Below are 46,422 nucleotides of genomic sequence, written 5' to 3'. Positions count from 1 at the left end.
AGGTCGTCATGATGTCGAACTTCCAGCCCTGCTTGCGGCAGATCGCCAGCGCGCGCGGGATGTTGGGCTGCTCCATGTAGCCGAAGGTCAGCGTCACCCGCATGAACAGCTCGTTGACCGTCTCCATCTTGACCCGCTCGCTGTCGGGCACCACCGGCTGCGGCGCGGTCACCACCGAAAGGATGACGTTCTGCTCATGCAGCACCTTGTAGTGCTTCAGGCTGTGCATCAGTGCCGTTGGCGCGCTCAAGGGATCGCTGGTCAGGAACACGGCGGTGCCGGATACCAGCTGCGGCTTCTTCTTCAGCAGATTGCCGGCGAGGAAATCGAGCGGGATCTCGTTGCGCCGGGTCTTGTCGAACAGATAGCGGGTGCCGCGAATCCATGTCGACATGATCAGCCCCATTATGCAGGCGACAGTAATTGATACCCATCCGCCTTCGAAGATCTTGACGACGTTTGCCAAGAAGAAACCGCTGTCGATAATGCCGAACAGCAGGGCCAGAGCCAAGGCAAGCGCCAGCTTCCATTTCCAGAGCTTGCGCATCACCACGAACAGCAGAATGGTCGTCATCAGCATTTCGCCGGTCACCGAAATTCCGTAGGCGGAGGCCAGCGCACTCGAGCTGCCGAAACCAACCACCAGCAGCATCACCCCGATCGCGATGAGCAGGTTGACGCGGGGCATGTAAATCTGCCCGAGCTGCATTTCAGAGGTATGCTGCACCTCGATGCGCGGCAGAAGGTTCAGCTGCACGGCCTGACGGGTCAGTGAAAAAGCGCCTGAGATGACCGCCTGGCTGGCGATAACGGTCGCGGCCGTTGCCATGCCCACCATCGGCATCAGTGCCCAGTCAGGCAGCATCTGAAAGAATGGATTGGTCGGCCTGCCACCATTGGCCAGGACAAAGGCGCCTTGCCCGAAATAGTTGAGCAGCAGACACGGGAAAACCACGGAAAACCAGGCCATCACGATCGGCTTGCGCCCGAAATGGCCGAGATCGACATAGAGCGCCTCGGCCCCGGTCACGGCCAGGAACACGGCACCGACGGTGACAAAGGCGGCGGTCGGAGTACCGGCGAGATAATAGACGGCGTAGTAGGGATTGATCGCCATCAGGACCGATGGATCGTCCGTCAGGTGATAGAGCCCTGCGATGCCGATGGCCAGGAACCAAAGCGCTGTCACCGGCCCGAACACCGCCGCGACCTTTCCGGTGCCGAAGCGTTGCACCGAAAACAGAAAGGCCAGGATGACCAGCGTGATGGGCACGACATAGGCAGCCAGTGTCGGGGTCACCACCTCCAAGCCTTCGACCGCCGACAGCACGGAGATGGCCGGTGTGATGATAGCGTCGCCAAAGAACAGCGCCGCACCGCAAAGCCCGATCCCGAGAATTAGTCGGGCGCCTTTCGGATAGGCGCTTCGTGCAAGCGCCATCAGGGATAGCGTACCGCCCTCGCCCTTGTTGTCTGCACGAAGCACGAAGGCGACATACTTTATGGTGACGATGATCGTCAGCGCCCAGACGATCAGCGACAGAACGCCCAGCACATCGCTACGCGTATCGGTGCCGGGAGAAGCATGGAGCGCTTCTCGGAAGGCGTAGATGGGGCTGGTGCCGATATCGCCATAGACGACACCGAGCGCGCCCAGCATCAGAACCTTGGTGCTGTGCTTTTCGACCTCGGAATGGCTCGATTGTTCGACGGTTCCAGCCTCGCTACCGCTATTGGCAAGGGCCATCGACCACTCTCCGACAAGCGCGCGGCGCTCTATGCATGCTGCGATACGATATCAATTGCACGCGATGGCTGCCATACTTTCAATGCGCGGCTCTACCCTACCACCCGCAGGCCTTCAGGAACCGCCCCACCGTGCCGGCCATGCCATACTCCAACGCGTCGGCTGTCAATCCATGTCCGATCGACACTTCGGCTAATGCCGGAATGCGCTTTGCCAGTGCCGGAAGGTTGCTGACCACCAGATCGTGCCCGGCATTGACCTGAAGACCGGCGGCAAGCGCGGCATCAGCGGTTTTTCCCAGTCTTTCCAATTCCTTGGCCGCTCCCGCAGGATCGGAATGATAACTGCCATAAGGGCCTGTATAAAGCTCTATGCGGTCGGCGCCGGTGTCCCGCGCGGCCGTCACGCCCGCAGGATCCGGGTCCGAAAACAGCGACACACGAAAGCCGCCCTTCTTCAGACGTTTGACGATCGGAGTAAGGAACGCGGCCTCGGCGGCAAAGTTCCAGCCATGGTCCGACGTCGCCTGCGCCGGATCGTCCGGCACCAGCGTCACCTGTTCGGGCTGATGCTTTTCCACAAGCACCAGGAAATCCTCGGTCGGATAGCCCTCGATGTTGAATTCCGCGTGCGGAAATTCGTCGTCGATCAGGGACCGTATCTCAGGCAGATCAGAGTGTCTCGTGTGCCGCTCGTCGGGGCGCGGATGCACCGTCAGCCCATGCGCCCCGGCTGCGAGCGCGATGCGGCCGAGGCCCGTCACGCTCGGCCACGGCAGGTCACGCCTGTTGCGCAGCATGGCGACGGCATTGAGATTGACGGAGAGTTTTGCGGGCATGGAAGCGGCCTCGGAGATCATTCGACGCGCCACCTATAATGCCTTTGGCGGGAACAGACAGGGGGTTTCGAGTGTTCCAAGCGTGATGAAGTGAGTCCGCGAAAGGAAGCGCCATGAATTTTCTCGATGCCGTACCGGCTATCCGTCGTCTCGAGACCAGCCGTGACGATCTTCTCGCCATCGATGTCGTCGGCCACGTCTCGGCGGCCGATGGCGAAAACCTTTTCGGGTTGATGGAGGCAGCCTATGCCCTTCACCCCCACATCGACGTGCTGGTGCGCCTTGTCGATCACGATGGCGTCGACTGGGCCAATATTGCCGAAGAGACCCTGACGCAGGGCACCGCCCATGCAATGCAACATGTCGGCCGTTGCGCGACGATCGGCGAGCCGGACTGGACCGCCGACGCGAGACATGTCCTGCGGGATGCGCCGTCAATCGAATTCAAGCATTTCGAGACCGAGGACGAAGCCTCGGCCTGGCAATGGCTTGGAGCCCGGCCGACCGAAGAGCGACAGGGTCGCGGCTGAAACACGACAGCCCCGCAGGGTCTCGGCGAATGCCTGCTACCTGACGATCGTCAGCCGCTCGGCCGCGCGCGTGATCGCGGTGTAGAGCCAGCGCTGGCGGGTTTCCTTGAAGGCCCAGCTTTCATCGAACAGCACGATCTCGTTCCATTGCGAGCCCTGCGCCTTGTGCACGGTCAGCGCGTAACCATAGTCGAAATCGTCGAAGCGCTTCTTCTGCTGCCAGGGGATGTCGGCATCCGGATCCTCGAAGGCTGCCTTGAGCAGCTTGATCTTGGCGACGCCGCGATCCGGATCGTCCTCTTCCGGCGACACCAGAAGGTTGATGCCGGGCTTCACTGTCTCGCGCGACGAGGTCATCACCTTCCACAGCGAACCGTTGAGCAGGCCCTTGGCCGGATCGTTGCGCAGGCAGACGAGCTTGTCGCCGGCCTGCGGATAGTCGGCATTGAAGCCTTTGAGTTCGCGCAGCCGCTGATTGTAGCGTCGCCGCGTGCGGTTGGTGCCGACCAGCACCTGGTCGGCCTTCAGCACCAGCTCCTGGGTGACGTCTTCCTTGCCGATCACCTGGGCCGTGCCATAGTCGCCGCGCATGAATTCGCGGCCCTCGCGCACATCGAGCGCCAGCCGCAGGATCGGGTTGTCGCGCGCCTGCCGGTGGATTTCGGTGAGCAGGAAATCCGGCTCGTGGTCGGTGAAGAAGCCGCCGCCCGAAATCGGCGGCAGCTGGCCAGGGTCGCCGAGCACCAGGATCGGCGTGCCGAAACTCATCAGGTCGCGGCCAAGCTGTTCGTCGACCATCGAACATTCGTCGATGACGACCAGTTTCGCCCGCGAGATCGGGCTTTGCCGGTTGAGCGAAAAGGTCGGCGACATCGAGGTCTTGCCGGTGACCTCATCCGATACCGATTCCTCGCCCTTCGGCCGATAGATCAGCGAATGGATGGTGCGGGCGTTGATCGCGCCCTTGGAGCGCAACACCTGTGCGGCCTTGCCGGTGAAGGCGGCGAACTGGACCTGGCCGTCGACATGCTCGGCGAAATAGCGCGCCAGCGTCGTCTTGCCGGTGCCGGCATAGCCGAACAGCCGGAACAGCTGCGGCTTTCCGGTCTTCAGCCAGCGGGCAACCGCTTGCAGCGCCTCGTCCTGTTGGGGAGAGAATTCCATCAGCGCGAGAGACCGGATTCGCAAGGGAAAGACAAGATAGCCGCCACCACCATCGACGTGTCGGGGCGCTTCAGCGCCACGGACGGGTCAGGCTATCAGGCGCAAACAAGAACGTAAAGAGAACAGACGTGGCAACGCCGCGGTTATGGTCGGGCTGCCGCCACGACCTGTCTGGTCGGCCTGGGGTCGTTCTCCAGCAGGATCGGCTTGCCATGCGGAGTGGCGTGCGCGGCGCGCTCCCAGGCTTCAGCCATGGCATCGACATCCGCCTTGGCGGTCAGCCCTTTCGAAACAAGCAAGCTTTCCAGCGCCGCCAGCCAATGTTCGTAATAGTCATTGCCGTCAACCGCGGCACCTGGCTTCTTCACCTGCGCCGACAGTGCCTGCGCCCATTCGCCCCACGAAAACTGGCCCTCGTCATGCAGCGCAACCGTCATGGCGAATGCTTCGGCCTGCCATGGCTCGGCAAAGACCGGGGCATCGACGCCAAGCAGCAAATCGGCGGCGGGTCCGTTTGCCTCACGCCGGCTCAAGATAACTCTCCCAGGCATCGATCGACACGCTCAGCGTCGGGTCGGCGCCCTCGCCCCAGATTTCCGACCCTTCGAAAACCACCGTGTAGACCCATTGCGGGTTTTCGCCCTCGCCATGCGCGTTGCTGTCTGGAAACACAAAGCCGTCGCGCACCGCCTCGATCGTTCCATGCTTGCCGCGTGCATAGCGCGGCAGCCGCGTGTGGCCGGTCGGGTTGAAGTTCTTGGTCCGTACGGGATCGCCGGCCTTGAACCGTGCCGATTGCACCACCGGGCGGTCGCAAGGACCGCCGTCGGCCAGCACCGCGGGCACGTTTTCGGCCTTCAGCACCCGTTTCGGCGCCGCCGCCGGATCGACTGCGGTGCCTGCCTTGAGATCGCGCTCGCTGACAAAACCATGGCGCTTGAGCAGCACTTCCAGCGCCTTGATCCAGATCTCGTAGTAGCTGGAGGCATAGTAATCGGCGGGATGCAGCGATTCCCGCGCATGCCGGCTCTCGTCGATGTTCCACGCGCCCATCGCGCCTGCGCATAAGGTCACGCCCAGCGCCCGCCTTTCCCAGGCGGCATGGAAATACGGCTCGTCAATTTCCGGCGCGACCGGACCGAAGCCCATCTGTCCGCCGAGGTCCTGCGGCCCGTTCATGCCGGCTGGCTCGCTAAAGCGGTGCCGATCATCGCGTCGCGGCTCACCAGATCGGCCAGCCGCTCCTCGCTCCAGCCCTCGGTGCCGTCGGGACGCATCGGCACGACGAGATAGCGCAGCTCGGCGGTGGAATCCCAGACGCGGATCTTTTTGTCGGCCGGCAGCGTCAGCCCGAACTCCTCCAGCACGCCGCGCGGATCGATGACCGCGCGCGAGCGGTAGGGCGGCGCCTTATACCAGACCGGCGGCAGGCCGAGTACCGACCACGGATAACAGGAGCACAGCGTGCAGACGACGAGGTTGTGCGTCTCCTCGGTGTTGAAGACCGCCTGCATATGCTCGCCTTGGCGGCCGGTGTAGCTGAGCGATTCGATCGCTGCCGTCGCATCGCGCCTCAGCCAGTCGGCATAGGCAGGATCGCTCCAGGCCTTCGCCACCACCCTGGCGCCATTGCGCGGGCCGATCCTGGTCTCGTAGGTGTCGACGATGACATCGATCGCGGCCGGATCGATCAGCCCCTTGCGAGTGAGGATCGTCTCCAGCGCACGTACCCGCGCGGCAAAGGGATCGAGCTCGTTGTCGTGGTCGTGATCGTGGTCGTGTGACATGCCGGCAAATTACGTTTCTGGTGATGCCACCGCAAGCGCAACGCCTTGGGCCAGATCCTGGCGACCTTGGATTCTATTCGGCGGCCGTCTTCTGCGGTTCGAGCTGCTGCTCCTCGTTGACATCGAACAGAGAGGGCTGCCTCACAGGTTCCTTCGGGATCTCTTCAGCCTTGCGCTTCGGCATCAGCCCGACCAGCCAGCCCGAGAAATTCTCCATGTAGACATAGATCACCGGCGTCACGAACAAGGTCAGCGCCTGCGAAGCAAGCAGGCCGCCAACAACGGCAACACCCAGCGGCTGGCGCAGCTCGGCGCTGGCGCCGGTGCCGAGCGCGATCGGAAACGTGCCCATCAGTGCGGCCAGCGTCGTCATCATGATCGGCCTGAAACGCATGAGGCAGGCCTTGTGGATGGACTCGGTGGCCGACAAGCCGTCTCGTCGCAATTCCAGCGCCACGTCGACCATCATGATGCCGTTCTTCTTGACGATGCCGATCAGCATCAGAATGCCGATCACCGCGATCACCGACAGATCCATGCCAGCAAAGCGTAGCGCAACGACGGCGCCAAGCACCGCCGATGGCAGGCCGGTGAGAATGGTGAGCGGGTGAATGAAGCTTTCGTAGAGGATGCCAAGCACGATGTAGATGGTCAGGATGGCGCCGCCGATCAGCAGGCCCTGGTTGGCCAGCGAATCCTGGAAGGTTTTGGCCGTGCCGGCAAAGGTCGTCGAGATCGCCGTCGGCATGCCGATCTGCTCCTTGAGCGCGTTGATGCGGGTCACGCTGTCGCCGAGAGCCACGCCTTGCGGCAGATTGTAGGAGATGGTCACCGCGGGCAGCTGGCCAAGCTGGTTGACCGTCAAGGCGCCGGCCGTGCGATCGACCCGGGCAAAGGCGCCAAGCGGCACCAGACTGCCACTCGCCGTCCTCATCTGGATGGCCAGCATCCGCTCGGGCGACCATTCGATCTTGGGATCGAGCTCGGTGATGACTTCGTAGCTGTCGGCCGAACCGAAGATTGTCGAAACCTGGTCGGTGCCGAACCCGCCATAGAGAGCGGAGCGCAGGGTGTCGGTATCGATGCCGAGCTGGGCGGCTTTGTCGCGATCCACCACCAGCGTCGCCTGCAGGGCATTGTTCTGCAGGTCGCTGGTGACATCGGCGAAGGTCGCATGGTCGGCCGCCATCGCGTCGTTCATCTTCTGCGCCCAGATATCGGTTTGGCCGGTATCCAGGCCCTGAACCACGAGCTGATAGGCGCTGGCCGACGACCGCGAACCCAGCCTCAGATTCTGCACCGGTTGCATGTAGGTCTCGATACCCGCCACGCCGGCCAGTTGTCGCCTTAGATCCGAAAGCACTTTCTCGATATCGGGACGCTGGTCCTTCCCCTTGAGCTGGACGAACAGCTGCCCCTGGTTGAGCGCATTGTTGCCGCTGCCCGCCGACCACGCCACATGGTCGACATAAGGCGAATGCGAGAAGACGTTGGCCACCTGCCCTTGCAGCTTGGCCATGGCGTCAAACGAGATGTCCTGACGCGCGATGGTCGTCACCGATATCTGGCCGATATCCTCCTGCGGGAAGAAGCCCTTCGGCGAGACCTGGATCAGCCATACCGACGCTGCCGCGGTTCCGATGAAGACCAGGAACACCAGGAAGGTGTGCCGCAGGCAGAAGCTCAAGATCCGGTCGTAGCCGCGTGTGATGAAGTCCTGCTTGTGACCGGGGCCATGCTTGTCGCGATCGGCCTTCGTAACCGACAGCAGCCGCGAGCACAGCATCGGCGTCAGCGTCAGCGACACGAACATCGAGGCCAGGATGGCGACCGTCACCACGACGGCGAACTCGTTGAAGATGCGCCCGATCACGCCGCCCATCAGAAGCACGGGGATGAACACGGCCACCAGCGAAATCGAGATCGAGATGATGGTGAAGCCGATTTCGCGCGCGCCCTTCAGCGACGCATCGAAGGCCGACAACCCATCCTCCTCCATATGGCGGAAGATGTTTTCCAGCATCACGATGGCATCGTCGACGACAAGGCCCACCGCAAGCGTCAGGCCCATCAGCGATATGTTGTCGATGGAAAAGCCGAACAGGAACATCGCGCCAAGCGTGGCGATCAGCGAGATCGGCACCGCCACGGCCGGGATGATGGTGGCCGTTACCCGGCGCAGGAACACGAAGATCACCATGACCACCAGCGCGATGGTCAACAGCAGCGTGAACTGCACGTCATCGACGGCCTGGCGGATCGAGGTCGAACGGTCGTTGAGCAGCTTGATCGAGGCGGCGGCCGGCATCTGGTCCTGGAAGGACGGCAACATCGCCTTGACCTTGTCGACGACGTCGACTGTGTTGGCGTCGGGCTGGCGCTGCACGGCCATGATGATCGCGCGGGTACCATCGTACCAACTTGCGGTGGTGGTCGTCTGCACCGAATCGACGACGCGGGTCACCTCGCCCAGCCGTACCGGGTGACCGTTCTTGGTGGCGATGATGAGGTTGGAGAAGCCGGCAGCGTCGGTCAGTTGCGTGTTGGCCGTGATGGTCAGCTGCTGCTTGTCGTTCTGCAGCACGCCGAGCGGCGTGTTGCTGTTTGCAGAGGCGATCGCCGCTTGCAGCTGATCGATCGAGATGCCGCGCGCGGCGAGCGCGGTCGGGTCGATCTGGATGCGCACGGCGTATTTCTGCTGTCCGAAGATCGAGACCTGCGCGACGCCGTCGATGGTCGACAGCGACGGCGAGATGACGTTTTCGGCGAAAGCATCGAGGTCGGTCAGCGGAACCGTGTCGCTGACCAGCGACATCAGCAGGATCGGCGCATCGGCCGGATTGACCTTGCGATAGCTCGGCGGCGACGTCATCTGCGGTGGCAATGATTTCTGCGTGCGCGCGATCGCCGCCTGCACGTCGGCCGCTGCCGCGTCGATGTCGCGGTTGAGCACGAACTGGATGGCGATCGAGGTCGAACCGAGCGAGTTGGTGGTCGAAATAGAATCGATGCCGGCGATGGTGGCGAACTGCTTGATCAGTGGCGTCGCCACCGACGTGGCCATGGTTTCCGGCGACGCGCCGGGCAACTGCGCCGAGACGTTGACCACCGGGAATTCGGCGCTGGGCAGTGCCGCCACCGGCAGGAACTTGTAGGCGAACAGTCCGCCCAGCACGAGGGCGAACGACATCAGGAGGGTGGCGACTGGCCTGCGAATGCAGAATTCGGAGATCATTGGGCCGCCTCGCCGGCCTTGTCGGCTTGCGCGACCTTGGGAGCGGCTTGACCGCCGCCACCAGTCGCGGCCTTGCCTTCATGCACGGCGGCGCCGTCCTTCAGCCTTGTCTGGCCTTCGGTGACTACCTTCTCACCGCTTTTCACCCCTTGGCTGATGGCGCTGTTTTCACCTTCGGTCAGTGCCACCTCCACCGGCCGCATCTCGACCGTGTTGTCCGGCTTGACCACGTAGACGAACGGCCCCTTCTGGCTAGGCTGCACCGCAACCGTGGGAACCGATGTCATCTTAGGCATGATGCCGGCATCGAGCACGACATTCACATACTGGCCCGGCCACAACGACAGATCGGCATTCGGCACGCTCGCCCGCGTCGCGATCGTACCGGAAGCGGTGTCGACGCTGGAGTCGACGAAATCGAGCGTCCCCTTGCCGATCGGCGTCGGATCGCCGTCCTTGGTCAGCGTCACGGCACCCTGCTGCGGCGCGGCAAGCGCCTTATGCAGAAGCGCCAGGTTACTTTCCGGCAGGTTGAAGTTCACCTGCAGCGGGTCCATCTGGGTGATGGTCACCAGCGGGGTCGCCGTGCTGCTGTTGTTGCCATTGCTGGTGGTGACCAGGTCGCCGACCGCGACATTGACGGCGCCAAGCCGGCCGGAAATCGGCGCGGTGATCGTGGCAAAGCCAAGCTGGACGTTGTCGGCGTCGATTGTCGCCTTGTCGGCATCCACGGTCGCTGTCGCCGCCTTTTGCGCCGCAACCGCCTGGTCGTAGGTCTGTTGCGTCCCGGCCTGCTTGGCGACCAGGTCCTTGGCGCGCTGGAGATCCGAATTCGAGCTGGCGAGCATCGCCTGGTCCTTGGCGAGCGCCGCCTGGTCCTTGGCCAGTTGCGCCCTCAGTGCGCGATCATCCAGTGAAAACAAAACGTCGCCTGTCTTCACCATCTGCCCGTCCTTGACGTCAATCGATACGATCTGGCTGGACACCCGTGCATTGATGCTGACGACGGCCGGAGACGAGACGAACCCGATCGCATAGCGCCGGATCGGGAAATCGGCCGTCGAAGCGACGGCCGAGAGGATGGAGGCGGAGCGCGCCGCCGTGGCGCCCTTCTTGTCCGAAGCCGCGGCCGGTTGGTCCGCCGCGGCCACCTGCTTTGCGCCGATGATCTGTTCAACCTTGCCCAGCGCGTTCGGCGAAACATAGAGCCAGCCCGCCGCGCCGAGGCAAGCGACGGCAAGCAACGAAAGAACGACTTTTCCACGCATGGTCAAAAGGCCCTCTCCATCCGACACGCGATGGGCCGATGGTTCGCATTCTAGCGCAAATCACGGCCCGTTGCCGCCATTTCGCCGAATAGATAGGACACGCCTTTGTCGGAAAAGGGCCAAAACACGGCATTACGAAGATTTAATGTGCACTGCACAATGGATGTGCAGCCGACCCAGGTGGGCCGGGTTTCAGGTCAGGCCGGCATCACCTGCCCGCATCATCGGAATGTCGACACGCCTAGCGGAGCATCGGCCACAACGTCGCCGCCAGCAGCACGCCCATGGCGACGTTGAACCATTTCAGCCGCACCGGGTCCGACAGGAAACCGCGCAGCGCGGTGCCGAAACCCGCCCACACCGAGACGCTCGGCAAGTTGACGACGGTGAAGGCCACCGAGATCAACACTACCGACAGGAACGGATGCTCCGGATTGGTGTAGACGGCCATGGCGGTGATCGCCATAACCCATGCCTTGGGGTTGACCCACTGAAACGCCGCCGCGTCGATGAAGCGCATGGGCTGCCCCTTCGCCTCACCCTTGCCGGCAAGCGAACGCGACATGGCGATCTTCCAGGCGAGATAAAGCAGGTAGGCGCCGCCCGCGACCTTGAGTGCCGTATGCAGGATCGGAAACGCGGTCAGCACCGCACCCAGGCCAAGCCCAACCGCCACCAGCAGCACCAGGAAACCGATGCTGATGCCCAGCATGTGCGGCACCGTCCTGACGATGCCGAAATTCACTCCCGATGCCAGAAGCATGAAATTGTTCGGCCCAGGCGTGATCGACGTCACCAAGGCATAGACGAGCAGGGCAAGGAATGCGTCAAGCGACATGATATCCTCCCAGACACGTCAGCATTATTGTCTCTTTTCGGCGACTGCACAAAGACCAGTGGCCTGTCTATGACCGAGCCAGACCTACGCTTGTCAAAGAGTTGGAAGGCCCGGCCGTGCCTACATCCCCTGTGGACCGCGGTTCATCGCCGCCACGCCGGTGCGGCAGATCTCGACCAGGCCGAGTGGCTTCATGATGGCGATGAACTGGTCGAGCTTGGAGCCCTTGCCGGTGATCTCGAAGATGAAATGCTCGGTGTTGGCGTCGATGACGCTGGCGCGGAAGGCGTCGGCCAGCCGCAGTGCCTCGACGCGGGCCTCGCCGGTACCTGCAACCTTGACCAGCGCCAGTTCCCGCTCCAGCGGCCGCTCCTGGCCGAACTCGTGCGAACGCACGGTCAGGTCGACGACGCGGTGGACCGGCACGATGCGTTCGAGCTGATGCTTGATCTGCTCCAGCACATGCGGCGTGCCACGCGTCACGATGGTGATGCGCGACAGGTGCTTCTCATGCTCGGTCTCGGAAACGGTCAGGCTCTCGATGTTGTATCCGCGCCCGGAGAACAGGCCAATGACCCGGGCGAGCACGCCCGGTTCGTTGTCGACCAGCACGGAAAGCGTGTGGTTCTCCGGCCTTTCCGTCTCCTTGGCTATGAAGTAGGCGGAGCCCGTGGGCTGAAGGTGCTGTGCGTTCATGACATGAATCTCGATTTCAAACTATTGAGCTAATTATCTGTTTTCGCACGGCTTCTCGCGACAGCCCTGCCTCGGCTGAGCGGACTACACCAGTTCCCTGCCCTTGGCGTCGATGGCGTTGGCCACCGCCTCGTCGGTCGCCTCGTCGGGCAGCAGCATCTCGTTGTGTGCCTTGCCCGACGGGATCATTGGGAAGCAGTTGGCAAGCGTTGCCACGCGGCAATCGAACAGCACCGGCTTCTTCACCGCGATCATCTCCTTGATCGCATCGTCCAGCTCGTCCGGCTTCTCGCAACGGATGCCGTGGCCGCCATAGGCCTCGGCCAGCTTGACGAAGTCCGGCATCGCCTCGGTGTAGGAATGCGACAGCCGGTTACCGTGCAGCAGCTGCTGCCACTGCCGCACCATGCCCATATACTGGTTGTTGAGGATGAAGATCTTGATCGGCGCGTCATGCTGCACGGCCGCGCTCATCTCTTGCATCGTCATCTGCACGGAGGCGTCGCCGGCGATGTCGATGACCAGCGCGTCGGGATGCGCGATCTGCACGCCCAATGCCGCCGGCAGGCCATACCCCATCGTGCCCAGCCCGCCCGACGTCATCCAGCGGTTCGGCTTCTCGAAATGATAGTGCTGCGCCGCCCACATCTGGTGCTGGCCGACCTCGGTGGTGATGTAGGTGTCCATGCCCTTGGTCAGTTCGTAGAGCCGCTGGATGGCGTACTGCGGCATGATCACGTCGTTGTTCATCTTGTAGGCGAGTGAATCGCGCGCACGCCATTTGGCGATCTGCTCCCACCAAGGGTAGAGCGCCTTCTTGTCGGCCTTGGCGGTCGCCCGCCACAGCCGCACCATATCCTCCAGCACCCGGCCGACATCGCCGATGATCGGCACTTCGGTGTGAACGTTCTTGTTGATCGACGACGGATCGATGTCGATGTGGATCTTCTTCGAGTTCGGCGAGAACGCGGTCAGCCGTCCGGTGATGCGGTCGTCGAAGCGCGCACCGATGCAGATCATCACGTCGCAATCATGCATGGCCATGTTGGCTTCATAAGTGCCGTGCATGCCCAGCATGCCCATCCAGTTCTTGCCCGATGCCGGATAGGCGCCGAGACCCATCAGCGTCGAGGTGATCGGGAATCCGGTGAGATCGACCAGTTCGCGCAGCAGATGGCTTGCTTCCGCACCTGAATTAATGACGCCGCCGCCGCTATAGATGATCGGCTTCTTGGCGCTGGCCATCAATTCGACCGCCGCCTTGATCTTGTCCAGGTCGCCCTGGACCTTCGGCTGATAGCTGGTGCGCGGCGCGATCTGCGGCGACACGTAAAAGCCCCTGGCGAACTGCACGTCCTTTGGAATGTCGACCACGACCGGACCGGGACGGCCGGTGGTCGCGACATGGAAGGCCTCGTGAATGGTCGCGGCGAGTTCGTTGACGTCCTTCACCAGCCAGTTGTGCTTGGTGCAGGGGCGCGTGATGCCGACCGTGTCGCATTCCTGAAAAGCGTCGGAGCCGATCAGCGAGGTCGGCACCTGTCCGGTCAGGCAGACCAGCGGGATCGAATCCATCAGCGCGTCCTGCAGCGGCGTCACCGCATTGGTGGCGCCGGGTCCCGATGTCACCAGCATGACGCCGGCCTTGCCGGTCGAGCGCGCATAGCCTTCGGCCGCATGGCCGGCGCCCTGCTCGTGGCGCACCAGGATGTGCTCGACCTCGTCCTGTTGGAAAATCTCGTCGTAGATCGGGAGTACCGCGCCGCCCGGATAGCCGAAGACATGCTTGACGCCATTGTCCTTCAGCGCCTGCACCACCATTTCGGCGCCCGTCATTTCGGTTCTTGGCATTTCGCGCCGCTCACTCTGTCCGTTGCTCATCGGTCTGGTCCCGTACTGCCGCCATCTGGCGATTGCTGGTCGTTTAGTCGTGTTTCAGGCAATAAAAAAGGCCCCCGAGGGAGCCTGTGTGTGCGCATGGGAGGTTTTCGCCCGGCGGTTACACCGCCTTGCCCACGCGCTTTCCTACGAGAATGAGTGCCGTTTTCATGGTGGCGGACAATAGAATTGGTTTTACGCCGCTGTCAACGGCGAATCTGAGTGACATGAACCCGCAGCAAAGGGGCCGGCTCTCCTCCTTGGCACCGGCAAGCCATCACCGGAAAATCCCATGGGGTTCCCGATAAGGCATTGAAAACACGCCAAACTATTGGAGGGCGTGACGCTGCGGAGCTTTTGAAGAAATACTCCGCTCATCGTGGACAACTCAGTCCGGCCAAATCGCTCGATTGAGAAGCGATCACAATCCAAGGAGGAAAGCTGATGCTCGACAAGGCCCCTAACAAGAAACTGTCCGACCTGCTCGACCAATTCGGCGCCGCCCTGGTCGCCAATGACATCGAGAAAGCGGTCGATTGCTTTCAGGAGGACTGTTATTGGCGTGACCTCGTCACCTTCACCTGGAACATCAAGACCATGGAGGGTCGCGACCAGGTCCGCGACATGCTGAAGAGCCAGTTGTCGAAGACCAAGCCATCCCACTTCGCCATCGCCAAGGGCGAGGACGCGACCGAGAGCGGCGGGGTGATCGACGGCTGGATCAGCTTCGAGACAGAGGTGGCGCGCGGCTTCGGCCATGTCAGGCTGAAGGACGGCAAGATCTGGACGCTGCTGACCACCATGGTCGAACTGAAAGGCCACGAAGAGCCGGCGGGTTTCGCGCGACCGATGGGTGCCAAACACGGCTCGGGCAAGAACCGTGCGACATGGAAGGAAGAACGCGAAAAGGAAGCCGCTGAGCTCGGCTTCAAGACGCAGCCCTACACGGTGATCATCGGCGGCGGCCAGGGCGGCATCGCGCTCGGCGCGCGCCTGCGGCAGCTCGGCGTTCCCACGATCATCATCGAGAAGAACGAGCGGGCCGGCGACAGCTGGCGCAAGCGCTACAAGTCGCTCTGCCTGCATGACCCGGTCTGGTACGACCATCTGCCCTATATCGATTTCCCGAAGAACTGGCCGGTCTTTTCGCCCAAGGACAAGATCGGCGACTGGCTGGAAATGTACACAAAGGTGATGGAGCTGAATTACTGGTCCTCGACCGAGGCCAAGAGCGCGTCCTATGACGACAAGAAGAAGGAATGGACGGTCGTCGTCCACCGCGACGGCAAGGACATTACGCTAAGGCCGAAGCAGCTGGTGCTTGCTACGGGACAATCCGGCAAGGCCAATATGCCGAAATTCAAAGGCATGGAAAACTTCAAAGGTGATCAGCATCACTCCTCGAAGCATCCCGGTCCGGATGCCTATGCCGGCAAGAAAGCTGTTGTCATCGGCTCGAACAATTCCGCCCACGACATAGCCGCGGCACTTTGGGAAGCAGGCGCCGATGTCACCATGTTGCAACGCTCGACCACGCATATCGTCAAGTCCGACACGTTGATGGAAATCGGGCTGGGGTCCCTCTATTCGGAACAGGCGGTGCAGAGCGGCATGAACACGGCCAAGGCCGACCTCGTCTTTGCCTCCCTGCCCTACAAGATCCTGCACGAATTCCAGATTCCGGCTTACGCCGAGATGAAGAAGCGCGATGCAAAATTCTACACGGGTCTGGAGAAGGCTGGTTTCATGCTCGACTGGGGCGATGACGATTCGGGCCTGTTCATGAAGTATCTGCGACGTGGTTCGGGCTACTACATCGACGTCGGCGCTTCCGATCTGATCATCGATGGCTCGATCAAGCTGAAAAGCGGTGTCAACGTGGTCGAGATCAAGGAGCATTCGGTGCTGCTCAGTGACGGATCGGAGTTGCCCGCCGATGTCATCGTCTACGCCACCGGCTACGGCTCGATGAATGGCTGGGCGGCCGACCTGATCTCCAGGGACGTCGCCGACAAAGTCGGCAAATGCTGGGGTCTCGGTTCGAACACCACCAAGGATCCCGGTCCATGGGAGGGCGAATTGCGCAACATGTGGAAGCCGACGCAGCAGGAAGCACTGTGGTTCCATGGCGGCAATCTGCACCAGTCACGCCACTATTCGCAGTTCCTGTCGCTGCAGTTGAAGGCCAGGCAGATAGGCCTGCCGACGCCGGTCTACGGGCTGCAGCAGGTCCATCACAAGGGATAGCGCCTCGTTCATCCGCCCCTTTTGAACCCGCGCGGCGATTCCGCCGCGCGGGCTCTGTCTGTTCAGTCCTGCAGCGTCACGCACTTCGCCTTGGCCCAACGCTCGAGGATCTTGCGCTCGTCCGTCGTTGCCAGACGATTGCCGAAACCGCGCACCTGGACCGCCCGATGCTGCGGATCGAGCTCGATCGTCAGCAAGCGTTCAGTCTTGCCGAGCGCCTTGCGCCGCAGCGCCCAGATCGAGGCATTGCCGGCAATGCATTTGGTCGCATAGGACGACACGCAATGATGCATCGCCCGGCTCTCGGCAACGAGGTCCTCTTCGGTCTTCAACTGGCGGATGGAGAACCACTCGCCATGCGCCTTCGCCTCCTTGGGCGGCGGATGCCATTCCCAATCCTGCAGGCGCGAGCCGTCCCAGGCGCTGCACTGAGCGGGTGCGCCGGCGACGGGCTGAGCCCGCGCGGCGGCCCGCCGGCGCATCGCCTCGATGCGTTCGATCGCAGCAAGATCGCGATGCCAGTCCGACATCTGCCGGTGCAGCGAGGCGAGCGTGCGGCCCTTCAGGCTGTAGGCAGCATCGCGCCGGTGCTTGGCGCCGACATGGTCACAGAGATCGTCGATCTCCTCCTTCGAAGCAGGATGCTCGCAGAAGAAGCTCGCCACCTCGCGCCAGAAGGCCAACTCGCCACGCGGCGTGCGCGCGATCTTCGTGCGTGCAAGTCGTGCAGCCAGCCCCCAATCCTCGGTGTAGGACCGGACGATCGCGAACCAGAACGCCTCGTCGAAGGTGAAATCGCCAGACACGTTCAGGAAGCAATGCACCTCCTTTCGCGACAGCCACGCATTGGCGCCCGCCTTGTAGAGCGAGCCGCCACCTGCAGCCGTGACGTACCAGGCCACGCGAAGTGCGATCTCCTGGCCATCGAGCCCCGACCTATCCAGCCAGATGGCCTCGAGCGCGGCCGAAACCGGATAACGCGCAAAGAGATAGCGGGCGGCAGCCAGCCGCAGCCGCGCCGGGTCGCGCGTCTTCAGCTTTGGACGCCACAACGCGCCGTCGCGGATCGCCACGCCTGCATAGCCGCGGCGTACCTCGTCGAGCGCCCGCTCGAAATCGGGAGCGGGGCGCGGCATGGCGGAAACCCGCCTCAGCGATGCTTGATATGCTTCAATGCGTTGGCGCTCGGCGTCCTGCCTGCGCTGGATCATGGACTTTGCCATGGCCGTTCTTCCTGATTGGAACCCTGTCAGCCGCACGCAATTCCAGCGTCGGCACGGAATGTGTCGATCTGGGTTGGCGTGACATGGACAGGTCTCCGTTCAGGATGACGGGTTGGGAATGGCGCGGTCTCTAGGCTCACAAGAAACTTGGCACAAGTGCCATTCCTTCAATGTTTACAATGGCCTGCCGGAGTGTTGCAAAGCTGCATCTTTGATTTTCAGGCAGCCGCGATCGTTGGCCGGGAGCTAGGCTTCCCACCGTTTTAAGGACAATGCGGCTTAACGCCGTCCCGGGTTACGCAGCTCGTGTAGACGACAACTGCCACCGCACATCGCAGCACGGCGGTCCTCAGAGTGCCAGGATATTGGAACCGCTGTGGCGCGGTCAGCCCGTTCGTCCGCCGCGGAGGCGCAAAATGCGTGAACAAGATCTCATCGTCGCCTCCATCAAAAGCGTGGTCGATACGGTGCGGCCAATGAAAATGCGGGCCGCATGGTGGGCGCGGCTAATACATCGGAACAAGCGCAGCGGCAAGACGGCGAGCCTCCTCGACCTCGACGGAGTTGCGTCAGGCGCGATCGCGAAAGTCGCGAACGACCCGCTGCAGCAACGGCACGTAGTCGCGGAATGTCCGCGTCTTCATGTTGGCGACCTTGCCGCTCTCGTCCCAGATACGGACCCGGACCGCCTCTTCATGGAAGGGATTCTTGCGGAACTCGGCCACCTCGTCCACGCTCATCGGCCCGCCCTGCAGCGACAGCGTATGCACCGAAGCCTGCGAAAGCTTGCCGAAATAGCTCGGGTCGGTGGCGCAGAGATAGCGCTTGGCCGAGACATGCAGCCTGACGCATTCGACGATGACAGGCGGAAAGAACGGCGCCAGTACCTCACCGCCGGCTTCGTCGTGATGCTTGTCCTCGACATCCTCCGGCGAATAGGTGCCGAACTCGCTGGTGTAGTGGCCGATGTCGTGCAGCAGGGCCGCCGCCACCAGCTCGTCCGGCGCGCCGTCCTGCTCGGCGAACCATGCGCCCTGCAGCATGTGCTCCGACATGGTGACGGGCTCACCGAGATAGGATTCCGCACCCCGGCGTTCAAAGATGTCGGCGATGAACTCGACGATGTTGTCCGCGTTCAGGTCCTGGCCGGTCATTCCGCCGCCTCCTTGAACCCGCGTTCGATCGCCGCGAGCGTCGACAGCAGGCCGTCCTTGTCGGCGTAGCAACCCTGCAGCCAGCGCTTGCCGGTGCCGGAAAACGCCTTGCGGGCATGCATGACGCGCGTGTTGTCGACGATGAACGCCTGGCCCGCTTCGAGCTTGAAGGTCACTTCGAAGGATGGATCCTCGATCAGCTCGGCAAACCGGCGATAGGCGGCATAGTATGCCTCCATGTCGGCGAACGGCACGTCGACCGTCGGCGCCAGCGAACGATTGTTGAAGCGGATGCAGATCAGCTCGCCGTCGGGCCCGAGCTCGATCATCGGCCGCTTCGCCTGCAGCCGCACGCCGGCCGAGCCGGCATATTCGAACCGCGCCGGGCATGAACTCAACAGCCGAAAGCCTTCGGGGTTCTCAGCCTGCAAGGCGGCCGCGACGGCAAACCCGTCGACGACGCTGGACTCGCCACCCTCCACCGTATTTTCGATGCAGGACAGGATCTGCAGCGTCGGCACCGGATCGCGATAGGGATTATCGGTGTGCGCCTGGAGGCCGAGATTGGTGTAGGCGAGATTGCTGGGATTGACCTCGGCGCGCACTTCGAACCAGCGGCCGTAATTGGTTTCCCTGATATAGCCGAACAGATCTGACACTTTGCAGAGCGCCCCGGATTCGGCCGGCAGGTCGTCCATCACCGCAAAGCCATAGGCTTTCACCGCCGACAGCCATTGCCTCAAGACGTTGCGGTCGCGGCTGGCAGCAGGGTAGCCGGCACGCGGCACGGAATTCTGCATCGTCGCCTTGGTCCAGCGCACGGTGTGCTCGCCTGTCCAGCCGGCCTGGCGGGCCGCGTCGCGATCATAGGCATTGGCGCTCAGCCATATCGAGGGAAAGCTCACCGTCTTTCCTTCCGGCACGAAGCTGACCTCGAGGGCGTCGCCCTTGATCGATGCCGCGCCGATCTTCGTCTCGGCTGGAATGTCGAGGATGGTGATGAGCCGCTGGCCGTTGCCGGCGCTGCGCGTCTTGTCGTCCAGCGCATTGTCGCGCAGCCAGATGGCGTGAAAGCGGGTGCGCGTCCCGTCCTTCCAGCCAAGTTCGATGGTTCCGCCTTCGTCGCCGACCAGCGCGTGGGTGAGCATGGAGATCCATTCCTGTCCGCTACGCCTGCGGTCCGATCCGCAGGTTTCGATTGCATGTTGACCGCGCGAAAGGCATAACTCAAATTATCCTTTTTTGGCCAATGACCCCAAAGAACTAATGGCTCGAACAATCCCGCCCTTGCCTCCGCTTGACTGGCTGCGCAGTTTCGAGGCCGCGGCACGGCTGTCGAATTTCACCGCCGCGGCAACCGAGCTTGGCCTGACCCAGGCGGCGGTCAGCCAGCATATCCGGCTTCTTGAAGAACGGCTGAAGACGCGTCTGTTCTCAAGGCTGGCACGTGGCGTCGCGCTGGCGCCGGAAGGCGCGGCTTACCTGCCCCACATCCAGTCGGCTTTCGCCACCATCGGCAGCAGCACGGCTGAACTGTTTGAGCCGCGTGCCGTCCAGACCGTGACCGTTCGAGCGCCGATCTCCTTTGCCCTGCTGATGCTCGTCCCGGCATTGCCCGATCTGGCCACGGCATTGCCGCGCATCCAGCTCGATCTGGTGACGATCCACCGACCGACCGACTACGACCTGCCGGGATCAACGCTCGACATCCGTTTCGGCAACGGATCCTTCCCCGGACGTGACGCCGACAGGCTGACCGCCGAGCGGCTCGTGCCGGTGGCTGCCCCGGCCCTGGCCGGCGACGCCGACTGGACCTCCCTGCCGCTGCTTCTGGTCGCCGGCGCACGCGAGATGTGGGCGGAATGGTTCGTGGCCGCAGGGTTGGCCGGCCACCCCCGGCGATCGCATCGCTTCGACAGTTTCGTTGCAGCCATGGAGGCGGCCAGGGCGGGGGCCGGCGTGCTGCTGGGCTCGCGGCCGCTGGTCGATGCCGCGCTCGACAGCAGGACCCTGGTCAGGCTTTCCGACTTCGAACTCTCCAGCACCTCGGGGCATTTCCTGACCAAGGCGTCGACCGCGCGCCTGACCAGCGCCGAACAGGATTTCCATCGGTGGCTGCTGTTGCGCCTCTCCGGCTACGGTCCGACGTGACTGGTTACGAGATTGGCCCGATACGCTTCCAGTAAAGGAGCGTACCGGTCAGCCCGCCATGCGGCTTCAAGGCATACTCCGGTATCTCGCCGGCCAGCGTGAAACCGAGCTTCTCGTAGAGGCCTGAAGCACCCTCCTCCGTCGCCGTATCGAGAACCAGCAGCGTGCGCCCCTTTTCCACGGCCAGGCTCTCGGCGGCTCGCATCAGGCGCGATCCCACGCCCCTGCCCCGGTAATCGAAACGGGTCATCAGCTTGGCGATCTCGGCCCGGTGGGGCTGGTTGGGCGGGCAGTCAAGCAACAGGGTGACAGTACCGACCAGGACCTCGCCGTCCCAGGCACCAAGCACCGCCCTTTCCCCTCTTGCCGCTGCTGCCAGGGATTTCTGCCAGAATGCGCTAGCCGCTTCCGGTGCCAGCGGATGCATGAAACTGACCGATCCACCGGCTGCTACCGTTGCGACCAGCAATTCGGCCAGCATCTCCTGCGTCGCCGCAGCTGGGGTCAGTGTTCCGATCTCGATCGAGTTCATGCGCGTGATGTCCTGTGATTGCGATGGGGCGGCAGATGCGGGCACATTGCCGTCAGTCCAGGTGGCGCACACGGCGGCGATGCCCCAGATGCTCGACCTTGTCCATGCGCAGCAGCATAACCTCCCGGCTTAGCGCTTTCCAAACCTGCCAGAAGTCTACATGCTAAGGCGAATTTAGATTGCTGGTATAGCCTGTGAAAAGCTTCGCTAGAATACGGTCATCGTTTTGGCGACATGGAGAGTTGGCTGTGCGCAAATTGGGGATCACACCATTGACACTCACCATCTGCAGTGAACAGGGTTGTCTCCGCTGAGACGGTCGGTTTGACATTTTCGCAAAAGATATCAGGTAAGCACCCCTATGTTTCGATTTGGCGTAAAAAATCTTCGTCGACTTAGAAATGTTAAGCCAGTAGAATTGAGACCGATCACAATACTTGTTGGAAGAAATAGTAGCGGCAAGAGTACATTTCTTAGAACTTTTCCTCTTCTTCGGCAATCATTGATGACAAGGACAAGTTCTCCCATACTTTGGTACGGAGATTTTGTAGATTTTGGCTCTTTCGAAGGAGTTGTCTCGGACAATGATATGTCCGATAAAATAAGTTTTGTTTTTGGTCTAGACGAGATACGACTATCTAATAATTATCTTTCGCAATATGCATATCACGGATGGGAATATGATCGAAAAATTGGTCCAATTGAAGTAGAATTCTTTATAAGCGCAAAAGAGAACAAGACTCGCCTAGACTCTTTTATCATATCGATGGGTCACGGTGAAGTTGTTTTCGAGGTTGGCATCGACGACGCTGGTGTAATGTCTACATTGAATCTTAATGGAAAAACCATATACGATCTTTTCGAAAATTATCGAGTAGCATTTCCTGTAGGAAGTATATTCCCGGAGCCGTCCATCAGACTTAAGGAACAATCGGACATTTCCCCTCGCCTATTTGTAAGAAATACTTCATCTCTAGTTCAACCAATGGCTGATCTCATTCGGAATCATGTAGATAAGAGAACAAGACAGGAGGTACTTGAGCGGTTTTCGATTGAATTTCTTTCAATGCCCGAGTTCTCTGATTTGGAGATTGAGCGCCTGCAGGGCAGAACCACAAATAGGTCTTTTGGCAAGCTGTTGGCGGATCTCAGAGGAAAGAATGTAAAAGACCTAAAGTCCGCGGCGCATCGAATTTTTGTCGCGAACCAATTTCTGCCTATGGCCTCTGCTACTTTCGAGAAACTTCGCCTGATACTATCGGGCACCCTCTACATAGGCCCTGCGAGAGCTCGGAGCGAAAGGTACTACCGGTATCAAGAGTTGGCCGTTTCAGAGATCGACTCCGACGGTAAAAACTTTCCTATGTTTCTAAACTCACTTTCCGACAGACAGCTTCAAAGCTTCTCCCGTTGGGTTCAAAGCAGATTCGGATACGGAGTTGAGCTGCTTCGCCTCCAGGGGCACATCAGCATCAATTTATCGGTGGACGGAAATGTTACAAATATTGTCGACAATGGATATGGAATTTCCCAGGTATTGCCTGTATTGGGGCAGATCTGGTGGGCATCCAACAGACCGCGAAATGCGCAGCCGATATCGTTTCGTGACGGGTTTCCTCAATCATCAATACTAGTTATCGAGCAACCGGAGCTTCATCTTCACCCTGCACATCAGGCGTTGCTCGCTGATGCCTTGGTCGGAGAGCAAAAAAAATCGCAAGACAAACAAAAAATAGCTCCGTCAATTCAATTTGTGGTCGAGACGCACAGTGAGGCAATGGTTAACCGACTTGGCGAGCTTATAAGCGAGAGAAAAATATCCCAATCTGATGTACAGATACTTATATTCGATCCAGATATTGACGATTATCGATGCACTGTCGTTAGAATCGCTGAATTTTCCGAGGACGGAACGCTGAAGAACTGGCCATATGGATTTTTTCAGCCTGGTCTTCATTCATGATATTTGAAATCGACGCGACCCAGGCTCAACTCCACGCCTTTGATCCGATATTGTTGTCCCGCTTACTCACGGAGGTTCTTAGAGCCCACCGGCTCGGCCATCACTTAGTTATCATGCCTCGACAAACGTCTTTATGGTTTTTGGCAAACGTTCAGCTTGGACTGATGGAGCGAGCTACAGTCGAACGCCTTGTGGGAGAATTCACACAGACCGGGTCTCTTAGGGATCTGGCCTTGGAACGGCTGCGCATCGTCGGCGATCATGTCGGCCCTCCAGTGTCTATCGGAAACGCCGTGCACATGAGCTTTGAAGAGGCATCAAATTTGAGCCTTTCCGATAAGTCTATCCTCTTGGTGGAGGACACCGCATCGGACGGGCGTTTATACGTAGCTATCTTTGACCAACTCAAGCGCCGCGTAGGCACAAATTCTATTTCAATGGATGTCCATCATGGCGGCGGGGAACGAATAATCGAAGTCCTTGCTCAGAGAATCGGAGAACGGCGTATCGTTTGCATGTTAGCTGACTCGGATCGCAACGCCCCTTCCTCGCCAGAGCCCGCGAAGATCAGCGACGCGCGAAAGCTCGCTGAAGACGCCGGCTGGCCCTTAGTTGAGGCCGTCGCTCTGCCTTGCCGCGAAATCGAAAACCTGATTCCTCTATCAATAGTAAGAGATTTACAAAGCGCTAAAGAGCGAGGTGCGGAGATAAAGGTCTTTACTGTCATTGAAGACGCTGAGGCTAAATTGGCAACGACTGCGAAAGAACGTTTCTGGCTTTTTGTAGATTTGAAATCTGGGCTGTCCGACGAACAGATGGAGAAACTCAGCGATGATGAGCGTACTTGGGTGGTATCCCGACTTGCCATGGCTGGCTCCGCAAGATCGTACCGCGGATTTGGCAACACCATTGTAAGTCAAGTCCTTGCTAGCAATGCAGCTATGGCGGCTCTGAGTGCGCAAATTCGCCGAGAGGATTGGTGGGCGCGCTTTGAGGTGACATTTGCCCGCGTACTGTGGTTCTTGATGGCATCACGAAGGCAATTCCTCTGAGAGGAGCATCGATAGCCTTTCGCCGGGCGAACGGCGGTAATCTGGTCGTGCTTTGGTCCGGTCGCGGTTAGGGGACGAATGACGTGCTTCGGCTCGTTGAGACATGCGAATTGGTTGCGACACCATGCAATACCGCTGGCAAAAGGAATGCTCACGTCGGTTCGCAAGCGCAGGTGGACAAGAGGCAAAGCCATCGACAATTTGCACCGGCTCCTTAATCGTCTCTACACCATCCAACCTCATCCAGCCTTAACCCCGTTCCTGTAGGGTCGATGCTCCAGGGGAAATGGGGATTGGCCTGTCCATGTATGTCGAACGCGAAGCCTCCGTTGGAGAACCGACATCGCAGGAGCGTCGCAACGCGGAGCAGAACGACAGGCGCATTCTGGGCAACGTCGTGCAATGCGACGGCGCGCGCGCCACCATCGGCGCCTTTGCGGACGATATTGACGGCGCGGTGACCGGCCTGTGGACAGTCGGCAAGATGATTTCCATCAATCTGGGATCCACGCGAACCGTCGGCCTGGTCTACGGGATCGGCAAGTCGGACCGCGCCTGGAGCAATGAAGGTCAAAACCCGATCGAGGTCAGCATCGAGCTGATCGGCGAAGTCCGCGACGGAGCAGAACCGGGCGCCAAGCCGATCTTCGATCGCGGCATCACCACCTATCCGCATATCGGCGCCATCGCCCATCGCATCCGCACCCGTGACCTGCAGGCAGTCTATGATCTGGCCGGGCGCCATTCGATCACCATCGGCACACTCTCGCAGGACGAGACGATCGCCGCCAACATCGCCATCGACGATACGTTGGCGCGTCACTTCGCCGTGGTCGGCACCACCGGTGTCGGCAAATCCACCGCCGTCTCGTTGCTGCTGCGCAAGTCGATCGCGGCGCGGCCGGACCTGCGCATCCTGATCCTCGATCCGCACAACGAGTTCGCCGCGTCGCTGCCCGAATATTGCGTCAGGGTCGATTCCAAGACGCTCGACCTTCCGTTCTGGATGTTCAGGCTGGAGGAGTTCGCCGAGGTGCTGTTCCGCGGCCGCGAGACGGTGCCGGAAGAGATCGACGCCTTGCGCGACCTCATCCCCGCCGCCAAGAACCTTTACCGCAACCCGAATTCGGGCAGCTACATCAGGCGCGGCAGCGATGCGCTGACCGCCGATACGCCGGTGCCTTACCGCATCGCCGACCTTATCAAGCAGATCGACGAGCGTATGGGCATGCTCGAAAGCAAGACCGACCGCCCGACGCTGAAATCCCTGAAGACGCGCGTCGAATCGGCGGCTGCCGACCCACGCTACCGCTTCATGTTCAACTCGCGCCTGATCGAGGACACCATCCACGAAACGATCGGCAACCTCTTCCGCGTGCCGCATCATGGCCGCCCGGTAACCTGCTTCGAGATGGCCGGCATGCCGTCCGAAGTGGTCAATTCCGTCTGTTCGGTGCTGGCGCGCCTGGCCTTCGACCTCGCTTTGTGGAGCGAGGGCAAGCTGCAGCTTCTGCTTTTGTGCGAAGAAGCGCACCGCTATATGCCGGCCGATCCGCGTCTCGGCTTTGCGCCGACAAGGCACGCGCTGTCGCGCATCGCCAAGGAAGGCCGCAAATATGGCTGCTATCTCGGCGTCGTCACCCAGCGACCGGGCGAGCTCGACCCGACGATCCTGTCGCAATGTTCGACCTTCTTCGCCATGCGACTAGCCAACGAGCAGGACCAGGCGATCATCCGCTCGGCGATTGCCGACTCCTCGGCCTCGACGCTGGCTTTCCTGTCGTCCATGGGCCAGCGCGAGGCAATTGCCTTTGGCGAAGGCGTGGCGACGACGATGCGGCTTAAGTTCGAAAAACTATCCTCGGAATTGATCCCCGGCACCAACAAACGCGAAGAGGCCGAGTCGAAAGCCGGCGAGGATGTCGACCTGGTGGCGATCGTCGAGCGGCTGCGCAACGTGCCGAAATCAACGCAGCAGGCGATGGCCTTCGCCGAAGTCGTCGATTCAAGCCGCCAGGCCGGCGATCCCGACTACCGCAAGCCGCCGGCCACCAGCCGGGTGCAATCGGATGACGATTTCGACATGCGCTACGGTCTCAAGCCCGCGACCTTCGGCCTGCGCCCACAAAACGACTGAGCGGTGCGCGCTACGTCTCTCTGCTGACAGTCCAAGAAGCCGCACATCTAGGCGCCCTGCGTCGTTGGCATGCCTTGGGTAAATCCCGAAAGGGAATTCATCAGGCCGAGTTGAATGGCGTGGCTTTCGAGAAGCCGGAGCGGAGCGGACATTTAGTCCGTGAGCACCGGAAGTCTAGAAAGCCGCGTCAGACGACCGGCCTCATGAATTCCCTTTCGGGATTTTAGGCGCAGACGCGGTTGCGGCCTTGCCTCTTCGCCTCGTAGAGCTGGCGGTCGGCGCGGCGATAGAACTCCTCCGCCGTTTCCTTGCGGTCCCAGACAGCCAGACCGACGCTGGTGGTGATCCTGAGCCGAACATTGCCGGAGAGCACCGACATATTGGCGACCGCCTTGCGGATGCGCTCGGCAAACTTGCCCAGCAGTTCGGAGTCCATGTTGGGCGTGACCACGGCGAACTCCTCGCCGCCCAGCCGCGCCACCACGTCGTGATAGCGTGTCATGTCCTTGAGGCAGCTCGCGACGGCCTTGAGCACCTCGTCGCCGACATCATGGCCATGGGTGTCGTTGACCTGCTTGAAATGGTCGAGGTCGAGGATCATCAGCCCGACGGGCTTTTCGATGCGCCGGAACTCCTCGAGATATTCCTTCAGCGCGTCATCGAAATAGCGCCGGTTCTGCATGCCGGTCAGGCCGTCGGTCAGCGCGGCATGCTCGAGTGTCTCAGAGCGGGCGCTGAGCGATACCGTCATGGCGCGCAGCTTGCCTTCCTCCGTCGCCTGTTTGCGGATCAGCGGATAGATGAAGAAAATGCCGAAGAACAGCGCAGTGGCCAAAAGCACCCCGGTCGCGAACAACAGCTTGTTGAGATAGATGACCTTGTCCATGCCCGAAGCCGTATGCAGCTCGGTGGCGAAGGATTGCAGCAGTCCATAGGCATGCAGCGTCACCAGGCCGGCGGCCAGGATCACGAAGATAAAGACGAAAAATGCTGATTCCGCCTTATGGAAACGCATCTGCTCCCCAATGGAAAAGTGCCCACTGACCTTATGGCATGGGCGGGCTTACGGAGGGTTAATTTGGACAACCGCAACGGGAACCTTACCTTGCAGATAAACTTTTCAGGTTGCAATGGAAACAGGCGATCAAATCGTGGTTTCCAGATCGTCACCGGGCCGCAATTTTTGCCATTCCGAGCCCAATTGGTGCCTGAACCAGGTCGTTTGCCGCTTGGCATATTGCCTGGTTGCAATCTTGGCGCGCTCGATCGCCTCGGGAAAGCCAATCTCTCCAGCCATCGCGGCCTGCAGTTCGCGAACACCGATCGCTTTCATCGCCGGCAATTCGGGGTCGAGGCCGAGCGCCGATAGCCGCTTGACCTCGTCCAGTGCCCCCTTGTCCAGCATCTGGTCGAAGCGCTTTTCGATGCGGTCGACCAGCGCCGCCCGGTCCGGCTCGATGACCAAGAAACGCGCGCTCTGCCTGTCGATGAGCGGCCGGCCGCGTTCCGCCTGCCATTCCCGGATCGAACGGCCCGACGCATCGAGCACCTCCAGTGCCCGCACGATGCGCTGGCTGTCGGTCGGCTTCAGCATCATGGCAGCCGCAGAATCCTGGCGCAGCAGCACGCTGTGCAGCTTGACGGCGCCCTGCTCCTTCAACTCATAGCGCCAGCGGTCACGAATTCGCTGCGGAATGTCGGGCATTTCCGAAATGCCCTCGGCGAGCGCACGGAAGTAGAGCCCGGTACCACCGACAAAAATAACTGGCTGTCCGGAGAGCGTACCGTCGTCGATCAGCTTCATCACGTCGCGCAGCCAGGCGCCGGTGGAATAGGCTGTAGCTGGGTGGACATGGCCATAGAGAAAATGCGGCGCGCGGGCGAGGTCGGTGACCCCCGGCCGGGCCGTCAGCACGTCGAGCACCGAATAGCCCTGCATGGAATCGGTGTTGACGATGACGGCGCCCTTGCGCCCGGCCAGATCGAGCGCAAGGGCCGACTTGCCGCTGGCGGTCGGCCCGGCTATCAGGATCGCGTCCTTCACGCGGCCTTTGCCCGCCTGTCCGCCGGAATCGTCCATGCCGCTCATCGCCACGCTTGTTTCCCGTCCCGCCGATCGCGTATTGTCGCAGTCGCTTGCGAATATGGCGTCACGGTCGGTCGGCGCAAGCGCTGTTGTCTGGCTTGCCGACGGGATTGCCTGCGATCTTGCCTTGCCGAAAGAGGCTAACGCCGGCGATATAAGTGCCGCCCTGCGTGCAGCACTCGCCACCGAACCGGTCGACGTGATCGTCCAGCCGGCGGAAACGCGCCGCAAGAAGATCCTCATCGCCGACATGGATTCGACCATGATCGACCAGGAATGCATCGACGAACTGGCCGACGAGATCGGCGTCAAGGATCATGTCGCCGCCATCACCGCGCGATCGATGAATGGAGAGATCGCGTTTGAACCGGCCTTGCGCGAGCGGGTGGCGTTGTTGAAGGGCCTCGACGCCGCCGTGGTCGACCGCATCGTCGCCAATCGCCTGACTCTGGCCTCGGGCGGCGGCGCGCTGGTGCGAACCATGCGGGCCCATGGCGCCTGGACGGCGCTGGTGTCCGGCGGGTTCGAGGTCTTCACGACGCGCATCGCGGCCATGCTTGGCTTCCAGGAGAACCGCGCCAATCGCCTGCTCGAACAGGACGGCCGCTTCACCGGGCTGGTTGGCGAACCGATACTCGGCCGCGCCGCCAAGGCCGATGCGCTGATCGAGATTTCCACACGCCTCGGCCTGACGCCGACTGACGCCATTGCTGTCGGCGACGGCGCCAATGATCTCGACATGATCCGGCTGGCTGGCACCGGTGTCGCCCTCCATGCCAAGCCGACGGTGGCGGCACAGGCAACGGTTCGCATCGACCATGGCGACCTGACAGCATTGCTCTATGTGCAGGGCTACAGACAGGAAGAGTTTGTGCAATGAAACCAATGCGTACCGAGCGCCTGATCCTGCGCAACTGGGAAGATCGCGATCGCGAACTGTTCCACCGGATCAATTCCGACGAACTGGTCATGGAATTCTTTCCGTTCCGCCGCACCCGCGCGGAGGCGGACGCTAAGATGGACGAGGTCCGCGCCTGGGTTGATGAGGACGGCTATGGCTTCGCCGCGACCGAGATTGCGGCCACGGGCGAGTGCATCGGCTTTGTCGGGATAACCGGGACGGAAGACATCGACGTCCTGCCCGCCGGCACGATCGAGATAGGCTGGCGTCTCGCTCCGGAATTCTGGGGCAAGGGCTACGTCACCGAGGCGGCCGAGGCCTGGCTCGCCCACGGTTTCGAAACGCTCGACCTGGACGAAATCGTGTCTTTCGCGGTTTACGAAAACCATCGCTCCACCGCCGTCATGAAACGCCTCGGCATGAGGGTCGACCCGGCTGGCGACTTCGACCATCCGGACGTCCCTGACAGCCACCCGGCGCTCAAGCGGCATGTCCTCTACAGATTGTCGCGCGAGGACTGGCAGGCAAGAAAAAAGGCGGCCCAATAGCCGCCTTTTTTCGTCTCAAAATCAGGGCACTACAAGCCTTTCCGGACTTCAGTCCATCCGGATCGTCACGAACCTGAGCTCGCCGGTCTTCGACGCCAGCATCAGCAGCGCGTTCTTGCGCCCTTGCTCCTTCAAGGCGCCAATCCGGTCCATGACATCCTTGGGCGTGGCGACCGATTCCTGTGCGATCTCGGTGATCACCTCGCCCGGCTGGATGCCGCGTTCGGCGGCAGCCGAATCCTTGGTGACATCGGTGATGACGACGCCGGAGACATCGGCGGCAATGCTGAACTTCTTGCGCGTTTCGTCGTTCAGTTCGCCGACGGTCATGCCAAGCACCGAAGCCGTCGAGACGGCCGGAGCCTTGTCGCCCTTGTTCTGGTCGGTGTTGCTGCCGTCCTCGCCGCTGGCCAGCTTTTCGCCATCTTCGAGCCGGCCGAGCGTCACCTTCACGGTCTGCTCGACGCCCTTGCGCACGATCAGCACGTCGACCGCCTTGCCGACCGGGCTCTCGGCGACCACGCGCGGCAGGTCGCGCATTTCATGGATGTCCTTGCCGTCGAATTTGAGGATGACATCGCCGGCCTGAATGGTGCCGTTGTCGACCGGGCCGCCCTTGATGACGCCGGCGACCAGCGCGCCCTTGGCAGTCGCCATGCCGAGGCTTTCGGCAATGTCGTCGGTCACCGGCTGGATGCGCACGCCGAGCCAGCCGCGCCGGGTCTCGCCGAACTGGCGCAACTGGTCAACGACGCCGGAGGCGAGTTGCGAGGGGATGGAGAAGCCGATGCCGATCGAACCGCCCGACGGCGAAATGATCGCGGTGTTGATGCCAATGACCTCGCCGGCGCTGTTGAACAGCGGACCGCCGGAATTGCCGCGGTTGATCGCGGCGTCGGTCTGGATGAAATCGTCATAGGGGCCGGAATTGATGTCGCGGTTGCGGGCCGAAACGATGCCGACCGTCACCGTGCCACCGAGGCCGAACGGATTGCCGATCGCCATGACCCAGTCGCCGACGCGCATCTTCGTGGAATCGCCGAACTTCACCGCCGTCAGCTTGTGGCCCTTCGGGTCGACCTTCAGCACCGCGACATCGGTCTTGGTGTCGGTGCCGACCAGCGTCGCCTTCAAGGTGATGCCGTCCGAGAAATTGACCTCGATGTCGTCGGCATCGGCGATCACGTGGTTGTTGGTGACGACGATGCCTTGCTCCGCGTCGATGACGAAGCCGGAACCCAGCGACTGCACTTTCTGCCCGCCATTGTCCTTGTCGCCGCCACGGTTCTTGAAGAAATCGTCGAAGAAATCCTGGAAAGGCGAACCCTCGGGCAACTGCGGCATCGGCACAGCGCCCGGACCTTCCGTACCCTTCACAGTCTGAGAGGTCGAGATGTTGACCACCGCGCCGAGCAGGCCTTGCGCCAGGTCGGCGACCGAAGCAGGGCCGTCGGCGGCCAATGTCGGCGTCACGAAGGACGGGGCAGCGACGGCGCTGACAAGAAGGGCTGCCGCACCGGCGATGAGCGTCCGCCGTGCCGCGCGCAAAAGGGTATTGGATGTCATCGAGAAGCCTCCCGGTATTCTTGAAAAGAAAAGCGCTTCGACGAAAACGCCGCGTCGCGCCATGTTGGCAAAAAATACGGCACGTTTGCGGCTATGACTATCGGCAGAGGATAAATCATCCGTTATCCCGGGATCGAAGCTCGTATCCCGGGATCGAACTTCGTATCCCCCGGGATCGAAGCTCGCCACGCTTACCCGCTTCGCACCAGCCAGACGATGCCGACACCGATGGCAATCGCCGCCAGCCCGGCGATCCGCAACGCATTCTCGGGCAGCGACAACACTTCAGTGGCGAGCTTCCTGGCAAGGCCTGGAAAGCCGCCATAGACCAGACCTTCTATCACAAGGACAAGGCCCATGGCGGCGAGAAAGTCCTGCACCTGCCGCTACGGGCTGGTGCTGGGCTGTGCCGCCGGCGCGGCAGGTGCCGTCGCCGGCGCGGCGGGTGCCGGTGAAACCGGCTTCGCCGGCGCCTCCTTGCCATCAGGATCGCGGAAGAACCGGAAGAACTCCGAGTTAGGCGACAGCACCATGGTCGTCCCGGTGTTGTCCAGCGCCGTGCCATAGGCGTTCATCGACCGATAGAAATCGAAGAAGGCCGGGTCGCGCTTATACGCTTCCGCGAAGGTGGCGCTGCGCTGGGCTTCACCCTCGCCTCGCAGGATTTCCGACTCTTTGCGCGCTTCGGCAACGATCTCGACCACTTCGCGATCGGCGCGAGCCGTGATGCGCTGTGCCGCTTCGTTGCCGCGTGCCCTCAGCCGCGCAGCCTCTGCCAGGCGTTCGGCCTTCATGCGGTCGTAAGTCTGTTGCGAGACTTCCGCGGTGAGATCGGTACGGCGGATGCGCACATCCTCGATCTGCAGGCCGAGCGACGTGGCGTCGGGCCGGAGCTGATCGCGGACTTCGCGCATCATTACGGCGCGCTGTTCGGAGAGCGCGGCCTCGAAATCGCGCAGACCGTAGACACGGCGCAAGGCAGCGTCGAGACGCGTCCTGAGCCGGGCTTCGGCCAGTTCGATCTGACCGGACACGGCGGCACGGAAGACGCGCGGGTCCGAGATGCGATAGGCGATGAAGGCATCGACCTCATAGAACTTGCCGCCCGACACCTGGACGCGGATGTTGTCGAGGTCGAAGCGCAGCACACGGTTCTCGATCAGCTGCACCGTATCGGCGTCGAAGAACGAGAACGGCGCCTTGAAGTAGATGCCGGGTTCGCTCTTGACGTCGACGATCTCGCCGAACCTGAGCACCAGCGCCTGCTGGCGCGCATTGACCACGAACACCGACGAGTAGAGCAGGAACAGGATGATCGCCACGGCGACGACGATGATGGGGAGACGATTGGCCATTACTGGTTACCTCCCGTAACGGCAGCAGGGGCGGCCGGTGCCGGCGCCTTCGGCTGCAATGCCGGCAGCGGCAGATAGGGAACGACCCCTTGCCCGTTGCCCTGCTCGACGATCACCTTGTTCGAATCCTTCAGAACTCTCTCCATGGTTTCCAGATAGAGGCGCTTGCGTGTCACATCCGGCGCCTTGGCATATTCGTCATAGACGGAGATGAAGCGCTGCGCCTCACCTTCGGCTTCCTGCACGACCCGGTTCTTGTAGGCGGCCGCGTCTTCGCGAACCTGTGCGGCCTCGCCGCGCGCCTGGCCGAGCTTCTGGTTGGAGTACTGGTTGGCCTGCTCGACGAACTTGTCCTCGTCCTGCTCGGCACGCTGCACCTCGTCGAACGCATCGGCCACCTCGCGTGGCGGTGCTGCATCCTCGATCGAGACGGCATTGACGTTGAGGCCGGCCTTGTAGCCATCCAGAGTGGTCTGGATGATCTCGCGAACCGAGGCGGCGATGCCCTGGCGGTCATCGCGGAAGATGTCCTGCGCCGGCCGGCGGCCGACGGCTTCGCGCATGGCGCTTTCGGCAACCTGCCGCAGCATGCCGTCGGGATCGGAGACGTCGAACAGATAGGCTCGGGGGTCGGAGACCTGATAGGCTACGGAGAACTGGACGTTGACGATGTTCTGGTCGCCCGAAAGCATCAAGCCGTTGCCGCTGGTGTTGCCGCCGCCAATATCGACGAGCTGTTCGGAAATCTTGGCCGTCTCGACGGTTTCGAGCGGCCACCAATGGAAATGCAGGCCGGGCTGCGACAGTTCGGCCTTCGGCTTGCCGAAGCGCAGTTCAACCGCGACCTCATCGGGCTGCACGGTGTAAACCGCCTGGAACGCCCACAGCACCACAAGTGCGGCCGCGATCAGCGCGAAAATAGCCGGGCTTGCGCCACCGCCACCCGGCAGTGCGCGCCGTAGCCTGTCCTGGCCGCGGCGGATGATGTCTTCGAGATCGGGAGGCGAGCCCTGCGGGCCGCTCGGTCCCTTTGGTCCCTGCCCCCAGGGTCCCTGATTGTTGCCGCCGCCGCCCCATGGGCCGCCGCCGCCGCTTTTATCGTTCCAGGGCATGAATGTCCTTTCGCATGGAATTCCCTCAAGCGCCGGTATTATGGCGCGAAATCCAGTATCGTTCTTCTATAGGGACGCCACGAGACGCTTTCAACGCGATGCGTTGCCGACTTCGTCCGATTTGGCCCGGTCGCGACCCTTTGTCGTCTTTCAATGCACGTCGCGGCGTCGCTCGTAAACCGAATAGCGCGTCGCGTGGCTGTCCTTTTCCCCCGCCGGAATCTCCTGTGAGCTGACCATACGCCAGGAATTGGGATCGATCGGCGGGAAATGCGCATCGCCGTCGACCGCTGCCAGCACATGGGTGACGTGCAGCCGGTCGGCCAGCGGCAGCGCCTGGGCGTAGATTTCGCCGCCGCCGATGACGCAGACCTCGTCCACACCGACCATGCAGCGCCCGCGCACCCTCGCCAGTTGGATCGCGGCTTCGAGTGAATGCGCCACCTCGATACCCTCGGCGCGCCAGGCCTTGTCGCGGGTGACCACGATGTTCAGTCTGCCCGGCAGTGGCCGGCCGATGCCTTCAAAGGTCTTGCGGCCCATGATGATCGGCTTGCCCATCGTGTCGGCCTTGAAGCGCTTGAGATCGGTGGACAGCCGCCAGGGCAGCCCGCCATCCCGCCCGATCACGCCGTTCTCGGCAATGGCAACATAAATCGCGACATGCATCAGTTGGCCTCCCCGCCATTGCTGGCCGTCGGATCGAGAAGCAGGATGTCGATGTCGTGCTCGGGATAGAAATCGTCTGCCGTCATCTCGAACGTCGTCGGCCCGACCTTTTTGACATTGTCGCCGCAGAACGAGACCAGCGCTTTCGGATTGACCTTGTCGACGGTCAGCTTGAACTTGCCGATGGTGCCCGCCGCCCAGTTGCCGCCGGTGGTCAGGATATAGGCGATGCGGCTTTCGTTGTACTGGGGATAGCCGTCTGGACCATCCTTCGCCGCCTTGCGCACCGAGTTCTCGAAGGTGTCGTCCATGCAGTAACGCGTCTTGTAGCTGGCGTATTGGCCCTGGAACTTGCCGTCGAAGTAAAAGCTGACCGAAGACGTGCCGCCGACGCTCGGCTTGTAACGGTGCGAGACATGAACGTCCTTGTTGGCCGGAAAGGTCGAGCGCCACCAGTAGGTCGACCGCAATTGCCAGAACGGCGCGTAGTTGGGTTTCGCGCCGGGGCTGTCGTCAATCGTGTCCTCGATGATGATGCCGCGGTTGACCCAATCGTCGGCCACCGCTTGCGGCAGCTTTGCCAATGCGGCCTTCGCCTCGTCGCCGAACGGGTTGAACGGCACATTCTGAGCCTTCAGATCGGCACCGATGTCGATGCCGAGCGCGAACACCTTCTGCTCGAGCTGGGGCTTGGCGGCGACTCCGTCGATCGTCACCTCGAAGCCGAGAAAATTGTCGCTCTGATTTTCAGGGATCGCCGGCATCTCCTCGGGATCGCCAGAAATGTCGGGCATCGGGAAAGCGACGATCGCGTCGACATCCTTGTCGGTGTTGTTGTGGAAGACGTAGTCGACCGTCACCTTTTGCGGCGAGATGAAGAGGTCCTCGCTTTGCATCGACACGGCATCGCTGCGCGACAGGATCAGGCCGCCGGTGCCGAGCTCGGCAACCGAATCATTGGCGAATGCAGGCGCGGCTGAAAGCGCCAGCACGGCGGTCAGGACGTATCGCAACATGGAAGCCCCCTCGGCTAGAATGCCGACACGACCCTAGCCGTTTCAATGTGGCGTTTCAAAGCCCTTCCGCATCCGCGGGCGCGCCATGACGCTCTGGACTAACAGGTTTCGATCGGGCAGGAGATCGTTCCATGCGCAAGCTTCTCGTCATCGGCATCGGCGCCGGCAATCCAGACCACATGACCGTTCAGGCCATAAACGGCCTCAACCGCGCCGACGTGCTGTTCATCCCCGACAAGGGCGCGAAAAAGAACGACCTTGCCGACCTGCGCCGCCAGATCTGCGATCGCTTCGTCACCAACCCGAAGTCGCGCCGCGTCGAATTCGACGTGCCGGTGCGCGCCGAGCCGGCGCCCTCCTACCGCTCGACGGTCGACGACTGGCACGAGGCCATTGCCGCCATCTACGAAGCCCTGATCCGCGACGAGATTGCGCAAGATGGCTGCGGCGCCTTTCTGATCTGGGGCGATCCCTCGCTCTACGACAGCGCGCTGCGAATCCTCGAGCGCGTGCGCCTGAGAGGCAATGTCGCGTTCGAACTGGAGGTCATTCCAGGCATCACCGCTATCCAGGCGCTTGCCGCCAGCCACAAAATGGCGCTGAACCGCATTGGCGATTCCGTCCTCGTCACCACCGGCCGCCGCCTCTCCCAGGAGGGCCTGGCCGACAATGCCGGCAGCACCGTCGTCATGCTGGACGGAAAATGCGCGTTCAACACGCTTGCCGACAAGGATGTCGCTATCCATTGGGGCGCCTATCTCGGCACAGCGGACGAGATTATTCTCTCGGGCCGGATCGGCGATGTCGGCCCGGAGATCGAAAGGGTCCGCGAGGAAGCCCGTCTGCAAAAGGGCTGGATCATGGATACGTATCTGCTGCGCAAGCCTGGCGAGCCGCAGGACGATCGGTAATTTTCAGGAACCGAAGGTCCAAACCTAGCGACCTACGCCTGCCGTCGTTTCAAAATTGCGCAGAATTCAAAGTTGTCGTGCGGCGTGGCATAGACTTGCTCGACATCCAGCCCGATGAGACCGAGATTGGAAAGTGCCTCTATGCCGTCGCGGAAGCTTTGCGGCGTAAATTGCCACGCGTGAACATCGACGTATGCCCCGCCGGAATTGTCATATTCGCTCATGGCCACGGAGACGGCAGCAATATTCCGCCGATAAACCGGCAGCCCATGATCTCCGGCCCAATGACGGGCAGCGTCATTGTGCGTGATCAGGGCTCTGTGTTCGATGACGCTCTTTACGCTGTGAACGCTGTTGCCCCGAGCGTTGATGAAATCTGCAATTGAGCTCTCTGGAATGAAGTGATCGAAGCAATAGCGCTTGTCCGGTACAATCAGGAGGTATCTGCCTGTCGGCACGAGAATCCTCTCGACCTGTCTCAGATGGTGGATCAGATCCGGCTGATGCTCGATGCAGTGACTGCTCAGGCAGAAGTCAAACGTCTCGGCGACGATACCCAAATCGCCGGTGCTGGAGACATAGTCGATATCCATAGGGGCGGTGGAGTATGGGTAGCCGACCGCATCCGCCCTCTTGATCAGGCCCTGCTTGTCCAAGACGTCGAGATATCTGACGTTTGGACCCCGAAGCGTTGGGTTGGTGAAAGGCCCGATCTCAAGGGCTGATTTGCGTCCGACAAGGGCAGTCAGGTCGTTTCGGTGAAACTCTGTGGAGCCGGCGTCCATTCGAATTAGCCCGCGCCTGAGCAGCGGCAGCAGTCTTCTCAACAGGGGAAGCGAGGCAAGCCGCGCCCGCATTGCGCGAGGCAATAGCCGCCAGACGTTCGTGAGCCGATGCAGTACCCTCATCGCGCAGCACCTCGTCGTGTTGAGTTGTTGCTAGTGCTGCGCTGCTTCCAAGATCATGGCCTCAGTTTCCTCGATGTATCGAGTGCTCAGGGGGCCGATCTGCTGTGCATCAACGTGTCGTCTAACCAAGAGATGCCAATTCTAACCAAGAATCCGGAGCCGGACAACTGGCCCGCGAGCGCACAAAGCAACCGTTGCGATGATGTTGTTGGCACCGCCCTGTCGGCCTCTGGTTGGCGCCGTGAACTGGGCGTCCCATCCTCCGCTCGGCAGCTCTCACCCGGCGTCGATTTCAGCCTGCAATGCCTCCATATGCGTCGCAGCCGCAGCCGCAGCCGCGCGCTCGATGGCGCGGAAGCGGCTGACAACCGCAAGCCCCACCGCCGTCAGTTGCGCGCCGCCGCCCTTGCGGCCACCGGTCTGCGCCGCAACCAGCGGCTTGCCGAACACCCGGTTCATGTCCTCGACCAGGTCCCAGGCATGCTTGTAGGACATTTCCATGCCACGCGCGGCCGCAGAGATCGACCCGAAGGCGGCGATCTGCTCGAGAAGCTCGATTTTGCCCGGTCCGATGCGCCCGTCGGGGTCTAGATTTATCCGCAAGCTCAGCGACGGCATTTCGGCTCCTCCGCGGTCACGCCCGATCCCATACTAGAAGCTCTTCAGCGATACCGCTATTCCAAAAAAACATAGCGATGGTCAGCCGTCCACTTCGACGGGCAGGCCGGCGCCGGTGTTTGCCCGGTCGAAACTCACCGTCTTGACCACCGCGAAAACCTTGCCGCCGAGCCGAAGCTTCAGCCCCTGCCGCGACTGCTCGGTGATGCGGGCAAGCACGGTTGCGCCGTTGCAGTCGATGCCGACCTCGACTGTCGCGCCCTCGCCCGGACTGATGGCGACGATGGTGCCCGGCAGAATGTTGAGCGCGCTGAGGCCTGTCGGTTTCTCCGTTGCGATCATCACGTCGCGGGCGCGGATGCGGACGCGCACACGCGCCCCTGTCTTCATCGCCAGCCGCGGCACCCGGATCTCGCCGGCGGCCGAGCCGAGCACGGTCATGCCGAAAATCTCGTCATGGTGCAGCACCTTCGTGTCCAGCACGGCGCCGCCCTCGGCGCGCTCCTCCGCCGGCAGCAGGTCGAGCCTTTGCATCACCGCCTCTGTTGGTCCGCTGGCGATGACATGGCCTTGCGCCAGCGTCACCACGTCGGTGGCCAGCCGAGCCACCTCGGCAACCGAATGGCTGACATAGACGATCGGGATTTTCGTCTCGTCGCGCAGCCGCTCGATATAGGGCAGGATCTCGGCCTTGCGCGCCTCGTCGAGCGAGGCCAGCGGTTCGTCCATGAGCAGCAATCTAGGGCTGGCCAGCAACGCCCTGCCGATCGCCACCCGCTGCTTCTCGCCGCCCGAGAGCCTTGCCGGTCGCCTGTGCAGCAGCGGTCCAATGCCGAGCAATTCGACAACGGCATCCATCTCGGCGTAGCGCTCCGTTGCCGGCGTGAACCAGCGGCCATAGCGCAAATTGCTGGCCACGCTCATATGCGGAAACAGCCGCGCATCCTGAAACACCATGCCGATGCGGCGCTTGTGCTTTGGCACGAAAATGCCAGCGCCGGTGTCGACCAGCACGCGGCCATCGACCTCGATGCGCCCTTTGTCGGGCCGGATCAGCCCGGCGATCATGTCGATCAGCGTCGTCTTGCCGGATCCGGAGGGTCCGAACAACGCCGTCAGCCGCCCGGCGCTCTCGAAGCGAACATCGAGGTTGAAATCGCCGAGGCGATGGCTGATGTCGACAAGGACGGTCATTCAATGTCCATCCGCCGGCCGACACGCCGTGCCAGCACCTCCGAAGCGACCAGTGCGGCCATCGAGATGACAATGGAGATCAGCGTTAGCCTGAGCGCGCCTTCGTCACCGCCCGGCACTTGCGTGAAGGTATAGATCGCCGACGGCAGTGTCTGCGTCTCGTTGGGGATGTTGGACACGAAGGTGATGGTCGCGCCGAACTCGCCCATCGCCTTGGCAAAAGCCAGGATGGCGCCGGCGATCAATCCGGGCAGGATCAGCGGCAGCGTGATGGTGGCGAACACCCAGTAGGGATTTGCGCCGAGCGTTCCCGCCGCCGCTTCCATCTTGCGGTCAACCGCCTCGATCGACAGCCGGATGGCGCGCACCATCAGGGGAAAGCCCATGACGCCGCAAGCGAGCGCCGCACCCGTCCAGCGAAACGAGAAGACGATGCCAAAATGCTCGGCCAGGAAGGCGCCGGCCGGCCCTCGCTTACCGAAGGTCAGCAGCAGCAGATAGCCCGTCACCACCGGCGGCAGAATCAGCGGCAGATGGACCAGGCCGTTGACCAGCGTCTTGCCCCAGAATTGTCCTCGGGCAAGCAGCAGCGCGATCAATATGCCCGGCGGCAGGCTGGCGAGCATCGCCACCGTCGCCACCTTGATCGACAGCCGGACCGCATTCCATTCGTCGGGAGTGAGGTCCAGCAGCCAGTTCATGCGTTGGTTTCGTACCTCAATTGCTCGGCGTCAGGACGGTAAATCCCTGCTCCTTGAACAGCGCACCAGCCTTGCCCGACTGCAGGCATTTCAGGAAAGCCGGCGTATCCTTGTCCTTCGAATCGGCGGTCTGGGCAACCGGATAGATGATCGGCGGATGCGAATCCTCCGGGAAGGTGCCGACCACCTTGACGCCCTTCTCGGCATGCGCGTCGGTGGCGTAGACGATGCCGAGGGCGGCTTCGCCGGTCGAAACCAGCTTCAGCGCCGCGCGCACATTCTCGGCCTGCGCCACCTTGCCTTCGACCGACGACCAGACACCGAGCGATTCAAGCGCGGCCTTGCCGTATTTGCCGGCCGGCACAGCCTTGAAGTCGCCCATGGCAAGCTTGCCGTCGCCAATCAGCTTGGCAAGGTCAAAACCCTTTTCGATCTTGGCTTCAACCGTCGAGTCCTTCGGCGCCACCAGCACGATCTCGTTGCCGAGCAGCTTCACTTCGGTGTCCGGCTTGGTCAGCTTCTTGTCGGAGAGATATTTCATCCAGTCGAGGTCGGCCGAAATAAAGACGTCGGCAGGTGCGCCGCCCTCGATCTGCTTGGCCAGCGCCGAGCTTGCGGCGTAGGAGACGGTCGCCGCTTCGCCGACATCGGCCTCGCATGCCTTGTTCACCGCGTCGAGCGCGTCCTTGAGGCTGGCCGCGGCAAACACCACCACCTTGTCTTCCGCATGCGCGGCCGGCATTGCCGCCATCAGTGCCGCGGCAAAACCACCAATCGCGATCGCCCTCAATCCGAAACCTTTGCGCGTCATGGAAAACTCCCCTGGGTTTGAAATCCGATCGGCTCGAAGCCTGCCAACCGATATATCCGCATGAATATAACAAGGGAAGGCCCCGCACCCCTGTGCGACATCGATTGTTCTGGTAAGACGGGCAAAGAAACCTTGGAAAAGGAAACTCCGATGAAGATCAGCGCCCGCAATATCCTCAAGGGAACGATCACCGAGATCGTCAAGGGAGCCACCACCTCGCATGTCAGGATCGACATTGGAGACGCCGTCGTGACCGCTTCGATCACCAACGAGGCCGTCGCCGATCTTGAGCTCGAAAAGGGCAAGCAGGCCTATGCCGTGATCAAGGCTTCGGATGTGATGGTCGGCATCGACTGATCGGTGCCTGATTTCGAGGGTAAGCCGATCGGCGGAACTTAGACCGCGATCGGCGCCTTGATAGTCGCATCGGCGACGTAGTTTTCCAACCGGAAATCCTCGAAGCGGAAGGCGAACAGGTCCTTCACCTCCGGATTGATCCACATTGTCGGCAGCGCCCTTGGCGTGCGCTGCAATTGTTCGCGCGCCTGTTCGAAATGGTTCGCGTAGAGATGCGCGTCACCGAGCGTATGGACGAAATCACCTGGCTTCAGCCCGGTCACCTGCGCCACCATCAACGTCAGCAGCGCGTAGGAAGCGATGTTGAACGGCACGCCGAGGAAGATATCGGCGGAGCGCTGGTAGAGCTGGCAAGAAAGCCGACCCTCGGAAACATAGAACTGGAACAGGCAGTGGCATGGCGGCAGCGCCATGGCTTCCACTTCGGCCGGGTTCCAGGCTGAAACGATCAGCCGCCGCGATTGAGGATTGCGGCGTATCTCTTTCAAGAGATTTGCTATCTGGTCGATGGAACCGCCATGGCCATCCGGCCACGAGCGCCATTGCTTGCCGTAGACCGGGCCGAGATCACCATTCTCGTCGGCCCATTCGTCCCAGATCGAAACGCCATGGTCGGTGAGGTATTTGATGTTGGTGTCGCCGGCCAGGAACCACAGCAGTTCATGGATGATCGACTTCAAGTGCAGCTTCTTGGTGGTGGTGACGGGAAAGCCGCGCGCCAGATCGAAACGCATCTGGTAGCCAAACACGGAGCGCGTACCAGTGCCGGTGCGGTCGCCGCGATCGGCGCCGTTGTCCAGCACATGCTGCAAGAGGTCGAGATATTGGCGCATCGGTTTCCGGCTCGATTCGAGATTTCACCAATCATAGCGCATGTGTGAGTTGACGCTACGCTTGTCTGAAGTCTTCCCCGGCGGAGAGACCTTTTCAGAATTCGCTCTGGCGAGTCGAATAGCGTGGTTTTCGAGAACCGGAGCGGAGCGTACTAAAGTACGTGAGCACCGGAAGCGCAGAAAACCGCGCTAGTCGGCCGCCAGAGTAGAATTATCAAAAGGTCTCAGAGGGAGCCGAGTTTGCCCAGGTCCTTGGCGACCAGATAGTAGAAAGTCACCCGGTTCTTGGTGTTGTCGGCGGCCATCGCCTTGCAGACCTTTTCGATCGACGCATCAGCCTTCTTGTCGTCTGATATGCCAAGCTTTTTTGACACCCAGCCGGCCTTGACGCGGTCGAGCTCCTTAGGGTCGGTGCAGGACACCAGCGAGGAATCGCGGTTCCTGAGCGCAATGCCCAGATGCTTCACGATCTTGTCGACCACGTCGGCGCTTGCCGCGGCGTCGTATTTCTTCACGTCTGCAAGATAGTCGGCCATCAGAATTCCCCTCGTCGGCGCCACGAATCTGATCGATGAGGGCTGTGGCGCGCTGCTGCAACCTGTGCGCTAGGTCGGTAACTCCTCACCGTTGCAAAGCTTCGGTTGAGACCGCGCCCAAGTCAACCCTTGGCAATGCGGTTTTGGTATGGGGACAAAGTGCCATTGCGGCCTTTCATTTTCCACCATCGGCCCCTATATTCGTTTTGTCGGCTTGACCGACTATGGCGATAAATGGGCGATGAAATAAGCCGTTCGGACCCGGGGGCGGTACCCGGCGCCTCCACCAAAAGCCGCTGCTGAGACACGGCGGTTTTTGCTGGGGGCGAAATAGGATCGACGAAGGTGTAAAGATCGTACTTTTGCCCGGCATTGTACCACCGTCATCGGGCTAAACTTATAGTTGCCAACGACAACTATGCGGAAGCACGTCTCGCTGCTTAATGCGGTGCGATAGCTTCAATTCAAGTCCTAGAGGTTCGCACTTCTAGGCGGGGTTCGGAGGTACCTGGCAACAGAAACCTCCACTTCTCCCCTCTTTCAATACGCCTCACGCGCAACGACAGCTTCGGCTGATCAGCCCCTTTGCACAGCCATGGCCGCGAAGGGCGCAGCACCGCGTGCCCGTCTCCATGGACAAAAGATGCAAAACAATTCCGATCGATTCTTCGTGCTGACCGGTGGTCCCGGCTCCGGCAAGACGACATTGATCGAAGCCTTGCGCCGGGCAGGCTTCGCCACCTCGGTCGAAGCCGGCCGCGCCATTATCCGCGACCAGTCCGCCATAGGCGGGACCGCCCTGCCTTGGCACGATCGCGCGCTGTTCGCAGAGTTGATGCTGTCGTGGGAGATGCGCTCCTATCAGGTCGCATGCGAACACTCAGGCCCGGTCTTTTTTGATCGCGGCGTACCGGACACGCTTGGTTATCTGCGCCTGACCGACCTGCCCGTTCCCGAGCACGTCATGCATGCCGCCGAACGCTTCCGCTATGCCGGCCGCGTCTTCATTGCTCCGCCATGGCCTGACGTCTTCACGCAGGATGCCGAGAGAAAGCAGACGCTCGACGAGGCCGAGCGCACCTATCATGCGCTGGCCGGCGTCTATTCGGAACTGGGTTATGAGCTGGTGCCGCTGCCATTGGCGCCGATCGAGGTCCGGCTGCGATTTGTGCTGACCGAGGCAGGATTGCGATAGAAAAGGCCGGGCGAGCCCGGCCTTTTCGTGGATTGTAATTGTTTATTCCGCCGGCGCCTCGGTGGCTTCGCGCGAGCGGCCGAGCGTGACCTTGGCCAGCGTGAAGGAGATCACCGCACAGAGCGTGATGCCGGCCACCATCGGCAGCGGCGTACCGTCGAAGAACACCCCGGCGACGCCCATGGCCACCGCACCGATGGCGAAGTGCAGCGTGCCCATCAATGCCGAAGCCGTGCCGGCGATCTCGCCATGCTCTTCCATGGCCAGCACGGAGGTGGTCGGGATCACCAGGCCGAGAAAGCCGTAGCCGACGAACAGCAGCGCCGCCATCACGTCAAGCCGGTCGATGCCTGTCGCTATCACCGCGAACAGCACCACCATCGTCGTCGCGTAGCCAGTCACGGCGACACGCACCACGCGCCGCAGCCCGAAGCGCTCGGCCAGCAGACCCGTCAGCTGCGACATGCCGATGAAGGCGACCGCATTGATCGAGAAGAACACGCTGTAGACCGAAGGCGAAAGCCCGTAATGGTCGATCAGGATGAACGACGAGCTCGACAGATAGACGAAGAAACTCGCAATGCCGAAACCGGCGATCGCCACCAGACCGAGGAAGTTGCGGTCGCCCATCAGGAAGCGGTAGCCGGAAAGCGCAGTTGCAAAGGAGGAACCGGCCCGGTCTTCCACCGGCCGCGTCTCCTTGAGCGACGTCGCCAACAGGATGGTGGCAAGCACTGCCGCACCCGTCACCGTCCAGAACACGGCGCGCCAGCCGAAATTCTCGATGATCTGGCTGCCGGTCAGCGGCGCCAGGATCGGCGACACCGAAAACACCAGCATCAGCAGCGACATCAGCTTGGCAGCCTCATTGCCGGTGTGCAGGTCACGCACGATGGCGCGTGGAATGGCCATGCCGGCGCTGGCGCCAAGGCCCTGCAGGAAGCGGAAAGCGATCAGCCATTCGATGGTCGGCGCCATTGCCGAACCGATGCCGCCGATCATGAACAGCGCAAGGCCGCCATAGAGCGGCAGCTTGCGGCCGACCATGTCGGAGATCGGCCCAACGACGATTTGGCCAAAACCCATCGACAGGAAGAAGATCAACAGGCTCATCTGCACGGCGGCGGTGCCGGCGTGCAGATCCGCGCCGATCGAAGGCAGCGCGGGAAGATACATGTCGATGGCGAACGGGCCGATGGCGGACAACAAGCCGAGCACGACCGCAATGCGGAGGAATTTGGGACTCATGATAAAGGCTTCTTTCGAATCTGGTTACCGCCGCGGGCCGGCGGGTAACCCAAGGACGTTCCATCCCCTGAAATTCCGACTCTCCAAGAGCGAATTCTCTTCGTCTCTCCGGAGCGAAATCTCTTCGTATTGTGTCCACAAATTTAGACACTCTTGTCTAATTCGTCAATCACCTCTATATAGATTTCTATGAAGCTGCACGTTTCTCCTGACACTTTCCCGCCACGTGGCCATGAGGCCAAGCGCATATCGATCGTCGACGCCGCAGCTGGAGTCTTCTGTCGCGAAGGTTATGCCGGCGCCAACATCGACCTGATCGCGGTCGAGGCCGGCGTCTCACGCCAGACCGTCTATAACCATCATGGCGACAAGGAAAAATTGTTCGTCGCCGTGGTGCGCGATCTGACCGAGCGCTGCAATACCGGCATTTTCGCCACCATTGCCACCTTCCCCGATCAACCCAAGGACCTCGAGGCCGATCTGATCGGCTTTGCCGTGCGCTTGAACCAGAACTGCATCTGCAACCGCGACGGAAAATTCCTGCGCAAGCTGATCCAGACCGAAGGCGAGCGCTATCCCGAACTGTTTGCCGAGTGGCTCGAGCAGGGCCCAGGCCGGACATGGCCGGCAATCGCCGCCCGCTTCGCGCGGCTAGCTTATGGCGGTTACCTCGCGATCGAGGATCCCGATGTAGCGGCACGCCAGTTTCTCGGCCTCGTCAATGCCGAGCTGCAAACGACCTTCATGCTCGGCGGCACGCCGAGCGAGGACGAGGTGCTCCAGTCGGCGACCAATGGCGTGCGCACCTTCCTGCGTGCGTTTGGCAAGCGCCGGTCCGTCGCATTGGCTGAAAAGCAGGCCGCGCTGGCCAGCGCCTGAGCGATCAAATCGTCGGCAATAGTCCTCGTCTCGGTGCGGAGGTGATCTATATGCGGTTTACGCCGCGCTCAAGCTTGATTACAGCTATGCGGACGATTCAACGGAACCCGACCGCCACATGGCCGACGACCACATCCGCTACGACATTCTCGCCCAGGAGGCGTTGCGCGGCGTCATGCGCAAGGTCCTGGCCGAAGTCGCGCGCACCGGCCTTCCCGGCAACCACCACTTTTTCATCACCTTTCTGACCGGCGCGCCGGGCGTGCGCGTGTCGTCGCGGCTGCGCGAGCGCTATCCCGAGCAGATGACCATCGTCATCCAGTTCCAGTATTGGGACCTGAAGGTGACCGACACCGGCTTCGAGGTCGGCCTGTCCTTCTCCGACGTGCCGGAGAAACTCGAAATCCCCTTCTCGGCCGTACGCGGCTTCTACGATCCTTCGGTCAATTTCGAACTCGAATTCGACGTCAAGACGGACGGTGTCGCAGCCGAGGAACTAGCCGCTGAAGCCTCGCCAGAGCCACTGACCATCGTCTCC

At 61.5% G+C, this 46,422-nt stretch carries 44 protein-coding genes and 1 other RNA gene (1 of these 45 cut by a window edge); 14 read left to right on the top strand and 31 right to left on the bottom strand.

Annotation, left to right across the window (positions count from 1 at the left end; genetic code table 11):
• Together AC1DYW_RS17520 and AC1DYW_RS17515 are read right to left on the bottom strand one after the other, a co-directional pair.
• A partial coding sequence (locus tag AC1DYW_RS17520) for a potassium transporter Kup (protein ID WP_477227059.1) occupies positions 1 to 1,747 on the bottom strand: 1,747 nt, incomplete at its 3' end.
• Between the two features lie 97 nt (positions 1,748 to 1,844).
• Positions 1,845 to 2,585 (bottom strand): pyridoxine 5'-phosphate synthase, encoded by a 741-nt coding sequence (locus AC1DYW_RS17515; protein WP_477227058.1) that lies wholly within the window; start codon positions 2,583 to 2,585, stop codon positions 1,845 to 1,847.
• Positions 2,586 to 2,698: 113 nt separating this feature from the next.
• On the opposite strand from AC1DYW_RS17515, the gene AC1DYW_RS17510 reads away from it, so the two are divergent.
• The gene (locus tag AC1DYW_RS17510) at positions 2,699 to 3,115 is read left to right on the top strand and encodes a SpoIIAA family protein (RefSeq protein WP_477227057.1); all 417 of its coding nucleotides are present in this window, start codon (positions 2,699 to 2,701) and stop codon (positions 3,113 to 3,115) included.
• Positions 3,116 to 3,151: 36 nt separating this feature from the next.
• Here AC1DYW_RS17510 and AC1DYW_RS17505 read toward each other — a convergent pair whose 3' ends face one another.
• The 9 genes from AC1DYW_RS17505 to AC1DYW_RS17465 form a co-directional block, all read right to left on the bottom strand.
• Positions 3,152 to 4,279: an ATP-dependent DNA helicase gene (locus AC1DYW_RS17505; RefSeq protein WP_457151500.1), complete on the bottom strand. Its 1,128-nt coding sequence runs from the start codon at positions 4,277 to 4,279 to the stop codon at positions 3,152 to 3,154.
• A gap of 143 nt (positions 4,280 to 4,422) precedes the next feature.
• A complete protein-coding gene (locus tag AC1DYW_RS17500; protein WP_457151501.1) occupies positions 4,423 to 4,812 on the bottom strand; it encodes a nitrile hydratase accessory protein in 390 nt (129 codons plus the stop codon).
• A complete protein-coding gene (gene nthB / locus AC1DYW_RS17495; protein WP_477227056.1) occupies positions 4,799 to 5,458 on the bottom strand; it encodes a nitrile hydratase subunit beta in 660 nt (219 codons plus the stop codon). The genes AC1DYW_RS17500 and nthB overlap by 14 nt, the downstream gene beginning before the upstream one ends.
• Positions 5,455 to 6,066: a nitrile hydratase subunit alpha gene (nthA, locus tag AC1DYW_RS17490; RefSeq protein WP_457151503.1), complete on the bottom strand. Its 612-nt coding sequence runs from the start codon at positions 6,064 to 6,066 to the stop codon at positions 5,455 to 5,457. Before nthA ends, nthB begins: the two co-directional genes overlap by 4 nt.
• A gap of 73 nt (positions 6,067 to 6,139) precedes the next feature.
• Entirely contained in the window at positions 6,140 to 9,301 is a 3,162-nt protein-coding gene (locus AC1DYW_RS17485; protein ID WP_477227055.1) for an efflux RND transporter permease subunit, read from the bottom strand.
• Positions 9,298 to 10,569: an efflux RND transporter periplasmic adaptor subunit gene (locus tag AC1DYW_RS17480; protein ID WP_477227054.1), complete on the bottom strand. Its 1,272-nt coding sequence runs from the start codon at positions 10,567 to 10,569 to the stop codon at positions 9,298 to 9,300. The genes AC1DYW_RS17485 and AC1DYW_RS17480 overlap by 4 nt, the downstream gene beginning before the upstream one ends.
• A 241-nt stretch (positions 10,570 to 10,810) precedes the next feature.
• Positions 10,811 to 11,407 carry a LysE family translocator gene (locus tag AC1DYW_RS17475; protein WP_477227053.1) on the bottom strand — a complete coding sequence of 199 codons (597 nt, stop codon included), beginning with the start codon at positions 11,405 to 11,407 and terminating at the stop codon, positions 10,811 to 10,813.
• Positions 11,408 to 11,527: 120 nt separating this feature from the next.
• On the bottom strand, positions 11,528 to 12,103 hold the full coding sequence (gene ilvN, locus AC1DYW_RS17470) for an acetolactate synthase small subunit (protein ID WP_013894763.1): 576 nt from the start codon (positions 12,101 to 12,103) through the stop codon (positions 11,528 to 11,530).
• A gap of 84 nt (positions 12,104 to 12,187) precedes the next feature.
• Positions 12,188 to 13,984 carry an acetolactate synthase 3 large subunit gene (locus tag AC1DYW_RS17465; protein WP_457151508.1) on the bottom strand — a complete coding sequence of 599 codons (1,797 nt, stop codon included), beginning with the start codon at positions 13,982 to 13,984 and terminating at the stop codon, positions 12,188 to 12,190.
• 441 nt (positions 13,985 to 14,425) lie between these two features.
• Here AC1DYW_RS17465 and AC1DYW_RS17460 point away from each other — a divergent pair, with 441 nt between their 5' ends.
• Positions 14,426 to 16,228: an NAD(P)-binding domain-containing protein gene (locus AC1DYW_RS17460; RefSeq protein WP_477227052.1), complete on the top strand. Its 1,803-nt coding sequence runs from the start codon at positions 14,426 to 14,428 to the stop codon at positions 16,226 to 16,228.
• A gap of 62 nt (positions 16,229 to 16,290) precedes the next feature.
• Here the strand turns inward: AC1DYW_RS17460 and AC1DYW_RS17455 are convergent, their stop codons facing one another.
• From AC1DYW_RS17455 to tmpA, 3 genes are all read right to left on the bottom strand, one after another.
• Complete coding sequence (locus AC1DYW_RS17455; RefSeq protein ID WP_477227051.1) at positions 16,291 to 17,451, bottom strand: PcfJ domain-containing protein; 1,161 nt, start codon at positions 17,449 to 17,451, stop codon at positions 16,291 to 16,293.
• Positions 17,452 to 18,020: 569 nt separating this feature from the next.
• Positions 18,021 to 18,605 (bottom strand): (R)-1-hydroxy-2-trimethylaminoethylphosphonate oxygenase, encoded by a 585-nt coding sequence (tmpB, locus tag AC1DYW_RS17450; protein WP_457153054.1) that lies wholly within the window; start codon positions 18,603 to 18,605, stop codon positions 18,021 to 18,023.
• Positions 18,602 to 19,753, bottom strand: coding sequence for a 2-trimethylaminoethylphosphonate dioxygenase (tmpA, locus tag AC1DYW_RS17445; protein WP_477227050.1), 1,152 nt, complete (start codon positions 19,751 to 19,753; stop codon positions 18,602 to 18,604). The genes tmpB and tmpA overlap by 4 nt, the downstream gene beginning before the upstream one ends.
• Before the next feature lie 118 nt (positions 19,754 to 19,871).
• Here tmpA and AC1DYW_RS17440 point away from each other — a divergent pair, with 118 nt between their 5' ends.
• The gene (locus AC1DYW_RS17440; RefSeq protein WP_477227049.1) at positions 19,872 to 20,756 is read left to right on the top strand and encodes a LysR family transcriptional regulator; all 885 of its coding nucleotides are present in this window, start codon (positions 19,872 to 19,874) and stop codon (positions 20,754 to 20,756) included.
• Positions 20,757 to 20,760: 4 nt separating this feature from the next.
• On the opposite strand, the gene AC1DYW_RS17435 is transcribed toward AC1DYW_RS17440, so the two are convergent.
• The gene (locus AC1DYW_RS17435) at positions 20,761 to 21,288 is read right to left on the bottom strand and encodes a GNAT family N-acetyltransferase (protein WP_477227048.1); all 528 of its coding nucleotides are present in this window, start codon (positions 21,286 to 21,288) and stop codon (positions 20,761 to 20,763) included.
• Positions 21,289 to 21,877: 589 nt separating this feature from the next.
• Between AC1DYW_RS17435 and AC1DYW_RS17430 the strand changes: the two genes are divergently transcribed.
• The 3 genes from AC1DYW_RS17430 (at position 21,878) to AC1DYW_RS17420 (ending at position 26,440) form a co-directional block, all read left to right on the top strand.
• Positions 21,878 to 23,251, top strand: coding sequence for an AAA family ATPase (locus AC1DYW_RS17430; RefSeq protein WP_477227047.1), 1,374 nt, complete (start codon positions 21,878 to 21,880; stop codon positions 23,249 to 23,251).
• Positions 23,248 to 24,303, top strand: a complete 1,056-nt coding sequence (locus tag AC1DYW_RS17425) for a hypothetical protein (protein WP_477227046.1) — start codon at positions 23,248 to 23,250, stop codon at positions 24,301 to 24,303. The genes AC1DYW_RS17430 and AC1DYW_RS17425 overlap by 4 nt, the downstream gene beginning before the upstream one ends.
• A gap of 304 nt (positions 24,304 to 24,607) precedes the next feature.
• A complete protein-coding gene (locus AC1DYW_RS17420) occupies positions 24,608 to 26,440 on the top strand; it encodes an ATP-binding protein (protein ID WP_477227045.1) in 1,833 nt (610 codons plus the stop codon).
• A gap of 223 nt (positions 26,441 to 26,663) precedes the next feature.
• On the opposite strand, the gene AC1DYW_RS17415 is transcribed toward AC1DYW_RS17420, so the two are convergent.
• Positions 26,664 to 27,455 carry a GGDEF domain-containing protein gene (locus tag AC1DYW_RS17415; RefSeq protein WP_477227044.1) on the bottom strand — a complete coding sequence of 264 codons (792 nt, stop codon included), beginning with the start codon at positions 27,453 to 27,455 and terminating at the stop codon, positions 26,664 to 26,666.
• Between the two features lie 129 nt (positions 27,456 to 27,584).
• The gene (miaA, locus tag AC1DYW_RS17410) at positions 27,585 to 28,529 is read right to left on the bottom strand and encodes a tRNA (adenosine(37)-N6)-dimethylallyltransferase MiaA (protein WP_457154869.1); all 945 of its coding nucleotides are present in this window, start codon (positions 28,527 to 28,529) and stop codon (positions 27,585 to 27,587) included.
• Here miaA and serB point away from each other — a divergent pair.
• Positions 28,519 to 29,406, top strand: a complete 888-nt coding sequence (gene serB, locus AC1DYW_RS17405; protein ID WP_457154868.1) for a phosphoserine phosphatase SerB — start codon at positions 28,519 to 28,521, stop codon at positions 29,404 to 29,406. The two genes, miaA and serB, sit on opposite strands and share 11 nt — an antisense overlap.
• The gene (locus AC1DYW_RS17400; protein WP_477227043.1) at positions 29,403 to 29,975 is read left to right on the top strand and encodes a GNAT family N-acetyltransferase; all 573 of its coding nucleotides are present in this window, start codon (positions 29,403 to 29,405) and stop codon (positions 29,973 to 29,975) included. Before serB ends, AC1DYW_RS17400 begins: the two co-directional genes overlap by 4 nt.
• Positions 29,976 to 30,023: 48 nt before the next feature.
• Here the strand turns inward: AC1DYW_RS17400 and AC1DYW_RS17395 are convergent, their stop codons facing one another.
• The 6 genes from AC1DYW_RS17395 to AC1DYW_RS17370 all read right to left on the bottom strand — a co-directional run bounded on the left by AC1DYW_RS17395 (position 30,024) and on the right by AC1DYW_RS17370 (position 35,693).
• Positions 30,024 to 31,541: a DegQ family serine endoprotease gene (locus tag AC1DYW_RS17395; protein WP_457153337.1), complete on the bottom strand. Its 1,518-nt coding sequence runs from the start codon at positions 31,539 to 31,541 to the stop codon at positions 30,024 to 30,026.
• Between the two features lie 191 nt (positions 31,542 to 31,732).
• Positions 31,733 to 31,921, bottom strand: a complete 189-nt coding sequence (locus tag AC1DYW_RS17390; RefSeq protein WP_095087125.1) for a DUF2065 domain-containing protein — start codon at positions 31,919 to 31,921, stop codon at positions 31,733 to 31,735.
• A 6-nt stretch (positions 31,922 to 31,927) separates the two neighbouring features.
• Positions 31,928 to 32,896, bottom strand: a complete 969-nt coding sequence (gene hflC / locus AC1DYW_RS17385) for a protease modulator HflC (RefSeq protein ID WP_095087123.1) — start codon at positions 32,894 to 32,896, stop codon at positions 31,928 to 31,930.
• Complete coding sequence (gene hflK / locus AC1DYW_RS17380) at positions 32,896 to 34,008, bottom strand: FtsH protease activity modulator HflK (RefSeq protein WP_095087121.1); 1,113 nt, start codon at positions 34,006 to 34,008, stop codon at positions 32,896 to 32,898. Before hflK ends, hflC begins: the two co-directional genes overlap by 1 nt.
• 150 nt (positions 34,009 to 34,158) lie before the next feature.
• The gene (locus AC1DYW_RS17375; protein WP_477227042.1) at positions 34,159 to 34,677 is read right to left on the bottom strand and encodes a dihydrofolate reductase; all 519 of its coding nucleotides are present in this window, start codon (positions 34,675 to 34,677) and stop codon (positions 34,159 to 34,161) included.
• Positions 34,677 to 35,693, bottom strand: a complete 1,017-nt coding sequence (locus AC1DYW_RS17370; protein ID WP_477227041.1) for a DUF4424 domain-containing protein — start codon at positions 35,691 to 35,693, stop codon at positions 34,677 to 34,679. Before AC1DYW_RS17370 ends, AC1DYW_RS17375 begins: the two co-directional genes overlap by 1 nt.
• 131 nt (positions 35,694 to 35,824) lie before the next feature.
• On the opposite strand from AC1DYW_RS17370, the gene cobF reads away from it, so the two are divergent.
• Entirely contained in the window at positions 35,825 to 36,604 is a 780-nt protein-coding gene (cobF, locus tag AC1DYW_RS17365; protein ID WP_477227040.1) for a precorrin-6A synthase (deacetylating), read from the top strand.
• A gap of 32 nt (positions 36,605 to 36,636) precedes the next feature.
• Here cobF and AC1DYW_RS17360 read toward each other — a convergent pair whose 3' ends face one another.
• From AC1DYW_RS17360 to modA, 5 genes are all read right to left on the bottom strand, one after another.
• Complete coding sequence (locus tag AC1DYW_RS17360) at positions 36,637 to 37,389, bottom strand: methyltransferase domain-containing protein (protein WP_477227039.1); 753 nt, start codon at positions 37,387 to 37,389, stop codon at positions 36,637 to 36,639.
• A 399-nt stretch (positions 37,390 to 37,788) separates the two neighbouring features.
• Entirely contained in the window at positions 37,789 to 38,130 is a 342-nt protein-coding gene (locus AC1DYW_RS17355; protein WP_095087111.1) for a winged helix-turn-helix domain-containing protein, read from the bottom strand.
• 81 nt (positions 38,131 to 38,211) lie between these two features.
• Positions 38,212 to 39,324 carry a molybdenum ABC transporter ATP-binding protein gene (gene modC, locus AC1DYW_RS17350; RefSeq protein ID WP_477227038.1) on the bottom strand — a complete coding sequence of 371 codons (1,113 nt, stop codon included), beginning with the start codon at positions 39,322 to 39,324 and terminating at the stop codon, positions 38,212 to 38,214.
• Positions 39,321 to 40,025 carry a molybdate ABC transporter permease subunit gene (gene modB, locus AC1DYW_RS17345; protein WP_095087107.1) on the bottom strand — a complete coding sequence of 235 codons (705 nt, stop codon included), beginning with the start codon at positions 40,023 to 40,025 and terminating at the stop codon, positions 39,321 to 39,323. Before modB ends, modC begins: the two co-directional genes overlap by 4 nt.
• Positions 40,026 to 40,041: 16 nt before the next feature.
• Entirely contained in the window at positions 40,042 to 40,836 is a 795-nt protein-coding gene (gene modA, locus AC1DYW_RS17340; protein ID WP_477227037.1) for a molybdate ABC transporter substrate-binding protein, read from the bottom strand.
• 150 nt (positions 40,837 to 40,986) lie between these two features.
• Between modA and AC1DYW_RS17335 the strand changes: the two genes are divergently transcribed.
• Entirely contained in the window at positions 40,987 to 41,193 is a 207-nt protein-coding gene (locus AC1DYW_RS17335) for a TOBE domain-containing protein (protein WP_477227036.1), read from the top strand.
• 38 nt (positions 41,194 to 41,231) lie between these two features.
• Here the strand turns inward: AC1DYW_RS17335 and AC1DYW_RS17330 are convergent, their stop codons facing one another.
• The gene (locus AC1DYW_RS17330; protein ID WP_477227035.1) at positions 41,232 to 42,026 is read right to left on the bottom strand and encodes a thymidylate synthase; all 795 of its coding nucleotides are present in this window, start codon (positions 42,024 to 42,026) and stop codon (positions 41,232 to 41,234) included.
• Positions 42,027 to 42,250: 224 nt separating this feature from the next.
• Entirely contained in the window at positions 42,251 to 42,562 is a 312-nt protein-coding gene (locus tag AC1DYW_RS17325; protein ID WP_095087099.1) for a DUF2853 family protein, read from the bottom strand.
• Positions 42,563 to 42,731: 169 nt separating this feature from the next.
• Between AC1DYW_RS17325 and ssrA the strand changes: the two genes are divergently transcribed.
• Both ssrA and AC1DYW_RS17315 read left to right on the top strand, forming a co-directional pair.
• Positions 42,732 to 43,091, top strand: a transfer-messenger RNA (tmRNA) gene (gene ssrA, locus AC1DYW_RS17320).
• Positions 43,092 to 43,205: 114 nt separating this feature from the next.
• Positions 43,206 to 43,757, top strand: coding sequence for an AAA family ATPase (locus AC1DYW_RS17315; RefSeq protein ID WP_477227034.1), 552 nt, complete (start codon positions 43,206 to 43,208; stop codon positions 43,755 to 43,757).
• Between the two features lie 42 nt (positions 43,758 to 43,799).
• On the opposite strand, the gene AC1DYW_RS17310 is transcribed toward AC1DYW_RS17315, so the two are convergent.
• Positions 43,800 to 45,005, bottom strand: coding sequence for a multidrug effflux MFS transporter (locus tag AC1DYW_RS17310; RefSeq protein ID WP_477227033.1), 1,206 nt, complete (start codon positions 45,003 to 45,005; stop codon positions 43,800 to 43,802).
• A gap of 189 nt (positions 45,006 to 45,194) precedes the next feature.
• Here AC1DYW_RS17310 and AC1DYW_RS17305 point away from each other — a divergent pair, with 189 nt between their 5' ends.
• Positions 45,195 to 45,884, top strand: a complete 690-nt coding sequence (locus AC1DYW_RS17305) for a TetR/AcrR family transcriptional regulator (protein ID WP_477227032.1) — start codon at positions 45,195 to 45,197, stop codon at positions 45,882 to 45,884.
• Positions 45,885 to 46,002: 118 nt separating this feature from the next.
• Positions 46,003 to 46,422 carry the 5' portion of an SspB family protein gene (locus AC1DYW_RS17300; protein WP_477227031.1) on the top strand. It continues 123 nt past the right edge of the window, so only the first 420 of its 543 coding nucleotides appear in the window; it begins with the start codon at positions 46,003 to 46,005; its stop codon lies off the right edge, out of view.

It is taken from the genome of Mesorhizobium sp. P2_D5 (genome assembly GCF_056404355.1).
The sequence above is the reverse complement of the archived record's forward strand: the minus strand, read 5'-3'. Positions and strand labels throughout refer to the sequence as shown.

Excerpts from the sequence above, each read along its gene's own strand:
- AC1DYW_RS17325 (WP_095087099.1), bottom strand. The coding sequence starts at position 42,562 with ATGGCCGACTATCTTGCAGACGTGAAGAAATACGACGCCGCGGCAAGC.
- AC1DYW_RS17475 (WP_477227053.1), bottom strand. The coding sequence starts at position 11,407 with ATGTCGCTTGACGCATTCCTTGCCCTGCTCGTCTATGCCTTGGTGACG.
- AC1DYW_RS17515 (WP_477227058.1), bottom strand. The coding sequence starts at position 2,585 with ATGCCCGCAAAACTCTCCGTCAATCTCAATGCCGTCGCCATGCTGCGC.
- tmpA (WP_477227050.1), bottom strand. The coding sequence starts at position 19,753 with ATGCTCACCCACGCGCTGGTCGGCGACGAAGGCGGAACCATCGAACTT.
- AC1DYW_RS17355 (WP_095087111.1), bottom strand. The coding sequence starts at position 38,130 with ATGCCGTCGCTGAGCTTGCGGATAAATCTAGACCCCGACGGGCGCATC.
- miaA (WP_457154869.1), bottom strand. The coding sequence starts at position 28,529 with ATGAGCGGCATGGACGATTCCGGCGGACAGGCGGGCAAAGGCCGCGTG.
- AC1DYW_RS17415 (WP_477227044.1), bottom strand. The coding sequence starts at position 27,455 with ATGCGTTTCCATAAGGCGGAATCAGCATTTTTCGTCTTTATCTTCGTG.
- AC1DYW_RS17435 (WP_477227048.1), bottom strand. The coding sequence starts at position 21,288 with ATGAACTCGATCGAGATCGGAACACTGACCCCAGCTGCGGCGACGCAG.
- AC1DYW_RS17315 (WP_477227034.1), top strand. The coding sequence starts at position 43,206 with ATGCAAAACAATTCCGATCGATTCTTCGTGCTGACCGGTGGTCCCGGC.
- modC (WP_477227038.1), bottom strand. The coding sequence starts at position 39,324 with ATGACCGTCCTTGTCGACATCAGCCATCGCCTCGGCGATTTCAACCTC.
- AC1DYW_RS17395 (WP_457153337.1), bottom strand. The coding sequence starts at position 31,541 with ATGACATCCAATACCCTTTTGCGCGCGGCACGGCGGACGCTCATCGCC.
- AC1DYW_RS17480 (WP_477227054.1), bottom strand. The coding sequence starts at position 10,569 with ATGCGTGGAAAAGTCGTTCTTTCGTTGCTTGCCGTCGCTTGCCTCGGC.
- nthA (WP_457151503.1), bottom strand. The coding sequence starts at position 6,066 with ATGTCACACGACCACGATCACGACCACGACAACGAGCTCGATCCCTTT.
- AC1DYW_RS17430 (WP_477227047.1), top strand. The coding sequence starts at position 21,878 with ATGTCCGATAAAATAAGTTTTGTTTTTGGTCTAGACGAGATACGACTA.
- modB (WP_095087107.1), bottom strand. The coding sequence starts at position 40,025 with ATGAACTGGCTGCTGGACCTCACTCCCGACGAATGGAATGCGGTCCGG.
- AC1DYW_RS17485 (WP_477227055.1), bottom strand. The coding sequence starts at position 9,301 with ATGATCTCCGAATTCTGCATTCGCAGGCCAGTCGCCACCCTCCTGATG.
- AC1DYW_RS17360 (WP_477227039.1), bottom strand. The coding sequence starts at position 37,389 with ATGGACGCCGGCTCCACAGAGTTTCACCGAAACGACCTGACTGCCCTT.
- AC1DYW_RS17330 (WP_477227035.1), bottom strand. The coding sequence starts at position 42,026 with ATGCGCCAATATCTCGACCTCTTGCAGCATGTGCTGGACAACGGCGCC.
- nthB (WP_477227056.1), bottom strand. The coding sequence starts at position 5,458 with ATGAACGGGCCGCAGGACCTCGGCGGACAGATGGGCTTCGGTCCGGTC.
- ilvN (WP_013894763.1), bottom strand. The coding sequence starts at position 12,103 with ATGAACGCACAGCACCTTCAGCCCACGGGCTCCGCCTACTTCATAGCC.
- serB (WP_457154868.1), top strand. The coding sequence starts at position 28,519 with ATGCCGCTCATCGCCACGCTTGTTTCCCGTCCCGCCGATCGCGTATTG.
- AC1DYW_RS17505 (WP_457151500.1), bottom strand. The coding sequence starts at position 4,279 with ATGGAATTCTCTCCCCAACAGGACGAGGCGCTGCAAGCGGTTGCCCGC.
- AC1DYW_RS17335 (WP_477227036.1), top strand. The coding sequence starts at position 40,987 with ATGAAGATCAGCGCCCGCAATATCCTCAAGGGAACGATCACCGAGATC.
- hflC (WP_095087123.1), bottom strand. The coding sequence starts at position 32,896 with ATGGCCAATCGTCTCCCCATCATCGTCGTCGCCGTGGCGATCATCCTG.
- AC1DYW_RS17465 (WP_457151508.1), bottom strand. The coding sequence starts at position 13,984 with ATGAGCAACGGACAGAGTGAGCGGCGCGAAATGCCAAGAACCGAAATG.
- AC1DYW_RS17400 (WP_477227043.1), top strand. The coding sequence starts at position 29,403 with ATGAAACCAATGCGTACCGAGCGCCTGATCCTGCGCAACTGGGAAGAT.
- AC1DYW_RS17510 (WP_477227057.1), top strand. The coding sequence starts at position 2,699 with ATGAATTTTCTCGATGCCGTACCGGCTATCCGTCGTCTCGAGACCAGC.
- AC1DYW_RS17375 (WP_477227042.1), bottom strand. The coding sequence starts at position 34,677 with ATGCATGTCGCGATTTATGTTGCCATTGCCGAGAACGGCGTGATCGGG.
- AC1DYW_RS17310 (WP_477227033.1), bottom strand. The coding sequence starts at position 45,005 with ATGAGTCCCAAATTCCTCCGCATTGCGGTCGTGCTCGGCTTGTTGTCC.
- AC1DYW_RS17460 (WP_477227052.1), top strand. The coding sequence starts at position 14,426 with ATGCTCGACAAGGCCCCTAACAAGAAACTGTCCGACCTGCTCGACCAA.
- AC1DYW_RS17455 (WP_477227051.1), bottom strand. The coding sequence starts at position 17,451 with ATGGCAAAGTCCATGATCCAGCGCAGGCAGGACGCCGAGCGCCAACGC.
- AC1DYW_RS17370 (WP_477227041.1), bottom strand. The coding sequence starts at position 35,693 with ATGTTGCGATACGTCCTGACCGCCGTGCTGGCGCTTTCAGCCGCGCCT.
- modA (WP_477227037.1), bottom strand. The coding sequence starts at position 40,836 with ATGACGCGCAAAGGTTTCGGATTGAGGGCGATCGCGATTGGTGGTTTT.
- hflK (WP_095087121.1), bottom strand. The coding sequence starts at position 34,008 with ATGCCCTGGAACGATAAAAGCGGCGGCGGCGGCCCATGGGGCGGCGGC.
- cobF (WP_477227040.1), top strand. The coding sequence starts at position 35,825 with ATGCGCAAGCTTCTCGTCATCGGCATCGGCGCCGGCAATCCAGACCAC.
- AC1DYW_RS17440 (WP_477227049.1), top strand. The coding sequence starts at position 19,872 with ATGGCTCGAACAATCCCGCCCTTGCCTCCGCTTGACTGGCTGCGCAGT.
- AC1DYW_RS17305 (WP_477227032.1), top strand. The coding sequence starts at position 45,195 with ATGAAGCTGCACGTTTCTCCTGACACTTTCCCGCCACGTGGCCATGAG.
- AC1DYW_RS17425 (WP_477227046.1), top strand. The coding sequence starts at position 23,248 with ATGATATTTGAAATCGACGCGACCCAGGCTCAACTCCACGCCTTTGAT.
- tmpB (WP_457153054.1), bottom strand. The coding sequence starts at position 18,605 with ATGACCGGCCAGGACCTGAACGCGGACAACATCGTCGAGTTCATCGCC.
- AC1DYW_RS17420 (WP_477227045.1), top strand. The coding sequence starts at position 24,608 with ATGTATGTCGAACGCGAAGCCTCCGTTGGAGAACCGACATCGCAGGAG.